The following is a 57,671-nucleotide window of genomic DNA, read 5'->3' as shown; positions in this document are numbered from 1 at the left end:
CGCCTTGGGCCTGCTGTTCGCGCTGACCCGGCTCGACAACGCTGTCGACGCCTTCGCACGCACCCATCTCGGCGTGTCGACCGGGCTGTTGCTGAGCGGCACGGCGGCCGCCGTGATCATCGCTTGCAGCGTCCGTTTCCTGGCTCTGGCCGAAGGCGCGATCCGCTCCGGGCTGGAAAAATTGCCGCCCCATCTCGACGAGGCGGCGCGCAGCTTGGGGCATACGCCGGCCGCCAGCGCCCGCAAGGTGCTGTTTCCGCTCTTGAAGCCGGCGCTCGCAACCGCGGCCGTTCTCGTCTTCGTCGACACGATGAAGGAGCTTTCCGCGACCATTTTACTGCGCCCGTTCGGGTTTTCGACGCTCGCCACCCATGTCTACGAAAACGCCTCGCGCGGTGTCGTGGAGGACGGCGCTGTGGCCGCCCTGCTCATCATCCTCACTGCGCTGGTGCCGGTGGTGCTTTTGTCGCGCGCCCTGATGCGCGATGCCGACGCGACGATGTGATCCTGTCCCGGCATCCGGGACCCGCGGACCGATCGGCCAAAAAAAGAAGGCGCCCAAAAGGACGCCTTTGATGGAATTCGGGCTGTCACGCGAGGACTTGAGCAAATGCGGGCGCCTGCCGATCGGCCTGGAACAACACCCTCAAGTTACGCACGACTATCGGCGCTACCCCTTAACAAAACCTTACCGGGGCGTTTCGATGTTTACGGAAGTGTACCACTTCTTCCACTTAGGTAAATATCGGTTTCATCGTTCGTTTACCATGGACCGCTCAATTTTGAAGCTGCGAGAGACCGGCGAAATAGGCGAGCGCCTCCGGGTTGGCGAGCGCCTCCTTGTTCTTCACCGTGCGGCCATGCACCACGTCGCGCACCGCCAGTTCGGTGATCTTGCCCGACTTGGTGCGCGGAATATCCTTGACCGCCACGATGCGGGCCGGCACGTGCCGCGGGCTGGCGCCGGTGCGGATCTTGGTCCGGATGCGCTTTTCCAGCGCCTCGTCGAGGACAACCCCGTCGGCTAGCCGCACGAACAGCACGACACGCACATCGTCCTCCCAGTCCTGGCCGATGCAGATCGCCTCGATCACCTCGTCCATCTGCTCGACCTGGTTGTAGATCTCCGCGGTCCCGATCCGCACTCCGCCCGGATTGAGGGTGGCGTCGGAGCGGCCATGGATGACGAACCCGTCATGCTCGGTGCGTTCGGCGAAGTCGCCGTGACACCACACATTGTCGAAGCGGTCGAAATAGGCGGCATGATATTTGGCGCCGTCGGTATCGTTCCAGAACATCACAGGCATTGACGGAAATGCTCGCGAACACACCAGTTCGCCCTTTTCGCCGCGCACCGGCCGCCCGGCATCGTCCCACACGTCGACCGCCATGCCGAGGCCCGCGCCCTGGATTTCGCCGCTCCATACCGGCCGCGTCGGCACGCCCAAGACGAAGCACGACACGATGTCGGTGCCGCCCGAGATCGAGGCCAGATGCACGTCGGCCTTGATGCCCGAATAGACGAAGTCGAACCCTTCCGGCGACAGCGGCGAACCGGTCGAGGATATCACCCGCACGGTGGAAAGGTCGTGCGTGTCGATCGGCTGCAGCCCCGCCTTGCGCACCGAATCGATGAACTTCGCCGACGTGCCGAAATAGGTCATCTTCTCGGCCTGGGCGAAATCGAAAAGCGTGTTGCCGTCGGGGTGGAACGGCGAGCCGTCATAGAGCAGCAGCGTGGCGCCGAGTCCCAGGCCCGACACAAGCCAGTTCCACATCATCCAACCGCAAGTGGTGAAGTAGAAGAACCGGTCGCCCTCGCCGATGCCGGCATGCAGGCGCTGCTCCTTGAAATGCTGCAAGAGCGTGCCGCCGGCCGAATGCACGATGCATTTGGGAATGCCGGTCGTGCCGGAGGAAAACAGGATATAGAGCGGATGCGAGAAGGCCAGCGGCTCGAAATGAAGCGGTTTCGGCGCATAAGGCCGCAACGCCGCCTCCAGCGCCGTCGCTCGGTCGAGACCGGCCGCGATCTGCGCGGCGTCGCCGAGATAGTCGACAACCAGCGCCATGCGCACGCTCGGCAGCTTGTCCAACACCTTGCCGATCTTTTCGCCGACCTCGATGCGCTTTCCCGCGTACCAGTAGCCGTCGCAGGCAACGAACACGACCGGCTCGATCTGGCCGAAACGGTCGAGAACGCCCTGTTCGCCGAAATCGGGCGAGCAGGACGACCAGATCGCGCCGATCGAGGCCGCCGCCAGCATGCAGGCCACCGTCTCGGGCATGTTGGGCATCATCGCGGCCACCCGGTCGCCCGCCTTCACGCCGGCGTCGACGAAGGCCTGCTGGAGTCGGGATACCAGGGCGCGCAGATCGTCCCACGACATGCGGCGCTCCACCTTGTCCTCGCCGCGAAACACGATCGCGTCCCCCGCCCCGCTCCTGACGAGCAGGTTTTCGGCAAAGTTCAGCCGCGCATCGGGAAAGAACGCCGCGCCCGGCATGCGTTCGCCATTGACGAGCACCCGTTCGCCCTTTTCGCCGACCACCCCGCAAAAGTCCCAGACCAAAGACCAGAACGCCTCGCGGTCCTCGACCGACCAGGCATGCAAGGCCTCATAAGTGTTGAAGACCCGGCCGGCACGCTTGGATGCGTCGGCCATGAATGCCATGATGGGTGCCCTGCGGACAGCGTCGGGCGATGGGGTCCAAAGCGGGTCTGTCCGAGACATCGAGATCCTCCAATTGTCATCGTGCGGTTATGCATTGGGCACCGCAGGAGGGCAAGGCGTCGTGAGCGCCATCCCGGGTCGCGCCATCGCCCGGCCACAATGGCTTGAAAAGGCTTGGAGCCTCGTGCAAAGCGGGCGGTGCGCGAACGGCTGACGGCGCGAGAGCAGGAGTTAAGCGACGAGAATGCGATCGCGACGGGCACGAAGAAGCATCTGGATCGTCGTCACCGGCATCGTGGCCGTGCTCGTCGTCCTGGCTGCGTTGCCCTATGTCGCCTCGACGCAGATCGTACGCAATCGCATCGCCCAGGAAATCGGCAGTTGGACCGGCTACCGCGTCGTCCTGCGCGGCACGCCGCGTATCGATGTGTGGCCGGTTTTGCGGGCCGATCTCGCCGACGTCACCTTCCAGGAATGGGGCAGGCCCGACGCGCCGCCCATCCTCCAGGCGGAACGGGTCGAGCTCGACCTCTCCGCGATCGCCGCCCTTGGCGGCGACGTCTCCTTCTCCAAAATGGTGCTGGTGCGCCCGCGACTGCGGCTTGAGCGCACGCAGGGCCCGGTTCCGCTGCCGGCCGGCACCCGCGGCGGTCGGATCTCCCGGGCGATCAACGCCGCGCGGGCGCTCGTGGAAGCCAATCCGGCCGCCCCCGATACCGGTCTGATGCCAAAGGACGCGCTCGGCACGGTCGAATTCGTCGACGGCCAGATCGTCGTCGCCGATGAGGACGGCAAACAGGAAAAACTGCTCGTCTCCGACCTGTCGGGCCGTCTCGGCTGGCCGTCGCTAGACCGGGCGATGACCCTGGCGGCCAAAGGCGTGTGGCGCGGCGAGAACGTCGCCGTCGAATTCACCGCCGGCCAGCCGCTGGCGCTGTTTGCGGGCGGCAATACCAGCGTCGATTTTTCCCTCGCCTCCGCGCCGCTCGCCCTCGACTATGACGGTCTCGTCACCTTTTCCAACAGCGGCTTCATCGATGGTGCCGCGACGTTGTCCTCACCATCGTTGCGCCGGGTTCTGGAATGGTCGCAAACCGAAATATCCCCGGGCAGCGCCGTCGGCGCAGCCTCGGTTTCGGGCCGCGTCATCGGCGATATGAGCCGGCTCAAGGTCGAGGACGCCAAGATCGTCTTCGGCGGCAATCCCGGCATGGGGGCGATCGATTTGTCCTTCACCGGCCCGGTACCCGCAATCACCGGCACGCTCGCCTTTGAGACGCTCGACATCTACACGTTTCTATCGGCTTTTTCCCCGAGCCCGGCCGGAGTGATCGTCTGGGACGAACAGATCGACCTCTCCTTCGCTCACGAACTCGGGCTCGATCTGCGCCTGTCGGCCAACAGGGCCACGGCCGGCGCGCTGTCGATGACCAAGGTCGCCGCCGCGGTCCAGGTCAAAGACGGGCTGGCCGCTTTCGACATCTCCGACGCGACCGCCTTCGGCGGCACCGTGCAGGCGGGTTTGCGTATCGAGCCGAGCGCGGGCGGCAAGGCCGCGCAACTGCGCATTCTCGCCACCGACATCGACACCACACAAGTGGAAACCGCCATGCGGCTGACCCCGCCCGTGCCGCGGGCCAGGGGAACCGTCTCCATCATTCTCGACAGCACCGTGACGGCTTGGAAGGACTTCCTGTCCAAGGCCGGCGGCTCCGTTTCGGTCAAGCTCGGCTCCGGCACCATCGCCGGCCTGGACCTGCCGGGGTTCCTCGCACGCGCCAAGCAAAGCGGCTTCTTCCCTCTGGACGAGGTCTCGAATGGAAACCTGCCGATCGAAAGCGCGGAACTGAAGGCGACGGTCGCCGACGGCGTTGCCCGCCTCGATGTCGCCAAGGCGATCTCGGGGGAACAGGCCATCTCGCTCACCGGGATCGTGCCTTATGTCGGCCGCGGCCTGGCTCTGTCGGGCATGGTCGCGCCGCGACAGCTCACCGGCAACGCCGGCCCGCCCGGCGAAGTGTCGGCCTTTTTCGTCGGCGGGTCCTGGAATGCGCCTTTCGTGTCGCCGATGCTGCCGCCGGTTGAGACGATCGAATAGCAGCGCCGTTTCTTGACAGCGCCGAATCGCGCTAGACTCGCGCCGGCATTGACCGGCTGAAAGGCTGGCGGCGCGGCTGCGGCGACGGGCGCGCAGGGTTTAGGCGCGGGGGAACCGGGTTCAAGCGCGGGGGAAAATGTGTTTCGCTTGCTGTCCGGCCTGTTCAAGATCGCGCTGGTCTCGCTGATCACCGGGGCGGGACTGTCCGCTTTCGACATCACCGCCGCCGACATCCTCGCCGATCTGGGCCTGACGCCCGAATCCGTGCTCGCCTTGATCGAGCGCGGCGTCGCCTGGGCGATTCCCAACATCGTTTTGGGTTCTATGGTGATCGTGCCGATCTGGCTCGTCATCTATCTGCTGCGCCCGCCACGCAGTTAGAACGTGTCGATCCCGCGCCGCGGCGGCATGCTTGCCGGCGCGGTTATGACCGCATCGCGGCCTGCGCGTCGCGCTGGCGCTGGACTTCGCGGCGCTTGTTGAGGATCGAGGCGGCGACCACGCCGACGGTGACAATCGCGATCAGGATGGTGCAGACCGCGTTGATTTCCGGCGTGACGCCGAGCCGGACCTGGCTGTAGATCTTCATCGGCAGGGTGGTGGCCCCCGGCCCCGATGTGAAGCTGGCGATCACCAGATCGTCGAGCGAGAGCGTGAAGGCGAGCATCCAGCCCGATACGATCGCCGGCATGATCACCGGCAAGGTGATGGCGAAGAAGGTCTTGACCGGCGGCGCGCCGAGATCCATCGCCGCCTCCTCCAGCGAGCGGTCGAAACTCAGCAGGCGCGATTGCACCACCACCGCGACGAAACACATGGAAAAAGTGATGTGGGCGAGCGTCACGGTCACGAAACCGCGATCCAGGCCGATCGCCACGAAAAGCAGAAGCAGCGACAGCCCGGTGATCACCTCCGGCATCACCAGCGGCGCGAACACCATGCCGGAAAACAGCACGCGACCATGAAACCGGGTGTAGCGGGTCAAAGTCAGCGCCGCCAGCGTGCCGAGCACCGTGGCGACCGTGGCCGAAACGAGCGCGACCCGCGCCGTCACCCAGGCCGCGTCCAGCAGCCCGCGATTGTTGAACAGCTCGAAATACCATTTGGTCGAGAACCCGGCCCAGACGGTGACCAGCTTGGATTCGTTGAACGAATAGACCACAAGAAGCACGATCGGCAGATAGAGGAAGGCGAATCCGGCGACGATCGAGACGATATTGAACCGTGTCCACGAGCCCGTCACCGATCCTGCTCCTGCGTGCGCGCCTGGACCTGCTGGAAATACATGATCGGCACCACCAGGATCAAAAGCAGCACCACCGCCACCGCCGAGGAGACCGGCCAGTCGCGATTGTTGAAGAATTCGCTCCACAGCGTCTTGCCGATCATCAGCGTACGCGATCCGCCCAGAAGGTCGGGGATGACGAATTCGCCCACCGCAGGAATGAAGACCAGCAGACAGCCGGCCACCACGCCGGGTATCGCCAGCGGAAAGGTGATCTTCCAGAAAGCGGCGATCGGCGGGCAGCCGAGGTCCTGCGCCGCCTCGATCAGCGAATAGTCCATCTTTTCCAACGAGGCGTAGAGCGGCAGCACCATGAACGGCAGATAGGAATAGACGATGCCGATGAAGATCGCCGTATGGGTGTTGAGAATGATCAGCGGCTCGTCGATCATGCCCAGCCACAGCAGGAACTGATTGAGCAGGCCCTCCGGTTTCAAGATGCCGATCCAGGCGTAGACCCTGATCAGAAAACTGGTCCAGAACGGCAGGATGACGAGCATCAAAAGTGTCGGCCTGAGTGCGGCCGGCGCCCGTGCCATGCCGTAGGCGATCGGAAAGCCGACCAGCAGCGTGATCGCGGTCGACACAGCCGCGATCACGATGCTGGAAATATAGGCGTTGACGTAGAGCGCGTCCTCCGTCAACCAAAGGTAATTGTCGATGCCGAGTTGCGCCAGATTGGCGAAAAAACCCGATACGCCGTCGGAAAACGAAAAGACCGGCGTGTAGGGCGGCATCGCGATCACCGTGCCCGAAAGCGAGATCTTGAAGACGATCAGGAACGGGATCAGGAAGAAGACCAGCAGCCACAGATAGGGGATGAGGATGACCAGGCGGCTCGCGACGGCGGTGGCTAGGCGTTTCATCGACATCTCCTAGCGCGTCAGCACCACACCGGAATCGGGCCTGAAGGATATCCACGCCCGGTCGTGCCAGGTCAGCAGTTCCTGCGAAACGCGGGCGCTGTTCATGGTGCTCGCCTTGACGATGCGGCCGTCGTCGAGCCGGATGTGAAAGATGGTCATATCGCCGAGATAGGCGATGTCGTAGATCTCGCCCTCGGCCGCGTTGCTGTCGGTCTTGTCCGGCTTGGCCGCGCTCACCTTGATCTTTTCCGGCCGGATGGCGAACCAGACCCGGTTGCCGGGCGCCGCGTCCCCGGCATCCTCGGCCAGGATCGTCAGCCCCTGGCCGTCCTCGATCCGCGCGACGCCGTTTTCGCGTCCCTTCAGCTCGCCCTCGATCAGATTCACCGTGCCGACGAAATCGGCCACGAAGCGCGAACCGGGCGCCTCGTAGATCTCGGCCGGCGTGGCCACCTGCACCACCTCGCCCTTGTCGAGAATGGCGATGCGGTCGGCCATGGTCATCGCCTCCTCCTGGTCGTGGGTGACGACGATGAAGGTCAGGCCGAGATCGTACTGCAGGTCGACCAGCTCGAACTGCGTCTCCTCGCGCAGTTTCTTGTCGAGCGCGCCCAGCGGCTCGTCGAGCAGCAGAACCTTGGGGCGCTTGGCCACCGAGCGCGCCAGCGCCACGCGCTGACGCTGGCCGCCCGAGAGCTGGTGCGGCTTGCGTTTGGCGAACTGTTCGAGCTTGACCAGCTTGAGCATCTCGCCGACCCGTTTTTCGATATCGGCTTTCGCCATGCCGTCCTGCTTGAGGCCGAAAGCGATGTTCTGCTCCACGCTCATATGGGGAAACAGCGCATAGGACTGGAACATCATGTTGACCGGCCGGCGATAGGGCGGAATGCCGGCAAGGTCCTGTCCGTCGAGCAGGATGCGCCCGGAGGTCGGCGCCTCGAACCCGGCCAGCATGCGCAACAGGGTCGACTTGCCGCAGCCGGAAGCCCCCAGAAGCGCAAAGAACTCGCGCTCGTAAATGTCGAGCGAAAGCGAGTCGACGGCGGTGAAGTCGCCGAATTTCTTGGTGATGTTGTCGAACGAGATATAGGGCTTGGCCGAGGCGTCGGCCCAGGGCGCGAAACTTCTGCGTATGCTGCCTAGTGACTTCATGATGCCCCCGCCGGACCAGGCCCTGCGGCCCCGGTGCCCGGCACCGGGGCCGTGAGCGGATTATTGTCCGGTGACGACCCGCGTCCACAGGCGGGTGATGCGCCGCTGTTCCTTCGAATCGTAAGGCATGGTCGTGTAGAGATTGGCCAGCGTCTCGTCGTCGGGATAGACCGCCGGATCGCCGATCACGTCCTCCTCCAGCAGCTCCTGCGAGGCCTTGTTGCCGTTGGCGTAGTAGACATAGTTCGACGCCTTGGCGATCACTTCGGGACGCATGATGTAGTTGAGGAACTCATGCGCTTCCTCGCTGTTGCTGGCGTCGGCCGGGATCGCCATCTGATCGAACCACATCTGCGCGCCCTGTTTGGGGATCGCGTAGTCGACGACCACGCCCTGGTCGGCCTCCGCGGCGCGGTCGCGCGCCTGGAAAACATCGCCCGACCAGCCGATCGCCATGCAGATATCGCCGTTGGCGAGCGCGTTGATATATTCGGAGGAATGGAATTTGCGGATGCTCGGGCGGATCGACAGAAGCAGCTCCTCAGCCTTGGCCAGGTCGTCGGCGTCGGTGCTGGTCGGCTCCAGACCGAGATATTTCAGCGCCGCCGGCACCATCTCGGCGGGCGCGTCGAGCATGTGGACACCACATTCGGCAAGTTTGGCGATCATCTCGGGCTTGAACACCACGTCCCAGCTGTCGATGCGCTCGATGCCGAGCGTGTCCTGCACCTTCTTGACGTTGTAGCCGATGCCGGTGGTGCCCCACATGTAATTGATCGAATAGGCATTGTCGGGATCGTATTTTTGCGTCCTGTCCGCGATCATGTCCCACATATTGGACAGGTTCGGCAGCTTCGACTTGTCGAGCTTCTGGAACACGCCGGCCTGGATCTGCCGGGCCAGGAACGTGCCCGTCGGCACCACCACGTCGTAGCCGGTTCCGCCGGCGAGCAGCTTCGTCTCCAGGATCTCGTTGGAATCGAACACGTCGTAGACGACCTTGATGCCGGTTTCCTTGGTGAAGTCCTCCAGGATCGATTCATCGATATAATCGGACCAGTTGTAGACATTCACGGTCCGCTCCTGGGCGGCCGCGCCGAAGGACAGGATGGCCGCAAGCGAGGTGGCGGCGAGCAACGCGATGCTGCGTGACATGAAAACGTCTCCTCTGTCTGATCCCCTGCCGGCCCTGGCTTGTTTTTTATCGAGCCGGATTTTCTCAAAGCCTATTGGCGAAATTTCACCGCGACAAGCGGGAAATTCCGCTGTCGATCAAAGATAGGTTGTACGTTCCAACGGTGTGATCTCGCCCCAGAAGGCGATAATTTCGGCACGCTTGAGATCCTTGTAGACCTTGGACAGGAGCGGGCCGAGGGCGCGGTCGACAAAGGCGCTTTTTTCCATCAGCTGCAGGGCGTCGTCCATGTCGTCGGGCAAAAACAACCCGTCGTCGTCATAGGCGTTGCCTTCCACCGGCGGCGGCGGCACGAGACCGCCCTCGATGCCCTCGATCATGCCCTGGATCAGGGCGGCCAGCACCAGATAGGGATTGGCGTCCGCACCGGCGATGCGGTGCTCCACCCGGCGATTGTCCTCGTTGGAAACGGGAATGCGCAGCGCCACCGAGCGGTTGTTCTCCGCCCAGACCGCCCGCGTCGGCGCATAGGAGCCCGGCGTGATGCGGCGGAACCCGTTCCAGGTGTTGATGAACAAGAGCAGCGATTCCGGCATCGTCTTCAGCAGGCCGGCGACCGACGATTCAAGCCGCGCCCGGCCGCCCTCGCCGCCAAAGATGTTGTGGCCGTCGCGGTCGAGCATCGAGGCGTGCACATGCATGCCGTTGCCGGCATATTCCAGGAAGGGTTTGGCCATGAACGTGGCGGTGAGCCCGTGGGCGCGCGCGCAGCCAATCACGATGCGGCGCAACAAGATCACGTCGTCGGCCGCCTTCAGCGGGTCGGCGCGATGTTTGAGATTGACCTCGAACTGGCCGGGTGCGGCCTCCTTGATGATCGTGTCGATCGGCAGGTCCATTTCCTGCGCGGCGTCGCGGATCATGTCGAACAGGTCGGCGTGCTCGGCCAGGTCGTCGAGCCCGTACATCCGCAACCGGTCCGGCCCGGCGGTCGCTCCCACCGGCGCCGGCATGCCGTCGTCCCAGTCCGTATCGGGATCGAGCAGATAGAATTCGAGCTCGAAGGCGACGACAGGGAAAAACCCCTTCTCGTTGACTTCGGCGATCTTCTTCTTCAGCACCTGGCGCGGATCGGCCAGGAAGGGTTCGCCCTCCGGCGTGAAGGTCTGCAACAGCACCTGCGCGGTCTTGCGCTTGGCCCAGGGCACGATCGACAGCGTGCCGCGCGTGGCCCGGCAATAGCCGTCCTTGTCGCCGGTCTCGATATGCAGCCCGGTCTCGTTGACCTCGCGCCCCCAAACGTCGAGCCCGTGCAGCGACATGGGAAAGTTGACCCCGCCGAGATAGGCCTTCTTCAACGCATCGCCGGGCGCCCATTTGCCCCGCATGACGCCGTTGGGATCGACCAGCAGGAACTCGACCGCCTCCAGATCGGGATGCTTTTCCACGAAAGCGCGATATTCGGCTTCGTGTTCGGCCGAGGCAAAGCCTTCGCCGTCATCGACGGCGCTGGAGGCGGAGCGAGGTTCTGCGGCCGTGATGGCCTGGGCTGGCGCTGCTTTGGAACCGGCGGGGGCCGTACCGGATGCGGAAAAGGGCAAGACTGGCCTGTGTGGCTGTTGCTAGTCGCCTAAGCTGCCAGCGCGACTGCGAATTTGTCAATCGCGTTTGCGCCGATCCGCAACCGCCGCGCCGGCGCCAAACGCGGATCGCCCGCGCATGCGCGCGTCAGCCCAAAATCGCAAACCCCTCGTCCATGCCGCCGGGATCGGCATTCTCGACCGCAACGCGCGCCACCGACGCATGGCGCGGGCCCTGCCGCAGTCGCGCCAGCATCGCCTCGACACGCGTCGGCGCGCCGGCGATCAGCGCGGTGACCGAGCCGTCGGCCTCGTTGCGCACCCAGCCGGACAGGTCGAGCGCCTCGGCCTCGGACCGGGTCCAGGCACGATAGCCCACACCCTGCACCCGCCCCGTTATCCGCGCCACCACGGCCTTGTGCTTGTCGTTCATGGCGCCCTCTTGTGCTTCGCCGCCGAAGTGTGGAGGCTGTTCGCCGCCGAAACAAGCGTAGGCAGCCAAAGCAGGCAGGGACAGGTTCGGAGAAATGCGGTGAAAGCGGTCTGGTACGAGAAAAACGGTACGGCGCGAGATGTGCTGGTCGTCGGCGAGATGGAGACGCCGAAACCCGGTCCCGGCGAGGTTCTGGTGCGGCTCGCCGCGTCCGGCGTCAACCCGTCCGACGTCAAGAGCCGGGCCGGACGGCCGCTGATCGCCCCGCGCATCGTTCCCCATTCAGACGGCGCCGGCGTGATCGAGTCCGTCGGCCAGGGCGTTGCGCAAAGCCGTCTGGGCGAACGCGTGTGGGTCTGGAACGGACAATGGAAACGCCCATTCGGCACCGCGGCCGAGTTCATCGCCGTGCCCGACAGGCAGGCGGTAGCCCTGCCCGACGCGGTCGACTTTCCCGCCGGCGCCTGTCTCGGCATTCCCGCGCTCACGGCCCTGCGCGCCGTCGACCTCAACGGCGATATCGCCGGTCGGACGCTGCTGGTCACCGGCGCGGCCAACGCCGTCGGCCACTACGCCGTGCAGATCGCCAAACGCCGCGGCGCCCGTGTCATCGGCACCGCCTCCGCTGCCCGCCGCGATCATGCGCTCGATGCCGGCGCCGACGCGGTGATCGACTATCGCGCAGAAGACGTCGCGGCGCGGGTGCAGGAGCTGACGGATGGAAGGGGCGCCGACGGCATCGTCGACATGGATCTGTCGGCGACGGCCGCCCTGCTGCCGCACGGCGTGTTGGCCGCCCACGGCAAGCTCGTCTGCTATGGGTCCAACATCGCCGCCGAGATCCCGGTTTCGTTTCCCGCCATGCTCTGGAACAGTCTGACGCTGCAGGTGTTCGTCGTCTACGAACTGCCGCCCGAGGTCAGGAGGGACGCGATCGGCGAATTGACCCGCATGCTGGCGGCCGGCGAATTGCGCCACGCGATCGGCGCGACCTTCGCGCTGGAGGAAACCGCCGCCGCGCACGAGGCGGTCGAAAGCGGCGACACTGTCGGCAATGTGATCCTGTCGGTCGGATGAGCGTTCGGCTCGCGGCTACTCCGCCGCGACCGGCATGTCCGCGCTGCCGCTTTGGGCCTGCCGATTGCCGATCACCAACCAGCCGAAAAACAGCATGTCGGCCAAAGGCGCAGATCGAGCAGGCGCTTGCCGGCGACGCGTCTTTCGACCCGTCCAAGGCCGAGCGGCTTTTCACGCTCTATGGCGCCGATTTCTTTTCCTCGCTGACGATGCCACCGCTGTTTGCCCGGATCGCGGCGCGCGCGCCCGGCATTGCGCTGCGGCTTTTGGACAGCGCGACCGGCGAAGTCGAGCGGCTGCTGCGCGACAACGCCATCGACGCGGCGCTGGAACGGCGCATGGCGATGCCGGACTGGGTGTCGAGCCGGCCGGTGCTGTTGTCGAGTTTCGTCGCCGTGGCCGCGCGCGATCATGCCGAGATCGGCAGGGCCGGCGTCAAGCCGGGCGACATGTTGCCGTTGGCGCTTTTTTGCCGATTGCCGCACGCGCTGCGCTCCGTCGACGGGACGATGTCGGGCATGGTGGACGACGCCCTGGCCGAGATCGGCGCCAGCCGGCGCGTGATGCTGGCCCTGCCGCATTTTCACAGCGTCGCCGTCGCGGTTGCCCGCAGCGACCTGATCGCCGCCCTGCCGCGCCAGATGGCCGCGGCGATCGCCGATCACCTGGATCTTGCGCTCCACCCCCTGCCGGTCGACGTCCCCGCCCAGGAACTGCGCCTTTACTGGCATCGGCGACACGACCGGCACCCGGCCCATTGCTGGCTGCGCGAACAGATCGTGGATATCGTCGGCACGATATCCGAACAGCCGGCCTGATCGCGCCCGCACTGGCCGGCACGCGGCCCGTAACGGCGTCGCGGACCCGGCCGGTCCTCAACGGAAATCGAACGCCGAAAGCCCCGTCACCATCTCGTCGAGCCCGAGCGGACGCGTCACCGGCGGTTCGGCGCGCGCCAGGCATCCGCTGCGCTCGCACAGCCGACATGCCGGCCCGACCGGGATGGCCGCGACATCGCCCGGTTTGCCCGCGCTTGCCGGCGCGGCCGCCGGCAATGCCGCCGAATAGACGATCTCCTCGCGAAAGCCGATATCGCAGCCGAGCAGCAGCGCCGTGCGGCGCGGACGTTCGTTGAACGCGCCCTGCGGGCCTTCCAGCGTGCGCGCGATCGTCAGGAACTCCGCCCCGTCGGGCATCTCGACCGCCTCGACCAGGATACGCCCCGGCTGCTCGAAGGCGGCGTGAACCGGCAGTTTCGGACAGCCGCCGCCGAAGCGGCTTTGCGGAAAACCCTGCGCGCCCGCCTTGCGGAAGCGATGGCCGGCATTGTCGACCTCCAGCATGAAGAACGGCACGCCGGCAGCACCCGGCCGCTGCAGCATGGTCAACCGGTTCGCCGCCTGCTCGAAGGAAACCCCGAAGCGCGATTTCAGCACGTCGATATCGTAGCGTGCGCGCACCGCCGCCGACTGGAACGCGGCATAGGGCATCATCACCGCATGCGCGGCGTAGCGCCCGAGCTCGAAACGGGCCAGCCGCCTTGCCTCGTCGCCGGACAGTTTCAGCGCCTCGATTTCCGCGCCGATCGCAACGCTCATGCGCATCGCGCAGGCCTCGACCGCGATTTCGCGCAATTGGTCGAAAGGCGACAGGCGCTCGGAAATGAACAGCCGCTGCGAGTGACGGTCGTAGCGCCGGCGCCAATTGGGCATGGTCGCCACCGGCAGCACGCGCACGCCGATGCCGTGCTCGCGCTTGAGCCATCCTTTCAGCGCACCGGCAAGATCGTCGCCGGCGTCGAGCACGGCCAGAAACGCCTCCGCCTCCTCCTCGATCCGCAAGAAATGGTTCGCCCGGCGCTCGAAGACCTCGTGAACCTCGTCGATCGGCAGCCGCGCGGCCGACAGCGCGGTCGCGTGTCCCTCGCGCGCCAGCAGCTCGGACAGGTCCGAAAGCCGGCCGGCCTGCTCGCGGTAGGCCCGGTAGAGCTTGACGACGGCGGCCGACACGTTCGGCGCCGCCTCGGCGATCTCCACCAGCTCCTGCTCGCCGGGCAGTTCGTCCGACAACAGCGGATCGGCGAACACCTCGCGCAGCGCCGCGATCGAACCGCCGGCGCCGGCCTGCAGCTCTTCCGGCTCGACCTTGTAGACCGAGGCCAGCTTGAGGATCAGTTGGACGGTCAGCGGGCGCTGATTGCGCTCGATCAGATTGAGATAGGACGGCGAGATGCCGAGCCCGCTCGCCATCGCCGTCTGGGTCAGGCCCTTGGCGTTGCGGATACGCCGGATACGCGGGCCGGCAAAGATTTTTTGTTCCGCCATGCGATGCCTTTTGTAATGATTTTACAGACCCGACACGATCATACGCCGCAAACGGATTTTACATTTTTTACAATTTTACGAGCCCGCTCTGTCAAACGCAAGACAGGTTTTCCCGATTTTCGGCCGATAAATCAATGAATTTCTGGCGCCTTTTGCGCTGCAATGTAAAGGAAGTCACATGCGAAAGCGGACGCAGCCTCCCAAAACCGCTTTCAATACAACGCCAAATGCCGGCAGGAGATTTGTCATGACTGATTTTTACAACCTCGTCCCCTCCGCCCCCGAAGGCCGCTATGACGGCATCGAGCGGCCCTATTCACCCGAAGACGTCAAGAAGCTGCGCGGTTCGGTTCAAATCCGCCACTCGCTGGCCGAGATGGGCGCCAACCGGCTGTGGAAGCTCATCCACGAGGACGATTTCGTCAACGCGCTCGGCGCGCTGTCCGGCAACCAGGCCATGCAGATGGTGCGCGCCGGGCTGAAGGCGATCTACCTGTCCGGCTGGCAGGTTGCCGCCGACGCCAACACGGCCTCGGCCATGTATCCCGACCAGTCGCTCTATCCGGCCAATGCCGGCCCGGAACTCGCCAAGCGCATCAACAAGACCCTGCAGCGCGCCGATCAGATCGAGACGGCGGAGGGCAAAGGCCTGTCGGTGGATACCTGGTTCGCGCCGATCGTCGCCGACGCCGAGGCCGGTTTCGGCGGGCCGCTCAATGCCTTCGAGTTGATGAAGGCCTATATCGAGGCAGGCGCGGCCGGCGTTCACTACGAGGACCAGCTTGCCTCGGAAAAGAAATGCGGCCATCTCGGCGGCAAGGTCCTGATCCCGACCGCGGCTCATATCCGCAACCTGAACGCGGCACGCCTGGCCGCCGACGTGATGGGCGTGCCGACCCTGGTGATCGCGCGCACCGACGCCGAGGCCGCCACGCTGTTGACCTCGGACATCGACGAGCGCGACCGGCCTTTCGTGAATTACGACGAGGGCCGCACGATCGAAGGGTTCTACAAGGTCAAGAACGGGCTGGAGCCGTGCATTGCGCGCGCCGTCGCCTACGCGCCTTATACCGACCTGATCTGGTGCGAGACCTCCAAGCCCGACCTGGACCAGGCCAAGCGCTTCGCCGAGGGCGTACGCAAGCACCATCCCGACAAGCTGCTGGCCTATAATTGCTCGCCGTCCTTCAACTGGAAGAAGAACCTGGACGAGGCCACGATCGCGAAATTCCAGCGCGAGCTGGGCGCGATGGGCTACAAGTTCCAGTTCATCACCCTGGCAGGCTTCCATCAGCTCAATTTCGGCATGTACGAGCTCGCCCGCGGCTACAAGGACCGCCAGATGGCCGCCTATTCCGAGCTGCAGGATGCCGAGTTCGCCGCCGAGGCGAACGGCTACACCGCCACCAAGCACCAGCGCGAGGTCGGCACCGGCTATTTCGACGCGGTATCGATGGCCATCACCGGCGGCCAGTCGTCTACGACGGCGATGAAGGACTCGACCGAACAGGCGCAGTTCAAGCCGGCCGCCGAATAGGCCGCAACGACAAGGCTTGCGGGGCCCGCGCCCCGCAAGCCCCAACGGCAAACGAGGCCAGGATACAAAAGGAGTGTGCAGATGGCCCCGAGAACACGTGTCAAGGAACGCGCCGAGGAACAGGCTTCCAGCATGAACACAGACCAGCAGGCGGCGATCCGCATGGTGGCCAACGATCTCCACCGCCTGAACCAGTCGGTGATGAAGGCCGTCGAGGCCGGCGTTTCGGTGGAGCTCGTCCGCTCCGCGCGCCATCATGGCGGCGCCGGCAATTGGGGCGATTTGCTGATTCCGGTGATCGTGACCCAGGGACAGGGCTGAGCCCCTCGCGGTCAGGCCCGCACCCGGCCGGACCGCATCGAAACCAACCAAGCCGCGCGTCCGATGGCGCGCGGCTTCGCCGTTTTGGCGGTTCCGGTTAAAAATACCGCGACCATCAAGAAAAGCCTTGCCTACCGGCGCACAGTTTCCTTATGAAGCTGGCGATCGAAAATACAACCCTACATTGAATTTACCTCCGTTCCGCCGGCGGTGACGCGAATGCGCTCGGACGACTGAAAAGACGGAAGTGGCAGCATGGCAGGCAGTGCGAACAAGACCCCGGCGGTCCTGGTAATCGGAAGATCGACGATCAACGGCGTCGTCGTCTCCAGGATTGTGGAACGGGCCGGGCTGAAGGCACGAACCGCACCGCCGGAACTGGCCGCCCACGCCCTGGAAACCGACCTGCCCTCGATCGTCATTCTCGATTTGCCGGCCGACGACCCGGCGGGCGGCGCCCTGTTCGAGCGGCTTGCCGCGCAGCGTGCGGCCCATGCCCGCGCGCTGCCGGCCGTCATCGTGCTGTCGGCCACGACCGACCCCGCCCAGGCCCCGAACGGCGCTGCCGTCGTCGACATCGTGGTGGCCCGCCCGATCACCGTCGACCGGCTCCAGCCGGCGATCGAGGCGGTGCGGGCGCGCAATGGCGACTATAGCTGACTGCGCCGAGCCGGGGCCCTTCCCTAGCGGCCCGCCCGGCGTCTATAGTCGCCCCGTTCAAGCAATAATTGGTGATCGATGCCCCCCCAAAAAAAGGACGTCCGGGCAGCGGGGCGCGCGAGCAAGAAGCGCCCTCCCGCCTTTCTGAAGAATCTCCGCGGCGTAAAGAACTGGAAAGAGGCCGGCGCCTGGCTGGACTGGCGCGACATCGAGGACATCGAGTGCATCACGCCCGATCAGGCCGGCGTGGCCCGTGGCAAGATGATGCCGTCGAGCAAGTTCACCTCCAACACCTCGCTGGCCCTGCCGTCGGCTGTCTTCATGACCACGATTTCGGGCGGCTATCCACAGGATGGCGGCGACTTCACCTACCCGGCCGATGACGGCGACCTCAAACTGTTGCCGGACCTGTCGACGCTTTCGGCGGTACCGTGGGAATCGGATCCCACCGCCCAGGTGATCTGCGATCTCGTCCATCAGGACGGCCGCTCGGTCGAATTCACACCGCGCAACCTGCTCAAACGTGTGGTCAAGGCTTATGGCGAGCGTGGCCTGCGCCCGGTTGTGGCGCCCGAGATCGAGTTCTACCTGGTTCACAAGAATCCCGATCCCGACTATCCGCTGACCCCGCCGGTGGGGCGTTCGGGCCGACCGATCGGCGGCGGCCAGGGCTATTCGATCGCCGGTGTCAACGAATTCGACGAGTTGATCGACGATATCTACCATTTTTCCGAGATGCAGGGCCTGGAGATCGACACGCTGATCCACGAGGAAGGCGCCGGCCAGCTCGAAATCAACCTGCGCCACGGCGATCCGGTCGAGCTTGCCGACCAGGTGTTCTTGTTCAAGCGCACCATCCGCGAGGCGGCTCTCAAGCACGACACCTACGCGACCTTCATGGCCAAGCCGATCCAGGGGCAGCCGGGATCGGCCATGCACATCCATCAGTCGGTCGTCGACCTGTCCAGCGGTCGCAACATCTTCTCCGACGACAACGGCGAGGAGACGGAGGCGTTCCGCCATTTCGTCGGCGGAATGCAGCGCCACATGCCCAGCGCGCTGGTGATGATGGCACCTTATGTCAATTCCTACCGGCGGCTGACCAAGGCGGCCTCGGCCCCCGTCAACACGGACTGGGGCTACGACAACCGCACCACCGCTTTCCGCATTCCGCGCTCCGACCCTTCGGCGCGCCGGGTGGAAAACCGCATTCCCTCCTCCGACGCCAATCCCTATCTGGCGCTCGCCGGCTCGCTCGCCTGCGGTCTGATCGGCATCGCCGAGCGGATCGAGCCCGAGGCGCCGGTCGGCAAGGCCGCCAACGAGGAGGAGATCGACCTGCCGCGCGGCCTGCTCGAGGCGGTTGGCCTGCTTGAGGCCGACGACGCCTTGCGGACCATGCTCGGGGCGTCCTTCATTTCCACCTACGGCGCGATCAAGAAAGCCGAATTCGAGACCTTCATGGAGGTGATCAGCCCGTGGGAGCGTGAATATCTGCTTTTAAACGTGTAGTCGCCGTGCGAGCCGTGACGATGAAAGGCGCAAGGATAAGATGAGGGCACGATGTCGCACGGGACCGCGCCCAAAAGACCGCCCGCCGCGCGGCGGCCGCGCGTCCGCTCGCCCGAAGGTGCATCGATGAACGACCCCTCACCCATCGCGCCCGGCTCGTCCTGGTACGAGGCGACCGTTGGCGAACGGCCGCGCTACGCCCCGCTTGCGGGCGACTGCCGGGCCGACGTGGCCATTGTCGGCGGCGGTTTTACCGGGCTTTCGGCCGCCGCGCATCTCGCACAGGCCGGCGTCGACGTCGTCCTGATCGAGGCGCACCGCTTCGGCGACGGCGCCTCGGGGCGCAATGGCGGCCAACTCGGCACCGGCCAGCGCACCTGGGCCGAGGAGCTGGAAGCCGAGCTCGGCCTGTCGCGGGCCAAGGCGCTGTTCGATCTCGCCGAGGAGGCCAAGGCGCATCTGCTCGACTTCGCCGCCACACACGCAATCGACATCGACTACCGGCCGGGGCAGCTCTCCGTCGCCCACAAGAAGCGCTATGTCGACGACTACCGCGCCCATGCAGACCTGATGGCCGCGCGGTTCGGCTACGAGCATCTGACCTATATGGACGCCGGCGAAACCGCCCGGCGGGTCGGCTCGACACGCTATTTCGGCGGCGTGCGCGATACCGGAACCGGCCATATCCACCCGCTGAAGCTCGTCGTCGGCACCGCGCGCGTCGCCAGCCGGGCCGGCGCGCGCCTGCATGAACACACACGGGCCACCGGCATCCGGACGGCCGGCGGCAAGGTCACCATCAGCACCGACAACGGCACCGTCAGCGCCGACAAATGCCTGATCGCCGTCAACGCCTATGGCGGCGATCTCGAGCCGGTCAGCGCCGCCCATGTCATGCCCATCGGCTCCTTCATCGGCGCCACGCCCCCCCTCGGCAACGACAGCCCGGTGATACCGGGCGGCGAGGCGATCGACGATTCGCGTTTCGTGGTGCGTTATTTCCGTCGCTCCGCCGACGGGCGGCTTCTGTTTGGAGGCCGGGAAGTCTATTCCACCGACGATCCCAAGGATATCGGCGCGCAGATCCGCCGCCAGATCGCCGAGGTCTACCCCGCCCTGCGCGATGTCGAGATCACCCATGCCTGGGGCGGTTTTGTCGGCATCACCATGCCGCGCAAGCCGTTCGTGCGCGAGGTGATGCCGAACGTGATCGCGGCGGGCGGTTATTCGGGTCACGGGGTGATGTTGTCCAATTTCACCGGCAAGCTCTATGCCGAGACGGTTGCCGGCAATCGCGACCGGCTGAGACTACTCGAGGAATTGAAGGTACCGCCCTTCCCGGGCGGGCGGCGCATGCGCGCGCCGCTGTTGTTCCTGGCGCTGAACTGGTACGCGCTGCGCGACCGCATCTGAGGCCGGCGACACGAAAGCGCCGACCGGCTTGATCCTGGTCAAAGCCGGTTGCCGGCCTCTTCGTCATAAGCGACAGTGGGAGAGAAGAAGCTGGCGCGTCGGGCGATGCGGGCCTGGGCGACAGGGGCTTTTCGGGAGGAGACGATGGCCAGTCCGAACGATGGCGCGAAGCCGGCAATGCCCGTGGTGGCGGCGATCACCGGTGCGGATATTCGCGCGGCAATGATGCAGGGGCTGAACGATTTCGCGCGCGCGCCGCTGTTCGGGCTTTTCTTCGGCGGTGTGTTCGCGCTCGGCGGCATGGTCATCGTACTCGGCCTGACGATCTGGCGCGTGCCGTGGATGATCTACCCCTTCGCCATCGGCTTTCCGCTGATCGGACCGTTCGCCGCCGTCGGTCTTTACGAGGTCAGCCGCCGGCTCGAGGCCGGCCAGCCGCTCGACTGGAAGGCGATCCTGGCGGTGGTCTGGCACCAGCGCACCCGCGAATTGTCATGGATGGCGTTCGTGATGCTGTTCGTGTTCTGGATCTGGATGTATCAGATCCGCCTCTTGGTCGCGCTCGTCCTGGGACGGATGTCGTTCGCCACGCTGGAGCGGTTCCTCGACGTGGTCTTCACCACGCCGCAAGGCTGGACCTTCCTGGCGGTCGGCCATGTGGTCGGCGCGGTTCTGGCGATGGTGCTGTTTTCGATCACCGTCATCTCGATCCCGCTACTGCTGGAGCGCGAACTCGATTTCGTCACCGCGATGATCACCAGCGTCAAGACGGTGCTGGCAAGCCCGGTGACGATGATCGGCTGGGGCGTCACCGTGACCGTGCTGGTGCTTTTGTCCTGCGTGCCGTTCTTCCTCGGCCTGTTCGTCACGCTGCCCGTGCTCGGCCACGCAACCTGGCATCTGTACCGGCGCGCGGTCGTGGCCTGAGGCGAACCGGCGCCGCCGCACCACCAACCGATTCCGGGAGCGTTTGGTCCTATGCCAGCCCGCGCGACGTCGCCAGCAGCCGGCCGCTGATCCAGATCAGATAGGCCAGCATCAACAGCGAGATCAAAAACTCGCGAACCTCCGACAATTCGTGCCCCTCGCTCATCCGCCCGCCGAAAACCAGAAACACGGCCTGCGAAGCGATCATCGTCACCGCCCACAGCCCCGCGAAGGCGCGCGCGCCGGGCGTTCCGCGGCTGCGGTCAAAAGCGCAGTCGACAAGCAGGATCACGCCGAGCGCGAAGGCGACCTGCATCGGCACCACGTTCCAATACTCGTAAAACAGGCCCGAAATCGGCGCCGCGATCAGCACGAACCCTGCTGGCGGGACGAAAAACGCGAAAGGCTTCAACCACCGCCCCGGCACCTTCGGCCATGCATAGGGCAGAACAAAAAACAGCACCAAAGCCGACAGATAATAGGCCGTCTCGAAGCGATACGTGTAGAAATTGTGCAGGTTGGTTTCGTTCTGGATGTTTCCGGCAAAGGTGTCGGGCGTCTGCCAGCCGATCAAATGCTGGCCCCAGGACATCTCCTCGCCAAGGATCAGAAAGGTCACCAGCGCCATGGCGGCAAACACCAGCGGCGCGGGAACGATGCCGATCCGTGCCGCAGCCACCGTGCGCGAACGCACCGCCGCAAACAGCGCCAGCCCGATCGCGATGGCCAAAAACAGTTCGGAAATGGTCTGCACCACGGCCCCGTCCGTCACCAGCGGATAAAGCCTCTGCGGGATAAGCACGACTCCGGCCATCGTCGCCGCCACGGTCAAAAGGCTCACCCACGCATACAGCTTTCCAACCCGCGTGCTGGTACAATCAGTCAGGAAGGGGCGCGTCTGATGCCGGGCCGGTCTGAGCGCCAGATAGATCAGAAAGGCGGCGATCGCCGAACCGCCAAAGCGCATCCAGCCGACGGTCGAGAAGTCGGGCGGAAACTTTTCCAGAAACCGATAACCCTGCCCCAGCGTGCCGAGGCGGATCACCATGATCGCGGCGGCCAGACCAATGAGAAGCCCGGTCGCACGCACGAAATGCGGCTGCCGAATTATCGCGATCATGACCGTCCCCCTGTACGCCGACTATTCAAGCGATTGCCGACATATCTAATACAAGCACCGCCCCTGGCGGGAAAATTGTTAAGATATCGTTAACCGACAAACGGCCGGACCGGCCACCGCCGGCCCGGCTCTCGTCGCGGATGCAATCTTGCCGCTGCCCGCATAAGCCAATAACGTGGCCTGCCGCCTCGGGAGGAAGGCCGGCCAGAGCGAGGCATCCGAAAGACCCCTGATGTCGGAAACGCAGCTTCGGTTCTCCGCCTTTCTGGCGGCGGTGTTCGCGCTCTATTTCGCCGCGGCGATGCTCGTGCCGGCGGCCGTCGACTATTTCCTCGACAATCCCGACTGGCGGGTCTTCGTCTCCTCGGCGCTGCTTGTCGGCGCGCCGGCAGCCGCCTGCGCACTGGCCACCCGGGCGAGCCCTCCCAGCGTCAACGCCCGGTTCGGCTTCCTTCTGGTCAATCTGTTGTGGGTCACCTCGGCGCTCATCGGCGCCATCCCCTTCATGCTCGCCTCGATCCGTCTCGACTTGACCGATGCCGTGTTCGAATCCGTATCCGCGTTGACGACGACGGGATCGACCGTGATTTCAGGCCTCGACGCGCTGCCGCCGGGGCTGCTTTTGTGGCGCTCGCTGCTGCAATGGATGGGCGGGCTCGGCGTGGTGGCCTTGGGGCTGTTCGTATTGCCGTTTCTGCGCATAGGCGGCCTGTCGTTTTTCCGCATCGAATCCTCCGATACCGCGGACCGGCCCTTTGCGCGGTTTTCGACCTTCACCCTGGCCCTGGTCGGCATCTACAGCGTGCTCACGCTGCTATGCGCGCTCTCGTATGCCGCGGCCGGCATGACCGGCTTCGACGCCGTCAATCACGCCATGACGACGCTGGCGACGGGCGGGTTTTCGACCCATGATGCCTCGCTCGGCTATTACGGCGACAACGGCGCCGTGATCTGGGTGGGAACGGTCTTCATGTTCGTCGCCGGCCTGCCGTTCTCGATCCTGATGCTGCTCGTCCTGCGCGGGCGTCTGGAGGCGCTGGGCGACCGCCAGATCTACGTCTATGTCGGGTTTTGCGTGATCTTCACCCTGGCGGTCGCGGTCTATCTTCGGCTTCACTCCGACTATACGCCCTTCGAGGCGTTGACCCATTCCGCCTTCAATTTCGTCTCGCTGATCACCACCACCGGCTTTGCCAGCGCCGACTATTCGCTGTGGGGCGCCTTTCCCGTCGCGTGTGCGTTCCTGGCCACGATCCTTGGCGGTTGCTCCGGCTCCACCGCCGGCGGCATCAAGGCCTACCGTTTCCTGATCCTGTTCGAAACCGTGCGCGCCGGCCTGAGGCATCTCGTCTACCCGAGCAGCGTCGCGACCGTTCGCTACGGCGACCGGCGCGTCGATACCGACATGCAAGACACCGCCGTGTTGTTCATCTGCGCCTTCGTGGTGACCTGGGCCATAACCCTTATCCTGCTCGCCGCAACGGGGCTGGATTTCATGACCGCCGCCACCGGCGCCCTCACCGCCTTGACCAATGTCGGACCGGGCCTGGGCGAGATTGTCGGCCCCGCCGGCAATTTCTCCCCGCTTCCCGGCGCGGCGAAATGGGTTCTCGACGCCGCCATGATCCTCGGCCGGCTGGAAATACTCGCGGTGCTGGTGCTGCTTTCGCCGGCATTCTGGTCGTAGCGGCGTCTGACGCCCGGTTCGCGTCGGCTGCTCTATAGCCGCCGGACGATCACGCTGCCGGCCGAATAGCCCGCACCGAAGGAGCAGATCACGCCGAGACTGCCCGACGGCAGGTCGTCCGAATAGTGCGAAAAGGCGATGATCGAGCCGGCCGAGGAGGTGTTGGCATAATCCTGCAGCACGTTGGGCTGCTCGGTCCGGCTCGGCGTCCGCCCGAGCACCTTTTCGCCGATCAAATCGTTCATGTTCTTGTTGGCTTGGTGGAGCCAAAGCCGCGCCAAGTCAGACGGCTCCACGCCCTCGTCGGCCAAGTGCCCGCGCATCAGGTCGACCACGACCGGCACCACCTGTTTGAAAACCTTCCGGCCCTCCTGGTAAAACTGCATGTCGCGTCGGTCTTCCATGTGGCCGACGCGGGTCCGGCGCAGAAAACCGTTATTGTTGCGGATCGTATTGGAATAGAGCGTCAGGCACCGCGTCGACAGCACCTCCCAGGCATTGCCCGAGGCCAGGTCGTCGGCTCGCTCCACCACCACCGCCGTGCATACGTCGCCGAAGATGAAATGACAGTCGCGGTCGCGCCATTCGTGATGGCCGGACGTGATTTCGGGATTGACCATCAAAATCGCCCGCGCCGTGCCGCAACGGATCATGTCCGCGGCGGCCTGGATGCCGAACGTCGCCGAGGAACAGGCGACATTCATGTCGAAGGCGAACCCCTCGATGCCGAGTGCCTGCTGGATTTCGATGGCGACCGCCGGGTAGGCGCGCTCGTGGTTCGAGGCCGCGCAGATCACCGCATCGATGTCGGCGGCGGTTCGTCCCGCGCGCGCAAGCGCCTTTTTTGCCGCGGCGACGGCGATCTCCGCCATCATCGACAATTCGTCATCGGCCCGTTCGGAAAAGATCGGGTGCATGACCTGCGGGTCGAGCACGCCGGTCTTGTCGATCACGTGGCGACGCTCGATGCCCGACGCCTTGACGATGAACGCCTCGCTCGACATCGGTTTGGGCTCGATCTCGCCCGCCTCGATCGCCGCGCCGTTGGCCTGGTTCCAGCCTGTCGCATACGCATTGTAGGAGGCGACGAGCTCGGCATTGGTGATGACCTGATCCGGCGTGAAGATGCCGGTGCCGCTGATGGCGACCTTGTGCATGATTTTCCCGACCCCACGTTTTTTTCGAGGATCGGGCCGGGTTCGCCTGCGGTCAAGCCAAAAGGCGTCCCGGCCCGCGCCTAAAGCGGCCAGAAGAACAGGATCGCCGGAACGGCGACCACGATGATCAGGATTTCCAGCGGCAGGCCCATGCGCCAGTAATCGCCGAAATGATAGCCGCCCGGCCCCATGATGATGGTGTTGTTCTTGTGACCGATCGGGGTCAGGAAGGCACACGAGGCCGCGACCGCCACGCCCATCAGGAACGGATCGGGCGACACGCCGAGCGAGTTGGCGATGCCGACGGCGATCGGCGCCGCGATCAGCGCGGTGGCGACATTGTTGAGGAAGTCGGACAGGGTCATGGTGACGACCATCAGCACGGCGAGAATGCCCCAGGCCGGCAGGAACGAGGTCTGGGCGACGATCGCGTTGGCGATCAGTTCGGTGCCGCCCGATTCCTCCAGCGCCAGCCCGAGCGGGATCAGCGAGCCGAGCAGCACGATGACCGGCCACTCGACCGTTTCGTAGACCTCGCGCGCGTTGACGATGTTGAACAAAGCATAAAGCGCCACCGCGGCCGCGAGCGCGATCGGCAGGCTGATCAGCCCGATCACCGAGGCGGCGATCGCGGCTGCGAAGATCCCGATCGCCAGCAGCGCCTTGCTGCGCTGGATCACCGCGTGGCTGCGGTCGGCCAGCGCCATGGCACCCATCCACTCGACTGCGTCGGCGACCCGGTTTTCCGGTCCGAGCAGCAGCAGCACATCGCCAGCCTGGATGGTGAGATTGCGCACCCGTTCGCGAAAACGGGTGCCCTGGCGCGACACGCCGATCAAGGTCACGCCGCGCCTGGCCAGAAGCCGCATGTCGAGCCCGGTGCGGCCGACGGCGCGCGCGCCCTGCGGCACGATCACCTCGCTCAGCGTCATCGACCGGCCGATCAGCCCCTCCTCCTTAGGTTTGACGGCGATGTCGAGCTTGGCCGCGCCGGTGAAGGCTTCGATCGATTTCGGGTCGCCCTCGACCACCAGTCGATCGCTCTTGCGGATTTCCTCGCCCATGGCGAAACCCGGCAGACGCTTGCCACGGCGCACGAGGCCGAGAATGGCGACATCGAGCTCGTCGGCCTTTTCGACCAGATCGCGCGGCGTTTGCCCGACCCATTCGGACCCCTCGGGAAATCCGGCCTCGGCGACGAACAGCCCGCTTTCCGTTTCGCCCGCCTTTTGCGGCGCGATGCGCTGCGGGATCAGCCGCCAGCCGATACCGGCCACGAAGGCGATGCCGGCAATGGCGCACACCAGGCCGACCGGGGAAAAGTCGAACATGGAAAACGGCTCGCCCAGCGCCCGGTCGCGAAACTGCGCGATCACGATATTGGGCGGCGTTCCGATCATCGTGACCATGCCGCCGAGGATCGTGGCGAAAGACAACGGCATCAGCGACAGCGACACCGAGCGGCCCGCCTTCTTCGCCGTTTCCATGTCGAGCGTCATCAAGATGACCAGCGCCGCGACATTGTTGATGATCGCCGACAGCGCGGCGCCGGCCACCGACATCACCCCGATATGGCTGGAGAGCGAACGCCCGGCATCGACGACATATTGCGCGATCAGCTCGACCGCGCCGGAATTCATCATCGCGCGCGAGGCGATCAGCACCAGGGCGATGATGACGACGGCCTCGTGGCCGAAACCGGCAAACGCGTGCTCGGCCGGGATGGCGCCGCCGGCAACGCCGATGATCAGCGCCGCGAAGGCGACCAGATCGTAGCGGATACGGCCCCACACCAGAAAGGCGAACACGCCGCCCAGCAGGCAGAAGATGAAAATCTGTTGCCCGGTCATGAAATCGCTGTGCTCCTGCCGTTGGGGCCTTGCTGAAACGTTTCGGGAAAGGTCCGGTTCCGCGCGCGGGGCACGCGATCAGATGCAGCGGCCGCCATCGACCTCGAGCGCGACACCGGTGATGAAGGCGGCCTCGTCGGAGGCCAGCCACAGGGCGGCGTTGGCGATGTCGAGCGGTGTCGAAAGCCGCCCGAGCGGGATCGAGGCGCGGAACTGCGCGCGCTTTTCGGGCGTATCCTCGCCCATGAACTGGGCCAGCATGCCGGTTTCGCCGGCCACCGGGCACAGGCAGTTGACGCGGATGTTTTTCGGCGCGAGCTCGACGGCCATCGATTTCGTCGCCGTCACTGCCCAGCCCTTGGAGGCGTTGTACCACGTCAGCCCCGGTCGCGGCCTGAGCCCCGCCGTCGAGGCCGTGGTGATGATGGAGCCGCCGCCCTGCTTTTCCATAATCGGCACGACGGCCCGCGCGGCGAAATAGATCGCCTTCATGTTCACCGCCGCGATCAGGTCGAACGTCGCCTCGTCGACATCCAGCATGCTCTGATTGGTGTGGGTGAAGCCGGCATTGTTGACCACGATGTCGATACGGCCATGGGCATCCATCGCCGCGGCCACCATGGCGTCGATGTCGGATTTCAGCGACACGTCGACCGTCACCGGCAGCGCCGCCTGGCCGATCTCCCCGGCCACGCGCTCCGCGCCCTTGGCGTTGAGGTCGGCCACGACCACCTGCGCGCCCTCCTCGGCAAAGCGTTTGGCCATGCCTTCGCCGAAGCCGGACGCCGCGCCGGTGATCACCGCAACCTTATCTTTCAGACGTGCCATTGCCGTTCCTAACTTGCGTCCCTTGCCGTGTCGCGGGCGATGCCGCCCCGCTTTGCGCGGCATTTATCCCATCCTTAGCCGTGATTGAACACAACCGTCTTGGTGGCGCTCATGTCGTAAAGCGCTTCAAAGCCCTTTTCACGGCCATGGCCCGATTTCTTGAAACCGCCGAACGGCAGCTCGATGCCGCCGCCCGCGCCATACCCGTTGACGAACACCTGGCCGGCCCGCACCCGCTTGGCGACCCGATGCTGGCGCGCGCCGTCGCGGGTCCATATGCCGGCGACCAGGCCGTAATCGGTGCCGTTGGCAAGCCGCACCGCGTCGGCCTCGTCCTCGAACGGCATCACCGCCAGCACCGGCCCGAACACTTCCTCGCGCGCGATCGCGTGGTCCGGGTCCGCCGAACCGAACAGAACCGGTGCGAAATAAAAACCGGCCGACGGCGCATCGGCATGGACGGAGCCGCGGGCCAGAATAGGCACACCCGCCTCCTCGGCCGCCGCCACCAGGCCGGCGACGCGTTCCTTCTGGCGCGGGTTGATCAACGCGCCGAGGTCCAGGTCGGCATCGTGCGGGCCGGCCGTCAGCTTGGAAAAGCGCTCCGCCAGGGCGCGCGACACGGCCTCGTAGACCGGGCGCTGCACCAGGACCCGGCTGCCGGCGGAGCAGGTCTGGCCGCCGTTCTGGATGATGGCGTTGACGAGCACCGGCAGCGCGGCCTCCAGATCGGCGTCGTCGAACACGATTTGCGGCGACTTGCCGCCGAGCTCCATCGTCACGCCGCGATTGTTGACTGCCGCGGCCTGCTGGATCGCGGTTCCCGTCAAGGTCGAGCCGGTGAAGGTGACGTAGTCGACCAGCGGATGGCCTGACAGCGCGGCTCCCGCCTCGCGCCCATAGCCGGTGACGACGTTGAAGACGCCTTCGGGCACGCCGGCCTCATGCGCGAGTTCGGCGATGCGGATCGCCGTCAGCGACGCGTCCTCGGCCGGCTTGACGACCAGCGTGTTGCCCATGGCGAGCGCCGCGCCGGCCACGCGGGCCAGGATCTGCAGCGGATAGTTCCAGGGAATGATGCCGGCAACCACGCCATGCGGCTCGCGCAGGGTGAGCGCGGTATACCCGTCAAGGAACGGGATGGTGTCGCCATGCACCTTGTCGGCCGCGCCGCCGTAGAACTCGTAATAGCGCATCGTCGCCGTCACATCGGCCTTGCCCTGGCGCACCGGTTTGCCCGTATCGCGCGATTCCAGCGCGGCCAGTTCCTCGCCGTTTTGCTCGACCAGGCGGAAAAGCCGTGTCAGGCAGCGTCCGCGCTCCACCGCCGGCATCCGGCTCCACGGTCCGTCGTGGAAGGCACGATGGGCAGCGCGCACGGCCAAGTCGACATCCTCCTTGCCGCTTTCGGGGATCGAGGCGAACACCTTGCCGTCGGACGGCGACACGACCTCGATGCGCCGGCCCGACGCGGCCTCGTGCGATCTGCCGTCGATGAAGTTCGCGAAGGCCAGGCCTTCGGCGACGCTGCGCGAGAAATGCGTGTTCATCGGCTCGGCTCCCTCTTTGCGGCGCGCGCGCTTTGTGATGCACTGGCTCGCATGCGCCGTCGCCCGAAGGTGAAACCCGCCTGCTCCCGCACTGTCAAGCGCCAAGCGGCGCCGGGCGGGGGCTGGCCTTCTTAAATCGATTAGATTATAGCGACCGCATCCGTCGCCACAGCATGCGAGAGGCCATTACGACGCATGACCAGCCAGATCATACCGGTCGACCCGTTCGACTTCATCGCCTTCGGCGGAACCGGCGACCTTGCCGAGCGCAAATTGCTGCCGGCGCTGTTCCAGCGCCAGCAGGCGGGACAGTTTTTGGAACCCACGCGCATCATCGGCGCGTCGCGCTCGAAGCTCAGCACTGAAGAATACCGGGATTTCGCCCGTACGGCGATCACCGAGCATGTCCGGGCCGAGGAGATCGAGCCGGACGAACTCGCCCGTTTCCTCGACCGGCTGAGTTACGTCTCCGTCGATGCCAAGAGCGGCGACGGCTTTGCGGAGCTGGAGCGCGAGATCGGCGACAGCGACAGGATTCGCGTGTTTTACATGGCGGTCGGACCGGCGCTGTTCGGCCCGATCTGCGCCAAGCTGAAGGAGCATGATCTGGTAAGCGCGGATGCGCGCATCGTGGTCGAAAAGCCGATCGGCCGCGACCTGGCGAGCGCCCGCGCCCTCAACGACCAGATCGGCGGCGTGTTCGACGAGCACCAGATTTTCCGCATCGACCATTATCTCGGCAAGGAAACGGTGCAGAATCTGATGGCGCTGCGTTTCGCCAACGCGCTCTACGAGCCGTTGTGGAACTCCGCCCATATCGACCATGTCCAGATCACCGTCGCCGAAACGGTCGGGCTGGAGGACCGGGTCAGCTATTACGACCGGGCCGGCGCGCTGCGCGACATGGTGCAGAATCACATCCTGCAGCTCCTCTGCCTGGCGGCGATGGAGCCGCCGGCATCGATGGACGCCGACGCCGTGCGCGACGAAAAGCTGAAAATCCTGCGCTCGCTGGCGCCGATCGACGCCGACAATGCCGCCAGGCTGACGGTGCGCGGCCAGTACCGGGCCGGCGCCTCGGCCGGCGGCGCGGTCAAGGGGTACCAGGAAGAGCTCGGCAATGGCCAAAGCACGACGGAGACCTTCGTGGCCATTAAGGCCGACATCGCCAACTGGCGCTGGGCCGGCGTGCCGTTCTACCTGCGTACCGGCAAGCGACTGAGCGCGCGCGCCTCCGAAATCGTCATCGCCTTCAAGCCGATCCCGCATTCGATTTTCGAATCCGGTGCCGGGCGCGTGCACGCCAACCAGCTGGTCATCCGCCTGCAACCCGACGAAGGCGTCAAGCAGTGGATCATGATCAAGGATCCGGGTCCCGGCGGCATGCGCCTGCGCCATGTGCCGCTCGACATGAGTTTTGCGGAAGCCTTCAGCGTACGCAATCCGGATGCTTACGAGCGCCTGCTGATGGACGTCGTGCGCGGCAACCAGACCCTGTTCATGCGCCGCGACGAGGTCGAGGCGGCTTGGGCCTGGATCGATCCGATCCTGGCCGCCTGGGAGGATTCCGGCCGCGAGCCCCAGGCCTATACCGCCGGCACCTGGGGCCCGTCCGGTTCGGTGGCGCTGATCGAGCGCGACGGCCGTACCTGGCACGACCCGAACTGATGCGCCCGGCATCCCCCTATGGCTTCCATGCCTTCGAAGACGCCGACGCGCTCGCCGAAACGTTGGCCGAAACGGTCGCCGGCCATCTGGACGCGGGCCTGCGCCGCGACGGGCGGGCCACGCTCGCGGTCTCCGGCGGCACCACGCCTGCACGGTTTTTCCGGCAGTTGTCGCAACGGCCGATAGACTGGGAGCGCGTCACGGTCACGCTGGTCGACGAGCGGCTTGTACCGCCGACCGCGGCACGCTCCAACGAGCGACTTGTGCGCGAAACCCTGCTTCGCGATCGGGCGGAACAGGCCCGCTTTGTCGGGCTCTGGTCCGGCACGGCCGACCCGGCCGCAGCCGCGACCGCCGCCGACAAGCGGCTTGCCAACTGTCCGCTGCCGCTCGACGCCGTCGTGCTCGGCATGGGGCTCGACGGCCATACCGCGTCCTATTTTCCCGATGCCGAAAATCTCGACGCACTGCTCGACCCCGCCGCGAGCGCGCGCGTGCTGCCAGTGCGCGCGCCCAGTGCCGGCGAAGACCGGCTGACGCTTACCCTGCCGCTCGTCGCCGGGGCGCGGCTCGTGGCTCTGCATATCGAGGGCGAGGCCAAGCGTTCGGTTTTCGAACAAGCCATGCAGGCCGGCGCCCCGTCGCCCGCCCCGATCCGCGCCGTCTTCGAGCGCGCCACCACCCCGCCATCCGTCTATTGGGCACCCAGCGAGGACAAGAAGCCATGACCGCCGCACGGGCCATCGAAACGATCACCGACCGCATTCGCGAACGCTCCAGGCCGACGCGCGAGCTTTATCTCGCCCGTCTCGACGAGGCCGCCGGCCAGCGGCCGAACCGGTCGGTGCTGTCATGCGGCAACCTCGCCCACGGTTTCGCCGCCTGCGCCGCCGGCGACAAGGCCGATCTTTCAGGCGACCGGGTCCCCAATCTCGGCATCATCACCGCCTATAACGACATGCTGTCGGCGCATCAGCCCTTCGAGAGCTTTCCCGCCTTGATCAAGCAGGCCGCGCGCGAAGCCGGCGGCGTTGCCCAGGTCGCCGGCGGCGTGCCGGCGATGTGCGACGGCGTCACCCAGGGCCAGCCCGGCATGGAACTGTCGCTGTTTTCGCGCGACGTGATCGCCATGGCAGCGGCGATCGGCCTGTCGCACAACATGTTCGACGCCGCCGTCTATCTCGGCGTCTGCGACAAGATCGTGCCCGGGCTTTTGATCGCGGCGCTCAGCTTTGGCCACCTGCCGGCGGTCTTCATCCCGGCCGGGCCGATGACTTCGGGCCTGCCCAACGACGAGAAGGCGCGCGTGCGCCAGCTTTTCGCCGAAGGCAAGATCGGCCGCGACGAATTGCTGGAAGCGGAATCGAAATCCTATCACGCTCCGGGCACCTGCACTTTCTACGGCACGGCCAACTCCAACCAGATGCTGATGGAGATCATGGGCCTGCATTTGCCCGGCGCCTCCTTCGTCAATCCCGGCACGCCGCTACGCGACGCGCTCACCCGCGAGGCGACGCAGCGCGCCCTCGCCATCACCGCGCTCGGCAACGACTACCGGCCGGTCGGGCGCATGATCGACGAACGCTCGATCGTCAACGGCGTCGTCGGCCTGCACGCCACCGGCGGCTCGACCAATCACACCATCCACCTGATCGCGATGGCAGCGGCCGCCGGCATCCGGCTCACCTGGCAGGACATTTGCGACCTCTCCGACCACGTGCCCCTGCTCGCCCGCGTCTATCCGAACGGGCTTGCCGACGTGAACCATTTCGCCGCCGCCGGCGGTCTCGGCTTCCTGATCCGCGAGCTGCTCGACGCCGGCCTGTTGCACGAAGACGCCGAGACCGTATGGGGCAGCGGCCTGCGGGCCTACACAATCGAGGCCGGCCTGGGCGCCGACGGCACGGTCGCGCGGCAGCCGGCGCCCAAAGACAGCGGCGACGACAAGGTGCTTGCCCGGCATGAAAAGCCGTTTCAGGTCAGCGGTGGCCTGACGGTGCTCTCGGGCAATCTCGGCCACGCAATCATCAAGACCTCGGCCGTCAAGCCCGAGCGCCGCGTGATCGAGGCGCCGGCACGGGTGTTCGAGAGCCAGGAGGCGCTCAATGCAGCCTTCAAGGCCGGAACGCTTCAGGGCGATTTCGTCGCCGTGGTCCGCTTCCAGGGGCCGAAGGCAAACGGCATGCCCGAACTGCACCGGCTGACCACCGTGCTCGGCGTGCTTCAGGACCGGGGTCAACGGGTCGCGCTCGTCACCGACGGGCGCATGTCGGGCGCGTCCGGCAAGGTGCCGGCGGCCATCCACGTCACGCCCGAAGCGCTTGCCGGCGGCGCGATCGGCAGGATTGTCGACGGCGACATGATCCGCGTCGACGCCGAGCGCGGCGTGCTGGAGCTGTTGGTCGACGAGGCCGAACTGGCGCGCCGCCCCATGTCCGAGCCCGACCTTTCCGGCAATCAGCACGGGCTTGGCCGCGAGCTTTTTGCGCAGTTCCGTCAGATGGCGACGCGCGCCGACGAGGGCGCCGCCGTGTTCTGAGCGCGGCGGGCGGCAAACACGCTGCCCGCCAGCGCGGTTCGGGACGCCTATCGCACCGTGATCGGCAGACGGGCGAGAACGTGCCGCCCGTCGCTGGCTTCCATCACGTAGCGGAGTTCGTAGTCGCCGGCTTGGTCCGGCGCGGTGATTTCGCTCACCCGCTTGCCGTCCTCGTCGCCGGCCGCGTCCGTGTAGGCGTAGGCGAGTTCGCCCGACGTCTCCTTGTAGCCGGCCGGCACCAGGTCGACGTAGTCACCGCTTCGGGCCGGTCCCGTCCACGTCACGGCAAAGCCGCTGCCGGCATCCGCCGTCCCAGGCGCCTCCAGCCGGGCCTCGACGCCGGTCACGGCGAGCGCCTGGCGCGCCAGCACCTTGCGCCCGTCCGGCGCCTGAAGCACGTAGCGCACCTGATAACGGCCCGGCTTGCCGGGTACGACCAGTTCCCCGGTTTCCCCATCTTGGGAAGACTCGATATAAAAATAGGCGATTTCGCCGCTTGTCCGCTCATACCCTTCCGGCACCAGGTCGACATAGTCGCCGTCGGCGGCCGGTCCGCTCCAGGAAACCGAAAGCACCGAGCCGGCCTCGACTTCGGCCGGGAAGGCCACGCTTGCCACCGCCTCCGTCACCTCGAGCGGCACGGCAAGCAGCACCTGGCGGCCCTCCGGCGCTTGCAGCACGTAGCGCAGCTCGAAACGCCCCGGATTGCCCGGCGCCTTCAGACGGGCCGGATTGCCGGTTTCCGTATAGGCGTAGGAGAGTTCGCCGCCGGTCTTGTCATACCCATCGGGCACGATGTCGACATAGTCGCCCGCCGTACCGGGGCCCTTCCACTCCACCGTGAAGGCTTTCCCGGCCATCACCCGCGCCGGCGCGATCAGCGCCACGGCGCTGTCGACCACTTTCAGTGGCGCCCGTGCCAGCACGTGGCGCTTGTCCGGCCCTTCCCAGACATACCGCACGACATAATCGCCGACCGTGCCGGGCGCGCGCAAAACGGCCGCCTCCTCCGCCTTGACATAAGCGTAGGAGAGTTCGCCGCGCGTTTCCTCGTAGCCCACCGGCACGATGTCGAGATAATCGTTCTTGTCCGCCGGCCCGCTCCATTCGACCGTGAGCCCGGAGCCGATCGGCGCCTCGTCGGGGGCCTTGACGCTCGCCGCCCGCAACGCGACCGGCGGCGCCTCGGCCTTCTCGCCCTCGTCCGGGCGCGCGCTCACCGTCTCGGTCAGCGCCTCCTTCAGCTCGGCGGCGTCGCCGGCCCGGATATATTTCCCGCCGGTGTTTTCCGCCAGACAGGCGACCTGGCGCCCTTCCTCGCGCGACAGGCCGAAACCCACGACATGGGCGGTAAAGTCCACCCCCGACTGATCGAGACTGGTCGCCAGTGCGCACGGATCGGCGTTGCAGGTCTCGATCCCATCGGTGATCAGAACCACGGTCGCCTTGTCCTCGGTATAACGCAGCGCCTCGGCGGCGCGCTCGACGGCGGCCGAAAGCGGCGTCTTGCCGAGGAAGCGCAGCCCTCCGGCGGCCTCGGCGATCCGCGGTGCCGCGCCCGCCGCTGGTTCCACGATCAGCTCGATATCCGCGCAATTGCCCTTCTCGCGATGGCCATAGGCCATCAACCCGAGTTCGAGCTCGGCCGGCAGCGTCGCCAGGACGTCGGACAGCGTCTCGCGCGCGATCTCCAGCTTGGGCTTACCGTCGATCTGGCCCCACATCGAGCCCGACGCATCGAGGACGATGACGGCGCGTTCCGCCGCCCCGGCGGCTGTGGCGGCCAGCACGCACCCAGCGGCGGCAACCAGCAATTTCAATGTCTTCATGAACGGGAATCCAATATTGTTGATACCGCGACGCTAGAAAGAAGCCGGACCGTTAGCAAGCCGTTACTGGCCGCGCGCGTCGTGCGAGCGCGGGCTCGCCCGAACACGGGGCCATTGGATAAATTGCCGTTGTCGAAGCCGCCGGCAGGCGATAGTGTCCCGCGCCATGACAAGACGCCTGATGCTTTTTCTTCTTCTGACCCCGTTCGCGCTGGCCGGCTGTGCCGGCTCTCCCTACGGCGTGGAAACCCGCGCCCCGAGCACGGCCGATCTCGAACGGCAGACGCTTGAGGAAAAGATCTGGGAACAAAAGCGCATCCAGCGCGCCCAGGGCCGGTCCGAAGCGTCGCTGTAACGATCCGCACGCCGCTCGGCGCCGCCGAACACGGGCCGGACAGGCCGGCTCAGTATGCCGTGCGGCGTTCCTCGCTCGGCGGCCGGCCGAACTGCAGCCGGTAGCTCTGCGCGAAATAGGAGTGCGAGGTAAAGCCGGTCGCGATCGCCACGTCGAGGATCGGCAGATTGGTCTGGCGCAGCAATTCGCGCGCGCGCTCAAGCCGCAGGCGCATATAGTACCGCCCCGGCGTCATGTTGAGATGGCGCAGGAAAAGCCGCTCGACCTGGCGCACCGACAGTCCCGCTCCTTTGGCCAGCTCGACCGCCGAAAACGGCTCGTCGAGATTTTCCGCCATCATGGCGACGATTTTCTTCAGCTTTTCCGACTTGCCGGTCAGGTCGCGCTCGGGCCCGATGCGCTGCCGGTCGGTGTCGCCGCGAATGCGCTCGTGATGGAACTGGTTGGCGACCTCGTTCGAAAGGCTCGAGCCGAATTCGGCCCGCACGATCTCCAGCATCAGATCGATCGAGGTGGTGCCGCCGGCGCAGGTGTAACGCTTGCGGTCGATCTCGAACACATTGCCCGTGCATTCGATGTCGCGAAACCGCTCCTGGAAACCGGCCCGGTTTTCCCAGTGGATCGTGCAGCGATAACCGTCGAGCTGGCCGGCCTCGGCCAGAAGATGCGAACCGACCGACAGGGCGCCGAGCGCGCCGCCGCGCCGCCCCCAAGAGCGCAACGCGCCCAGCACCTTGCTCTTGCCGGGGAAATCGAGCGCCAGCCCCACGCATACGAACAGGATTTCCGACCGCGGCATGTCGACCACGGAATAGTCGACCTTCAGTGGCAACCCGTTGGATGCAATCACGGATTCGCCGTCCGGCGACACGGTGACCCAGCCGTAATGATCGCGGCCGATGGTCCGGTTGGCCGAACGGAACGTGTCGATCGCCGCGGCCAGCGAAAACATCGAGAACTTGTCGACGAGCAGAAAGGCGAATTGCCGGACTGGCTGAGCGAAATCGGACATCACAGCGCTTCTACAGCAAGTCGCGACCCCGGCAAAGAGGCCTTGCGAGGCAGCCCGAGCGGCGTGCGAACCTGCGCGCCGGCAAGGGAAATCCGCCGGTGTCGCGCCCTTGTCCGAACCGGGTTCGCAACCGTGCCCCGGTCTGTTCGCCCGGACCGATCCGCAGGCACGACGATCGGAAGGCAGATGAAATACCAAACGATTGACAATTGTATACCATCGTGATTGGAGCGCACCATGAAAGGCTCCGGCAATATCGACAGGAACCCGGCCACGCTGAAGCAGACGGCGTTCGACCGCGTGCGCGCCATGATCCTCAGGGGCGAGGTGCGACCCGGCGAGCCGCTGCGCGAACGCGAGCTGTCGGACAAGCTCGGCCTCAGCCGCACGCCGCTGCGCGAGGCGCTCAACAAGCTCGAGATCGAGGGGCTGGTGGAAAACCAGCCGCATCGCGGCTACACGGTAACCGTCGTCGACCTGAAGACGGCCGGCGAGCTTCTCGATCTGCGCATGCTTCTGGACGCCCACGCCGCCGCCCTGGCCGCCGACTCGATCACCGAGAAGGGCATCGCGGAGCTCGACGCGGTGATGCGGCGGCTCGCCGCCTTCGAGGCACACGAACACCTGTCGCTCGACGATCTCGCCGAGGAGGTGCGCACCGGCATGCGCATCCACGAGATCATCGTTCGCGAAACCGGCCAACGCTTCCTGATCGACACGCTGAACGCCCTTTACGGGCGCCTGTCGCTGCTGATCTGGGTTGACGTTTTGTGGATCGACCGTTGGGATTTGACACGCGCCGAGCACAAGGAGATCGTCGCCGCCGTCACCGCGCGCGACGGGAAACGCGCCGCCCGCGCCGCCAAGCTGCACGTGCAGCGTTCGCGTGACGACCTGCAACGGGTCGTCGACGCGCAATCGCTGCTGCACGGGACACACCGGCCACTCGCGGAAGGGCGCCGATGACGAGCGCAACACACCCATTTTCCGGCTGGAAGAGGCCGCACTGAAGGACAGGATCGATGCGTGATTTCGAGAATCCGGGCCGCTCGCTTGCGGCGAGCCGCAACGCCATGGCGGCAAGCTCGCACCCGCTGGCCACAGTGGCCGCGCTCGACATTTTGAAGGCGGGCGGACACGCCATCGACGCCGCCGTCGCCGCTTGCGCGGTACAGTGCGTGGTGGAGCCCGGATCGACCGGTATCGGCGGCGACTGTTTCGTGCTGATGACGCCGGCAGGCAGCGCCGAACCCCTCGCCTATAACGGTTCGGGGCGCACCCCGGCGGCCGCCACGCTCGACTGGTACGAAAACGCCGGCATCGCCGCCATCGACCGCGCCAGCCCGCATGCCGTCACCATTCCCGGCGCGGTCGAGGCCTGGGCGCGGCTGGTCGCCGACCACGGTCGCATGCCGCTTGCCGAAATCCTCGCCCCGGCGATCGACCTCGCCCGCGACGGCTATGCGATCACGCCGCGCGTTGCCCGCGACACCGAGCTGCAGCAGGCCCTGATCGCCGCCGACCCGGCGGCAAGCGCCACCTTCCTGGTCGACGGCGAGCCGCCGGCCATCGGCGCCGTCCAGCGCCAGCCGGCCCTCGCCGACACGCTGGCCGCGATCGGGCGCGAGGGCCCCGACGCTTTTTATCGCGGCGCGGTAGCCGAGGAGATGGTCGAATTTCTGCGCGCGCGCGGCGGCCTGCACACGCGCGACGATTTTGCGGCCGCCGCCGGCGAATATGTCACCCCGATCAAGACCGACTATCGCGGCTGGACGGTGCATGAATGCCCGCCCAACGGCCAGGGCGTGGTCGCGCTCATGATCCTGAATATCCTGGAACGGATCGCCCCGTCGGGTGCCCCGCAGGGGATCGACAACCTGCATGTGCTGGTCGAGGCGACCCGCCTCGCCTACGCCGCCCGCGACCTTTACGTGGCCGATATGGGCACCGCCGCGGTGCCGCTCGACGACCTCCTGTCCGACGCCTTCGCCGACCGGCTGGCGCGCCGGATCGACCGCAACCGGGCCATGACCCCGCAGGCCGCCGGCGACACGGTCGAGCATAAAGACACGGTCTATATTTGCGTCGTCGACAAGGACCGGAATGCCGTCAGCTTCATCAATTCGATCTTCCACCCCTATGGATCCGGACTCATGACGCCGCGATCGGGCGTGCTGTTCCACAACCGGGGCCAGAGCTTCAGCCTTCAGCGTGGCCACCGCAACGCGATCGCGCCCGGCAAGCGGCCGATGCACACCATCATCCCCGGCATGCTGTCGCGCGACGGCCGCGCCGTCATGCCGTTCGGCGTGATGGGCGGTCACTATCAGGCCATGGGCCACGCCCAGTTTCTCAGCCTGATGATCGACCACGGTCTCGACGTCCAGGCCGCGATCGACGCCCCGCGCTTGTTCCCGCTGCCGGGCACCGCGACCGTCGAGGCCGAGACGCGCCTGCGCCAGGCGGTCGGACCGGACCTGGAACGACGCGGCTTCACCGTGCAGCCGCCGAGCTGGCCGATCGGCGGCGCCCAGGCGATCTGGATCGACTGGGAACGCGGCACGCTGCTCGGTGGCTCCGACCCGCGCAAGGACGGCTGCGCGCTCGGCTACTGAGGCCCGGTCGCAAAGCGCCGGGACCCGACTGTCCCGGCGTCCGGCCTTGCATCGACACGCGAGGGCCGGCCGCGGCAAGCCGCATCCGCACGCCGGGCGGCAGCGCGTCGCGCCGCCGATGCAAGACCCCGGTCCCCGGAGAGCGGTTTAAAGATCCGACGTCGCCATTTGCGCGTTGGCCCGCACGCCGCCCAGATGGCGGCGGAGCGCGTTGCGGGCGCTCTCGGCGTTGCGGTCGAGCAGCGCCGCCACGATCACCTCGTGCTCCTGCTGGTAGATTTGCCACTTCTCCAGCGAGAAACTGCCCTCCTTCAGCCGCATCCAGCTTCGACTGTCGCGCATCGCGCTCAGCCGTTGGCCGAGATCGGAAAAGATGCGGTTGTCGGTGGCGTCGAACAGGCCGCGATGAAAGGCCCGGTCGGCCTCCTCCGCCTCCTGCCATAGCCGCACGTCGCGCCCGCCGCGCACCAGTGCGGACAGGGCATCCAGCCGCGCGTCGGTGGCCGTGACCACGATCAGTTCGACCAGCGAGGGCTCCACCATCAGACGGAATTCCATCAGTTCGGCCGGCCTGAAATCCCCTCCCTCGGCGCTCGGCGCGGCCTTGGCCGCATCCTCCGCCACATAGGTTCCCCGCCCGACATGGCGCACGATCAGCCCTTCCCGTTCCAACAGGTCGAAGGCCGCGCGCACCGTCGAGCGCGACAGGCCGGACATTTCCGCCACCCGGCGTTCATTGGGCAGCCGCTGGCCCGGCTGCAGGCTTCCGTCGCCGAGCGCCTGCCGGCACTGCTCGAGAAGATTGTCGCGCGAATGCGCGCGAGCGATGCTCCAGCCTTGCGTCACGCCGCCCTGTGCTCCGTATGGTTGTCCATCTTTCAACATACCAATCATACCTATTTACACAAATCAAGCGAACCATTCCCTCGTTTTTCCTCTTTACAAGCCTGTTTTATGATGTTTACCCTCAAATTGGTCTACATGGTACTTACCAATTCCAAGCCAAAGGAGGCTGGCAGACATGACCCGCAATCCGAAATCGTTCACCCCCACCCGCCGCGACGTTCTCAAACTCGGCGGCGCCGGTGTCGCGCTGCTGGCCGCGCCCGCGGTGCTGCGCGCGCAGCAGAACGGCGAGATCGTCTTTTCGTCCTGGGGCGGCTCCTGGGAAGCCGCGATGCGCGAGGCCTGGTTCGACCCGTTCACCGAAAAGACCGGGATTGCCGTGCGCTCCGTGCCCGGCAACAGCTACGGCCGCATCCAGGCCATGGTGGAATCCGGCAACACGGAATGGGACATCGTCGAGGTGCTGCCCGACTTCCAGTGGATCGGGGCGGAAAAGAACCTGCTCGAGCCCATCGATTTCGGCGTCGTCGACAAAAGCCCGATCATGGAAGGCCAGGATCTCATCACCGATTATTCGGTGCCGCAGGTGCTGTTTTCCCGGCTGATCGCCTACAACAAGGATCTGGCCCCCGGCCCCAAGACCTTCGCCGACGTGTTCGACGTTGAGAAATTCCCAGGCAAGCGCGCCTTCTACACCAAGGCCAACGGCGCCTATCTGGAAGCCGCGCTGCTTGCCGACGGCGTCGCGCCGGCCGATCTCTATCCGCTCGACATCGACCGCGCGCTGGCCAAGCTCGGCACGATCCGCGACCACATCCTGTTCTACGAGACCAATGCCCAGGGCGAGCAGTACCTGTCTGACGGCCAGGCCGCGATCGGGCTCGTGCCCGACGGCCGCGCGCTCAATGCGCGCAACAATGGCGCGCCGATCGAGATCGAATACGGGCTGAGCTTCCTCACTTGGTCGGCGATGGTGGTGCCCAAAGGCGCCCCCAACAAGGACGCCGCCATGCGCTTCCTGGCCTACGCACTGACCCCGGACGCCCAGGCCGCCATTGCCGAGGCCTACACCTATGGCCCGGTGGTGCCGGAAGCCTTCGACATGATCCCGCAGGAGCGCGCCGAGACCCTATCCGGCGGACCGCAAATGCGCGACAAGGCCGTGATTCTGGGCGAGAAATGGTGGGGCGAAAACCTTGCCGCCGTGACCGACAAGGTCAACGCCTGGAAACTTTCGTAAACGACCGCGCCCGACGCGACGGAAATGGACGCAATGCCCGGCAAATCGATGAACTGGCGCTCCGGCGCGCTGCTGCTGCCCGGTCTCGCCTTCCTGGCGATCCTCTTCGCTTGGCCGGTCGCCCGCCTGGTGGCCACCAGCTTCAGCGATTCGGCCGGTGCATTCGTCCATTACCAGCGTGTCTTTCTCGACCCGATCTATGTCCGGGTTATCGGGCGCACGCTGCTGCTCAGCACCCAGGTGGCGGTGCTGTGCCTGTTGCTCGGCTACCCACTCGCCTATCAGCTCAACCGGTCTGGTCCGCTCGGCAAGGCGGTCATTCTCCTCTGCGTGCTGATCCCGTTTTGGACCAACCTGCTGGTGCGGTCCTATGGCTGGATCGTGCTGTTGAACCCGCAAGGCATCATCAACGGCCTGCTGCGTGAGATCGGCCTGATCGACGGCGCGATTCCGCTGGTCCACAACACCACGGGCGTGCTGATCGGCATGACCCAGATCATGCTGCCTTACATGGTGCTGCCGCTGGCCGCGGTAATGAGCCGTCTCGACCCGACCCTGCCGAGCGCGGCGCGCTCGCTCGGCGCCAGCCCGCTGGCCGCCTTCACACGTGTCTATCTTCCCCTCACCATGCCCGGCGTGCTCGCCGGCCTGCTACTGGTCTTCATGCTCAGTCTCGGTTTCTTCGTCGTGCCCGCGCTCTTGGGCGGCCCGCGCGACATCCTTCTCGCCCAGCTCATCGAGTTCAACATCAACAGCACGCTGAACTGGCCTTTCGCCGCCGCCTTGTCGACGGTGCTGCTCGTGGCCACGATCACGCTTTACTGGATCGGCGACCGTTTCTTCGACCTCGGCCGCCTGTGGGGCACACGATGACCGGACGTCTGTCGAGTGCTGTGCTGACGGCCTTTGCCGCGGCGGTCTGCGTGTTCCTGGTGCTGCCGACACTGGCGGTGGCGCCGATCTCCTTCACCGAGACCAATTTCATCACCTTCCCGCCGCGCGGCTTCACGCTGCACTGGTATCGCGAATTCTTCGAACGGCCGGAATGGATCGGCTCGCTGGGAACCAGCGCGGTGGTCGCGGTGCTGACGGCGGCCCTGTCGACGACGCTCGGCACCATGATCGCCCTCGGTCTCGGCCAGCTGCCGCGCCGGACCGGCCGCGCCGTCACCTTCTTCTTCATCATGCCGATGGTGGTCCCGACCATCATCACCGCCGCCGCGCTCTATACGCCGTTCGCGCGCGCCGGGCTGGTGGCGAGCATCCCCGGACTGGTGCTCGCACACACCGTGCTCGCATTGCCCTTCGTCATCATCAATGTTTCCGCCATCCTGCAAAAGCTCGATCGTCGCGTGGTCGACGCCGCGCGCAGCCTTGGCGCGACGCCGACAACCGCCTTCGTGCGCGTGACCCTGCCCATCCTTGCGCCCGGCATCACCGCCGGCGCGGTCTTCGCCTTCATCACCAGCTTCGACGAGGTGGTGGTGGCGCTGTTCATCGCCGGCGCCGACGCCACCACCTTGCCGGTCCAGATGTGGAGCGGCATCCGTTTCGAAATCAGTCCGATCGTCGCGGCGGCCTCATGCCTGCTTTTGATCGTCTCCTGCGTCGTCCTGACACTGTTCTGGCTCGTCCAGCGCAGATAGCCCCCTCCGCCAACCTGGACATCCGGCACCGACCATGACCCCAACCATTTCGGCCGAAGAATTCAGCGCCCGCCGGCAGCGCGCCAAGGCAGAAGCCAAAGCACGAGGGCTCGACGCGTTGCTGGTGTGTTCGCGCGGCGGCGGCACGCTCGACCGCTATGCCGACGTGTTCTACCTGACCAATTTTTACACCCATTTTCCCTTCATTCCCGACTTCGCGGACAATTGGTCGGGACGTGCCCACACCTTCCTGGTGCTGCCGGTCGACGGCGACCCGCAACTGGTGATCGACGTTCCCGACGATGGCCGCATCCGGCTCGACGACGGCACGGTCGACTACACCGACTTCGTCGTCGAAGGCGCCATCGAGGCCTTGCGGCGCGCCGGGCTCGGCAAGGCGCGGGTCGGGCTGGTCGGCGGCGACGTGCTGTCGTTCGCCATGGCCGGCAGACTTGCCGAGGCGCTGCCGGACATGAGCCTGCTGGCCGCCGACGATGTCGTCGGCGAGCTGCGCGCCATCAAGTCGCCGGCCGAGATCGCGCTGCTGCGCCGGGCGTCCAGCCTCGGCTCGCGCATGATCGAGGCGATGATGGAGGCCGCGCGCCCCGGCACCTCGCACGGCGAGGTCGTGGCCGCCGGGCTCGACGTGCTGGTTCCGGCCGGCGGCGTTCTCTACAATTCCTTCATGGCCTCCGGCGTCGGCGGCGATCCGTCGCGGTTTGCCCGCAACAATTTCCCGACCTGGGGCTCCGACAAGAAGCTCGAGGAGGGCGGCTGGATCAGGCTCGGCATTTCCGGCGCCCTTAACGGCTATGTCTTCGATCTTGCCCGCGCCAAGGCGATCGGCCCCGTGTCGAAGCGGCAGGTGGAGTTTCTGGAGGCGGCCAAGGCCTGCGTGGACGCCACCATCGCCGCGGTACGCCCAGGCGCGACCGCCGGCGATCTCGGCGCCGCCGGCCTCGGCAAGCAGGAAGCGATGGGCTTTCCCGTCACCGGCGTGTTTTCCGCCATGGGCCACGGTGTCGGCCTCGGCTGGGACGCCCCCTGGCTCGCCCGCGGCGTCAGCCGCGAGATCGTGCCCAACATGGTGCTCTCGGTCGAGCGCACCATTTCGCAAGACGGCTATCTCGGCGATTTCGAGGAGACCATCCTGGTCACCGAGAACGGGCCCGAGCTTCTGACCGACGCAACGCAACGCTACTGGTAGAACGACGGAGAAACGCTATGCCCGGTGCAGCCGTTGAGATCGCGGGACTGAACAAGCGCTACGGCGAATTCGTCGCCGTCGACGACGTGTCGCTGTCGATCGAACCTGGTGAATTCGTCACCCTTCTGGGTCTGAGCGGGTCCGGCAAGACGACCACGCTGATGGCGGTTGCCGGGCTGACGGAGCCCGATTCCGGTACCATCAGCATCGACGGGCGCGACATTCTTTCCCTGCCGCCCGAAAAACGCGGCCTCGGTGTCGTGTTCCAGAACTATGCGCTGTTTCCTCATCTCGACGTGTTCGACAACATCGCGTTTCCGCTGCGCATGCGCAAATGGGCCGAAGCGGACATCAGCAAGGCCGTCGAGCGCGTTTTGAAAGTCGTGTCGCTGGAGCAGTTTTCCGACCGGCGCATCAGCGCGCTGTCGGGCGGCCAGCAGCAGCGCGTCGCACTCGCGCGCGCGCTCGTCTTCGAGCCGCCCGTCTTGTTGATGGACGAGCCGCTGGGGGCGCTCGACCGCAGCCTGCGCGACCAGTTGCAGACCGAGATCAAACGCATCCAGCGCGAATTCGGCGTCACCGTCATCTACGTGACCCACGATCAGGAAGAGGCGCTGGCGCTGTCGGACCGCATCGCGGTGATGGCGAACGGCAAGATCTGCCAGCTCGGTTCGCCCGACGAGATCTATGAGCGGCCGAACACCGGTTTCGTCGCCGGCTTCGTCGGCGATTCCAACCGTATCACGGTGTCGCTGGGCGCGACCGAAGACCGCTTCCGCAGGGTCAGCGCGCGCACGGCGCCGGAATTGGAGCTGCTCGCCCTGGACAGGACCGACGGCGCGCTGGAACAGGCGGTGCTGATGGTGCGCCCGGAAGCGATCGAGATGTCCGGCGAGCGACCGGACACCGATGTCAATCTCCTCCAAGCCCGCATCGAGCTGCGCGAATTTCTCGGAGCCAGCATCCGGTTCACCTTGGACACGCCGCTCGGCCCCATCCATGTGCGCAAGGGACGCTCGGGCCCCGCCGCCGCCTTCAAGCCGGGCAATGATATCTGGATTTCCTGGTCGCCGACCGAAGGTGCCCTGTTCCCGCCGGCGTCCTGAACGCCGGCCGTCCCAACACCGTCAGAAGTACTGCCCGCATGAACAAGCACATTATCGATTTCGACCGCGCCGAAACCGAGCCGCGCGAAACCAGGCCCGCTGCCGAGCGCATTCTTCACGGCGACCCGCAATGGCGGAGCTGGATCTTCTTCACCGACGGCGGCATGACCAGCGGTCGCTGGGAATCGACGCCCGGCTGCTGGACCATCGCCTACGACAAATGGGAATTTCTCAACGTGCTCGAGGGGCGCGGCCGCATTCGCGGCGACGACGGCACCGATATCGCACTGGAACCGGGGGCGACCGCGCTGATCGCGCCGGGATTTCGCGGCACCTGGGAGGTCGAGGAGACCATGAGCAAACATTTCTTCGTGCGGCAGGGCTAGGGCCGTGCCCGGCGCCCCAGCCCGGCCGGCGGCCCAGGGACTATGGGCTGCCGCGGCGGCCACCCCGCCGTTCGAGGCGCCCGCGCTCGAAGGCGAGCGCGAGGTCGACGTCGCCATTGTCGGCGGCGGCTTCACCGGCCTGTCGATCGCCCTGCATCTGGCCGAGCGCGGCGTGGCGACGGCGCTGCTTGAGGCGCACGAAATCGGCCACGGCGCCAGCGGCCGCAATGGCGGTCAGGTCAATCCGGGCATCAAGCTCGACGAAAAGGCGCTGGCCGCGCGGTTCGGCGAGGCTGGGCGCGCACTGCATCGTTTCGGCCAGGAGGCACCCGACTTTCTCGGCGCGCTGATCGCGCGCAAGGCGCTCGATTGCGGTTGGCGCCAGCCCGGTCTCTTCCGCCTCGCCCACAACGCCACCGCGCACGCCACCCTGAAGCAGGCCACCAAAACCCTGAAACGGGAAGGCGTCGCGGTCGAGGAACTCGGGCCGGACGACGTCGCCCGCCGGGTCGGAACGACGCGCTATCCGGGCGGCCTTTACGATCCGCGCGGCGCCAGCGTGCAGCCGCTCGACCTTGCCCGCGAAATGGCGCGCGCCGCCCGCGAGGCCGGCGCCGCGATCCATCCCCATTCCCCGGCCACAGCCTTGGCGCGCGCGCGCGGCCTGTGGCGCCTCGACACCGCGCATGGTCGGCTATGGGCCCGCAAGGTGGCGGTCGCGACCAACGCCTACAGCGACGCGCTCGTTCCCGGCCTCGCCCGCTCGCTGCTGCCGGTCAACAGTTTCCAGATCGCCACCGCCCCTATCGGAGCCGCGCACGACCATATTCTGGCCGGGGGCGAGACGGTCTATGACAGCCGCCGGCTGGTGCTTTATTTCCGCCGCAGCCCCGACGGACGTCTGGTCATAGGCGGCCGCGCGTCGTTTTCCTCCGCGCAGGCGCAAAGCCCTCACGCGCCGGACTATGCGGTGCTGGAACAGGTCCTGCACGGCGTCTTTCCCGATCTCGCCGGCCTGCCGATCGAGCAGCGCTGGACCGGGCTGGTCGGCATCACCTTCGATTACCTCCCGCACTATCACCGGCTCGCCGACGAGCTCCACGTGCTTGCCGGCTTCAACGGCCGCGGCGTGGCGCTGTCGCATCGCCTCGGCGCCTGGCTGGCCGCGCGCCTGGCCGGCACGCCGGAAGAGCATTCAATGCCCGAGACGCCGTTGCGTCCGTTCCCGCTGCATCGCCTGCGCGCGCCGATGCTCAATCTCGGCATGCGCTGGAACCGGTTTCTCGACATTCTCGGCTACTGAGAGCCCGAGGCGCCGCGATCCGCGCCCTTAGGCGCCTCAGTTCGCGGGCCGGAACGGCTTGGCCAGCGAGGCCGGGAAATGCAGCGCCAGCATCTGGCGGTTCTGCGAGATGATCACCAGCACCACGATGGTGGCGGCGTAAGGCAGCGCCGACAGAAGCTCAGACGGGACGCCGAGCCCGAGCGCCTGGCCCTGCAATTGCAGGATGGTCATGCCGCCGAACAGCCAGGCCCCCAGCAGCACCCGGAGCGGACGCCAGGTCGCGAACACCACCAGCGCCAGCGCGATCCAGCCGCGTCCGGCGGTCATGTTCTCCACCCATAGCGGGGTATAGGCGACCGACAGATAGGCGCCGCCCAGGCCCGCCATCAATCCACCGAACAGCACGGCGAGATAGCGTATTCCGATCACCGGAAAACCGATCGCGTGCGCGGTCTCCGGCGATTCGCCGATCGTGCGCAGCACCAGCCCCGCCTTGGTGCGGTAGAGAAACCAGCTGATGAGAACGAACATCGCCAGCGCCAGATAGACCAGCGGGTCGAACCGCAGCAGAAGCGGCCCGACCAGCGGAATGTCGGACAGCACCGGCAGGTGGATCGCATCGAGCGCATCGATCGGCGCGCTGCCGAACCCCCTCCCGATAAAGGCCGACAGGCCCGAACCGAAGATCGCCAGCGCCAACCCGGCGGCGTACTGATTGGTCAGGAAGGTGAGCGCCAGAACGCCGAACAGCAGCGAGGAGGCCGCGCCGGCAAGCGCGCCGGCAAGGATGGCGAGCGGCATCGGCAGGCCGGCGATCACCCCCCAGAAGGCAAACGCAGCCCCGACCAGCATCATGCCCTCGATGCCGAGATTGAGCACGCCGGACTTTTCCACCACCAGTTCGCCGAGCGCGGCGAAGATCAGCGGCGTGGCGGCAATGATCGTACCGGTGAAGATCGCGATGAAAAGGTCCATCAGGCGTGCTCCCGTAGCGGGCGGATGCGATAGAAGATGAAGAAATCGGCGGCCAGCAGGAAAAACAGCAGGATGCCCTGGAAGATGCGCGTCAGCGCCGACGGAAGGCCGAGCGTCATCTGCACGGAATCGCCGCCGAGAAACAGCAGCGACATCAGCAGACCGCCCAAAACGATGCCGAAGGCGTTGAGCCGGCCGATAAAGGCGACGATGATCGCCGCGAAGCCGTAGCCGGGCGAAATCTGCGGCGAAAGCTGGCCGAGCGGCCCCGCCGCCTCGGCCATGCCGGCCATGCCGGCCGCCGCCCCTCCGGCCAGGAGCCCCGTCCACACCGCCGCGGATTCGCGAAATCCGGCATAGCGCGCGGCGAGCGGCGCCGCGCCGCTGACCGACATCTTGTAGCCGAGGAAGCTGCGGTCGGTAAAAAGCCACATCGCAACCACCGCGACCACGGTGATGAAGACCGAGCCGTTGAGCCGATAGGCATAGTCGAACGGCTCGAACATCGCCGCCGGCGGCAAGAGCGCGGTCTGGGGATAGTTGAAGCCGGCCGGGTCGCGCCAGGGGCCATGCACGAGCCACGACAACAGCAGCACCGCGATATAGGTCAGCATCAGCGTGACCAGGATCTCGTTGGTGTTCATGCGTGCGCGCAGGAAGGCCGGGATCGCAGCCCAGCCCATGCCGGCGAGCGCGCCCGCCACGAACATCAGCGGCAGCAAGAGGACGCTTTCCGGGCTGGGGTAGAAGAGCCCGACGCCGCTGGCTGCGATCGCACCGATGATCAACTGCCCCTCGGCGCCGATATTCCACACATTGGCGCGAAACCCGACCGCCAGGCCGCAGGCGATCAGGATCAGCGGCGAGGCCTTCAACAGCCACTCCGAAAGCCCGTTCATGGAACTGAGCGGCGCAATGAAAAACGCGTGCAGCGTGGCAAGCGGGCTGTGCCCCAGCGCGGCGAAGACGATCGAGCCGACCAACAGCGTCAGCGCGGTCGCCACGATCGGCGCGGCGACGCGCATGCGCGCCGACGGTTCGGGCCGTTGTTCAATCCTGAAGTGCAAGCTCGCCGCTCCTCTTGTCGCCGTCCTGTCCACCGAGCCGTGTCATCAACAGGCCCACCTCTTCGCGATCCGTTTCGGCGGTGCGCAGCGGCGCCGAAACCTGGCCCTGGCAGATCACCAGCAGCCGGTCGCAGATCTCGAACAGCTCGTCGAGTTCCTCCGAAACCACCAGCACGGCGGCCCCGGCGCGACTGAGATCGATCAGGGTCTGGCGCAGAAAGGCCGCCGCCCCCACGTCGACACCCCAGGTCGGTTGCGAGACCAGAAACAGTTTTGGCGCCAGCTCGATCTCGCGGCCGACGATGAATTTCTGCAGATTGCCGCCCGAAAGGCTCTGCGCGCTCGCTCCCGGCCCGTTGGCCTTGACGTTGAAGCGGTCGATGATCGCCCGCGCGAAGTCCCGCGCCTTCGGCCGGTTGACGAGCCCGTTGCGCACCAGCCCCGTGCGATGACCGGTCAGGATCCCGTTTTCCCACAAGGCATGCGGCGGCACCGCGCCGCGGCCGAGCCGCTCTTCGGGCACGAACGCCGTACCGATCCGCCGTCGCCCCGCCGCGTCGAGACGGCCGACCGGCTGCCCGTTGATGCGGATCGTGTCGGCCTGGGCGTGGAGTCGCTCGCCGCTCAGCAGGGAAATCAGCTCCGCCTGGCCGTTGCCGGACACGCCGGCAAGGCCGACGATCTCGCCGCCATGGACACAAAACGACACGTCCTTCAGGCCGACGCCGTAGCGGTCCTTCGGCGACGCCGACAGGTTGCGAACCTCCAGAACCGGCTCCGGGCTCGGCGTCGCCGGCTCGAGCCGCATTTCCGGCAGGTCGGAGCCGACCATCATGCGCGCGAGCTCGACGGAGGTGGATTCGCGCGGCCGCGCCGTGCCGGTCACCCGGCCGTTGCGCAACACGGTCGCCGAATCGCACAGTTCCTGCACCTCGTCGAGCTTGTGGCTGATATAAAGAATGCTGCAGCCCTCGGCAGCGAGTTGGCGCAGCGTCTCGAACAGCTTCACCACCGCCTGCGGCGTCAGCACCGAGGTCGGTTCGTCCAGGATCAACAGCTTCGGCGCCTGCAACAGGCAGCGCACGATCTCCACGCGCTGGCGTTCGCCGACCGACAGGTCGTGCACCCGCCGATAGGGGTCGATCGGCATGCCGTAGCGCTGCGACAGTTCCGTGATCTTTACGGCGAGGCTTTCCAGGTGAAAGGTGCTGCTGACCGAAAGCGCGATGTTTTCGACCACCGTGACGGACTCAAACAGCGCAAAATGCTGGTAGACCATCTCGATGCCGAGCGCGCGCGAACTCGCGGGGTTGTGCGTCTCGACCAGTTTGCCGTCGCAATGGATGGTCCCGGAATCGGCCTGTGCGGCGCCGTAGATGATTTTCATCAGGGTCGATTTGCCGGCGCCGTTCTCGCCGAGAACGGCATGGATCTCGCCCGGCGCGATCAACATCGAGATATCGTCATTGGCGACGACGCCCGGATAGGTCTTGCAGATATTGCGCAGTTCAAGGCGTGGGGTCATTGCGGGTTTGCCTGGCTAGGATCTTTTGCGGTCCGCACGAACCGCAAAAAGGTCGCGTTCACTGGGGCGCGCGGCGTCCGCCCGGGAGGCATCGCCTCCAGGCGGACGCGCCGTGATTGCAGTCCTCAGCCGAGTTGGCCGATCATGCCCTTGACGAACCAGTTCATGCTGCGGATGTCGGCGTCGGACAGCACCGAGCCGGCCGCCGCCTTCACGTTCCCATCCTGGTCCTGCAGCTCGCCGGCATAGGGGTGCACGGCGCCGCTGCCGATATCGGCCTCGAGTTGCTTGAGTTCGGCCTGCACCTCGGCCGGGATCGCTTCGTTAAAGGGCGCCATCTTGACGAAGCCGCCGTTAAGCCCCTGCCAGCGCTCCTCCGCCTTCCAGGTACCGGCAGCGACGGCCTTGGCCGCGCCGACATATTCGCTCGACCAGTCGAGCACGAAGGCGGTCAGGTGCTTGCCGTTGCCGAACGGGCTCATGTCGCTGGCATAGCCGATCGACCAGGCGCCCTTCTCGCCGGCCACCTGCACGCCGGTCGCCGTGTCCGTCATCGAGCAGATGACGTCGCAACCCTGCGAAACCAGCGTGTTGGCCGCTTCCTTCTCCTTGCCCGGATCGAACCAGGAATTGAGGAAGATGGTGTTGCAGGTCACGTCCGGATTGACGCTCTGCGCGCCGAGCAGCAGCGCGTTGGCCGGGCCGACAATGTCGGGAATCGGGAAGCCGCCGATAAAGCCGATCTTGCCGGATTCGGTCATATGGCCGGCGGCCGCGCCGGCGACATAGGTGCCTTCGTAATATTTGGCCTCGAACGTGCCCAGATTCTTCAGGTGCACGATGCCCGAGCAGTGCTCGAACGCCACGTCTGGAAAACGCGGCGCGACCTTCTGCAGCGGCGTACCGTGCGAGAAGCTGGTGCCGAAGACGAGCTTGTTGCCGCTGGCTGCCAACTCGCGGAACACCCGCTCGGCGTCCTGCGGATTGAAGATATTGTCGATCACGGTCAGCTCGACCTCGTCGCCGAACTCGGCCCTGATCGCCTCGACGCCGAGACTGTGCTGTTTGGTCCAGCCGATTTCGGCCACCGGCGAAACGTAGACGACGCCGATCTTCAGCTTTTCCTGCGCGCGCGCCAACCCCGCAAGGCCGGGGGTGCCCAGCGCCAGGCCCGCCGCGCCCGCGCTTTTTAGAAAGGTTCGTCTGGAAAATCCGTTCATCATCGTTCCCTCTGTTGGTTACGGATCGCCGGCTTGGTTGCGCCGGAGATTGGCTGGCGGAATCGCATAGATCTGTGCGCCCTTATGCTCGGAGCCCGCCTCGTCGTTGGCCGCTTCGGTGTTTGCCGCCCCATCCGCGAGATAGGGCGCAAGCGCCTCGCGCGGGCTGAGTTCGGGAAAAACGGCCCGGTCCATGATGTAGCCGCGTACCACCGAGCGGTGATGCGTGTCGATCAGTTCCATCGCCTTCTTCAACCGCCCCTTTTCCAGAAGGTCGATGACACGCGAATGGTCGTCGAGAAGATTGCAATAGTCGAAATCCGCCGTGATCAGCGAGCGCAGCAAGGTCGTGCGCCGCACGAGCTGGGCGTGGATGTCCTGCATGACCTTGTTGCGGCTCAGCCGCACGAACACGGAATGGAACTCCTGGCCGAGCACGTCGGCGAGCGCGTCGTTGCCGGCGGCCACGGCCTGGCGCTGGCGTTCCACGTGCTGGCGCAATTCGGCCCATCCGCCGGGACCGAGCCGCTCGCTCAACTGCGCCGCCACGCCCTGTTCGACGAGCGTCAGCGCGTCGTAGATCTCCATCGCCTCCTGCATGCTCGGCTTGGCGACGAAGGCACCGCGATTGCGCTCGATCTGGGCAAGCCCGTCATCGGCCAGCCTGATTACGGCCTGGCGCACGACGATCCGGCTGACGCCGAAGATCTCGGCGAGCTCGCGCTCCCCCAGCTTGCAGCCGGGCACGAGACGATGATCGATGATCGCCCGCGTCAGAATGTCGGCAATGGCCTGCGAGCGGCTGCTCATGACAGGGTCTCCTCCCGGCCGCGGTCTCCCATCCCGACAGCCGGGCGCACCCCGTCCGGGGTAAGCCACATCGCGGGAACCTGCAGCACGCGCCGATTGGAGGGCAATGGATAGGGTTTCACAATCAATAAATGCCGAAAGGACTTTCAAAAAAACAGGAATTGCTATCCAATTTCACATCGAACAGGCTTCGCTCCAACGCAAAATGAGCCAAAAAACGGCCGCCCGGGAGGTTTTTTCGTGAGCCAAGACCGCAGTTGCAACGACCCCGTGCTGGTCAATGACTGGCATATCATTGCCGACCTCGCCACCCTGCCGCAAGGCCAAACCCATAGGGCGCGCCTGCTCGGCGTCGATTTGGCCGCGCGGGAGAGCCGGACCGGCTATGCGGTGACACGCCTGGACACGAACGAGCCGGTCGCCGCGACCGAACGCTACGGCTTTTTGTGGGCCTGTCTCGGCACCCCCGAGCGCGACATCGTGGCGATACCCGAAACCGACGAACCCGACCGTCACATCATCACTGGCGGTTCGATCGGGGTCCGGGTTTCCGGCCTGCGGGCAGTGGAAAACTTCCTCGACATGGGCCATTTCCCCTTCGTGCACACGGGCTGGCTCGGCGAGGAGCCCCATACCGAGGTGCAGCCGTATCAGGTCCGTCTCACCGAGGGCGGCGAGGTGCTGGCCACCGAATGCCGCTTCTTCCAGCCCGCCGCCTCGCCGACAGCCAGCGGCGGCATGATGGTCGACTATATCTACAAGGTCGTGCGGCCCTACACCGTCGCGCTCTATAAGAGCAATCCCGTCCAGACCGACCGGCTCGACGTGATCTTTCTGTTCGTGCAGCCGGTCGACGAGGAAAACTGCGTCGCCCACCCGCTGCTGTGCTATCTGAAGGACGGGATCGACGCGGCCGGCGTGCGCGCCTTCATGCAGTTGATCTTCGGCCAGGACAAGCCGATCCTGGAAAACCAGTACCCCAAGCGGCTGCCGCTCGACCCGCGCGCCGAAACCCCGATCCGCGCCGACGCCGTGTCGGTCTATTACCGTCGCTGGCTGCGCGACCACAATGTACGCTACGGCGCGATTCCCGCCCATCACTGATGCGCCGCCCAGACCACAACGAAAGACCCGCCATGACCGAGCCGAAATGCACCGATCACGTGACCCTCAATCAATGGTACCCGCTTGGCGCCATCGACGAGGCGCCGCGCGCCCGCGCGATCGACACCGTCCTGCTTGAGGAAAACCTGTCCTACGCCGTCGCCGGAGACGGCACCGTGGCGGCCTGGCGCAGACGCGAGGACCTGAAGCCCGGCATGCCGGTCGATGTCGCGGCGCTGACCGACACGCTGCCGGCAATCAGCGCCTACGGTTATGTATGGGCCTCGCTCGGCAGGCCGCCGGCCGCGCTTTTCCCGATTCCCGAATATGCCGAGCCCGACCGCCGCAAGCTCAATGCGGCGACCATCGGGGTCAATGTCTCCGCCCCGCGCGCGATCGAGAATTTCCTCGACATGGGCCATTTTCCCTATGTCCACACCGACATTCTGGGTGCCGAACCCCATACCGAGGTCAAGGAATACGATGTCGAGATCTCGACCGATCGCGACGAGATCCTCGCCACGCGCTGCCGCTTCTTCCAGCCGATGGCCTCCACCGCGTCCGATGGCGGTGCCGATGTCGACTATATCTATCGCGTGCCGCACCCGTTCTGCTCGGTGCTCTACAAATCCAGCCCGCTCGACGAGACCCGGCTGGACGTGATCGCGGTCTTCCTCCAGCCCCTCGACCAGGAGCATATCCGCGCCCACATGATGCTGTGCGTCCTGGATGATGAAAACGAGGACAAGGTCATCAAGCGTTTCCAGCAGACGATCTTCGGCCAGGACAAGCCGATCCTGGAAAACCAGTACCCCAAGCGGCTGCCGCTCGACCCGCGTGCCGAAACCCCGATCCGCGCCGACAAATCGGCCATCGCCTATCGCCGCTGGCTGAGCCAGAAGGGCGTCACCTACGGCGTCATCCCGGCCGCCGCCTGATCCCCTCATCCGGAGCGCACCATGCTGGACCAATCCAGGAACCGCTGGCACCCGATTGCCGCATCGCACGACCTCGCCTATCGCCACGTCTTCCACGGGCAGCTGCTCGGGCGCGAATTCGCCGTCTGGCGCGCCGACGACGATTTCGTCAACATCTGGGAGAACCGCTGCCTGCATCGCGGCGTGCGCCTGTCGATCGGCATCAATGACGGTCGCGAGCTCAAATGCCAGTATCATGGCTGGCGCTATTCCAACCGCACCGCCGGCTGCACCTATATCCCCGCCCACCCAGCCGACGCGCCGGCCCGCACCATCACCAACCGCACCTTTTCCGCCGTCGAGCGCTACGGCTTCGTGTGGACGGCCGAAGAACCGGTCGGCGAGGTGCCCGGCATCGCCGGACTGGCGGAGGGCGACCTGCTGGTGCTGCGCGGCATTCCCGTCAATGCCGCCGCCGACCGGGTTGTCGAGCATCTGCAAACCCATCGTTTCCAGCCGGTCGGCGCACTCGATGCCGACGGCGCCGAAATGGTCGTCGAGACCGCCGACGCGTTCTCGCTGGCGCTGCTGGCTCGCCAAGGAACGGCCGAGACACGCTGCGTGTTCTTCGTCCAGCCGGTCGACGCGGCGCGTTCCGTGATCCGCGGCGTGCTCGACCGGCAGCCGGAAGCCGCTCAACGGATGGCGGTGCTGCGCCACCACAATGAGCGCCTGTCGGCCCTGCGCGAGCGGATCGAGGACGCCGTGCGCGGCGAGCCCGCGCCCGCCCCGATCGAACCGGTCTTCGATCCGGTGCCGGCCGAGCTCGCCGAGATGCCGCAGCCGACGCCGCACGGCCGCAAGGCGACCTTGCGGGTCGAGGTCGCACGCAAATGGGCCGCAGCCGACGGCATCGCCGGCTTCGAGCTTACGCCGCTGGGCGGCGGCCTGCCGACCTTCCAGCCCGGCGCGCATATCGACGTGCACATGCCGAACGGCGAAATCCGCCAATATTCGGTCGTCAACGGCCCCGGCGAAAGCGACCGCTTCACCATCGGCGTCAAGCGCGAGCCCGAATCCGCCGGCGGGTCTTCGTGCATGCACGACACCGTGCGCGAGGGCGACGTGCTGGCGATCTCCGAGCCGCGCAACAATTTCCCGCTGCGCCGCGACGCCTCCAAAACGCTGCTGGTCGCCGGCGGCATCGGCATCACGCCCTTGCTCGCCATGGCCCAGGCCCTGCACAATCAGGACCTTGCCTTCGAGCTGCATTATTTCGCCCGCGACGAGGCGCAGATGGCGTTTCGCGAGCGGCTCGACGGATTGGGCGCAACCTTGCATCCGCATCTCGGCCTCGATCCGCAAGCCACCGGCGACACGCTGTCGAGCCTGTTTTCGACCTATCAGGATGGCATGCACCTCTATCTGTGCGGTCCCGGACCGATGCTCGAGGCCGCGCGCCGCGTCGCCGCCGAACGGGGTTGGCCCGAACAGGCGATCCATTTCGAGTATTTCAAGAACACCAACGAGATCGACGACAGCTCCACCTTCGAGGTCGCGCTGGCGCGGTCCTGCCTCACCTTCCAGGTTCCGGCCGGCCGCACCATTCTCGACATGGTCCGCGAAAACGGCGTCGACATGCCGTCCTCGTGCGAACAGGGCGCGTGCGGCACCTGCCTTGCGACCGTCATCGAAGGCGAGCCGGACCATCAGGACGTCTATCTGAACGACACCGAAAAGCGCAGTGGCACCAAGATCATGACCTGCGTGTCGCGCGCCCGTTCGGCGCGGCTGGTGCTGGATTTGTGAGGCAAGGCGGATGATCAAGCTCTACGATTACGAACTTTCCGGCAATTGCTACAAGCTGCGGCTCTTGATGAGCATTCTTGGCGTCGACTACGAGACCGTGCCGGTCGATTTCTATCCCGGCCGCGAACACAAATCGGACTGGTTCCTGCGCCTGAACCCGCTCGGCCAGCTTCCGGTTGTCGACGATGACGGACTGGTGCTGCGCGATGCCCAGGCGATCCTGGTCTATCTGGCCGCGCGTTACGACCCCTCCGGCACCTGGTATCCGCGCGACGATCCCAGGCTTCTGGGCGAAGTCAGCCAATGGTTGGCGTTCGCCGACGGCATCACCGCCACCGCTTCGGCCGCCAGGTTGCATGACGGCCTGTTCTACGATGTCGATATCGACGCCTGCCGTGCCGGCGCACACCGCCTGTTTCGCATCCTGGACGAGCATTTGTGGTTCGGCGAACAGGAAGGCCGCGACTGGCTGTGCGCCGCCGCCGCTCCCACTATCGCTGATATCGCCTGTTTTCCCTATGTGATGCTGTCGGAGGAAGGCGGCATATCGCGCCAGGACTATCCGGCGATCCGCCGCTGGTGCGACCGGCTCAAGCGGGTTGACGGCTTCATCGTCATGTCGGGCATCTTCCCGGCCAGCCGGGCACGTGCGGCTTAAGGTATCGGCACCACGGACGGGAATCGATTTTCCGACCGTTCCGCGCTTTAAAGGATGACGCGGGTCGCGCAGCGCCGCGCCATCCCCAAACCCCTAATGATGTGATCGAAGAGGACTATTGCCATGAAGACACGTGCGGCTGTTGCGGTTGGGGCGGGCCAGCCGCTCGAGGTTATGGAGGTCGATCTTGAGGGGCCGCGCGCCGGCGAGGTTCTGGTCGAGATCAAGGCGACGGGCATCTGCCACACCGACGAGTTCACGCTGTCGGGCGCCGATCCGGAAGGGATTTTTCCGGCGATCCTGGGCCATGAGGGCGCCGGCGTGGTGGTCGATGTCGGTCCGGGCGTGGAAAGCCTGAAAAAGGGCGACCACGTCATCCCGCTTTATACGCCCGAATGCCGCCAGTGCCCGTCCTGCCTGTCGCAGAAGACCAATCTGTGCACGGCGATCCGCGCCACGCAAGGCCAGGGCCTGATGCCCGACGGCACCAGCCGGTTCTCGATCGGCAAGGACAAGCTCCACCACTATATGGGCTGCTCGACCTTTTCCAACTTCACCGTGCTGCCCGAGATCGCGCTGGCCAAAGTCCATCCGGACGCCCCGTTCGACAAGATCTGCTATATTGGCTGCGGGGTCACCACCGGCATCGGCGCCGTCCTCAACAC

At 66.0% G+C, this 57,671-nt stretch carries 51 protein-coding genes (1 of these 51 running past the window's edge); 30 read left to right on the top strand and 21 right to left on the bottom strand.

Annotated elements, in window-relative coordinates; translation table 11 throughout:
- Positions 1-505, top strand: partial view of an ABC transporter permease gene (locus tag EP380_RS16110; RefSeq protein WP_127599340.1) — the 3' end only. It extends 1,193 nt beyond the left edge of the window; the window shows 505 of its 1,698 coding nt (coding positions 1,194-1,698); its start codon lies off the left edge, out of view; the stop codon is at positions 503-505.
- A 271-nt stretch (positions 506-776) separates the two neighbouring features.
- Here the strand turns inward: EP380_RS16110 and EP380_RS16105 are convergent, their stop codons facing one another.
- Entirely contained in the window at positions 777-2,735 is a 1,959-nt protein-coding gene (locus EP380_RS16105; RefSeq protein WP_127599339.1) for an acetoacetate--CoA ligase, read from the bottom strand.
- 184 nt (positions 2,736-2,919) lie between these two features.
- Here EP380_RS16105 and EP380_RS16100 point away from each other — a divergent pair, with 184 nt between their 5' ends.
- Positions 2,920-4,773 (top strand): AsmA family protein, encoded by a 1,854-nt coding sequence (locus EP380_RS16100; protein WP_127599338.1) that lies wholly within the window; start codon positions 2,920-2,922, stop codon positions 4,771-4,773.
- Positions 4,774-4,911: 138 nt separating this feature from the next.
- Complete coding sequence (locus tag EP380_RS16095) at positions 4,912-5,154, top strand: DUF6460 domain-containing protein (RefSeq protein ID WP_106570735.1); 243 nt, start codon at positions 4,912-4,914, stop codon at positions 5,152-5,154.
- Positions 5,155-5,197: 43 nt separating this feature from the next.
- Here EP380_RS16095 and EP380_RS16090 read toward each other — a convergent pair whose 3' ends face one another.
- The 6 genes from EP380_RS16090 to EP380_RS16065 all read right to left on the bottom strand — a co-directional run bounded on the left by EP380_RS16090 (position 5,198) and on the right by EP380_RS16065 (position 11,224).
- Positions 5,198-6,016: an ABC transporter permease subunit gene (locus EP380_RS16090; protein WP_106570736.1), complete on the bottom strand. Its 819-nt coding sequence runs from the start codon at positions 6,014-6,016 to the stop codon at positions 5,198-5,200.
- Positions 6,013-6,924 carry an ABC transporter permease subunit gene (locus EP380_RS16085; protein ID WP_164749885.1) on the bottom strand — a complete coding sequence of 304 codons (912 nt, stop codon included), beginning with the start codon at positions 6,922-6,924 and terminating at the stop codon, positions 6,013-6,015. Before EP380_RS16085 ends, EP380_RS16090 begins: the two co-directional genes overlap by 4 nt.
- 9 nt (positions 6,925-6,933) lie before the next feature.
- Entirely contained in the window at positions 6,934-8,076 is a 1,143-nt protein-coding gene (locus EP380_RS16080; protein WP_127599336.1) for an ABC transporter ATP-binding protein, read from the bottom strand.
- A 60-nt stretch (positions 8,077-8,136) separates the two neighbouring features.
- Positions 8,137-9,231 carry a polyamine ABC transporter substrate-binding protein gene (locus tag EP380_RS16075; RefSeq protein WP_127599335.1) on the bottom strand — a complete coding sequence of 365 codons (1,095 nt, stop codon included), beginning with the start codon at positions 9,229-9,231 and terminating at the stop codon, positions 8,137-8,139.
- A 117-nt stretch (positions 9,232-9,348) separates the two neighbouring features.
- Complete coding sequence (locus EP380_RS16070; RefSeq protein WP_238719887.1) at positions 9,349-10,659, bottom strand: glutamine synthetase family protein; 1,311 nt, start codon at positions 10,657-10,659, stop codon at positions 9,349-9,351.
- Between the two features lie 280 nt (positions 10,660-10,939).
- Entirely contained in the window at positions 10,940-11,224 is a 285-nt protein-coding gene (locus EP380_RS16065; RefSeq protein ID WP_127599334.1) for an acylphosphatase, read from the bottom strand.
- Positions 11,225-11,323: 99 nt separating this feature from the next.
- Here EP380_RS16065 and EP380_RS16060 point away from each other — a divergent pair, with 99 nt between their 5' ends.
- Together EP380_RS16060 and EP380_RS16055 are read left to right on the top strand one after the other, a co-directional pair.
- Positions 11,324-12,301, top strand: coding sequence for an NADPH:quinone reductase (locus EP380_RS16060; RefSeq protein WP_127599333.1), 978 nt, complete (start codon positions 11,324-11,326; stop codon positions 12,299-12,301).
- Positions 12,298-13,119 (top strand): LysR substrate-binding domain-containing protein, encoded by an 822-nt coding sequence (locus EP380_RS16055; RefSeq protein WP_127599332.1) that lies wholly within the window; start codon positions 12,298-12,300, stop codon positions 13,117-13,119. The genes EP380_RS16060 and EP380_RS16055 overlap by 4 nt, the downstream gene beginning before the upstream one ends.
- A gap of 57 nt (positions 13,120-13,176) precedes the next feature.
- On the opposite strand, the gene EP380_RS16050 is transcribed toward EP380_RS16055, so the two are convergent.
- Positions 13,177-14,625 carry a helix-turn-helix domain-containing protein gene (locus tag EP380_RS16050; protein ID WP_106570743.1) on the bottom strand — a complete coding sequence of 483 codons (1,449 nt, stop codon included), beginning with the start codon at positions 14,623-14,625 and terminating at the stop codon, positions 13,177-13,179.
- A gap of 247 nt (positions 14,626-14,872) precedes the next feature.
- Here EP380_RS16050 and aceA point away from each other — a divergent pair, with 247 nt between their 5' ends.
- The 6 genes from aceA to EP380_RS16020 all read left to right on the top strand — a co-directional run bounded on the left by aceA (position 14,873) and on the right by EP380_RS16020 (position 20,995).
- Positions 14,873-16,162 carry an isocitrate lyase gene (aceA, locus tag EP380_RS16045; protein WP_106570744.1) on the top strand — a complete coding sequence of 430 codons (1,290 nt, stop codon included), beginning with the start codon at positions 14,873-14,875 and terminating at the stop codon, positions 16,160-16,162.
- 81 nt (positions 16,163-16,243) lie between these two features.
- Positions 16,244-16,483 (top strand): SMc00767 family acetate metabolism repressor, encoded by a 240-nt coding sequence (locus EP380_RS16040; protein WP_106570745.1) that lies wholly within the window; start codon positions 16,244-16,246, stop codon positions 16,481-16,483.
- 255 nt (positions 16,484-16,738) lie between these two features.
- Positions 16,739-17,143: a response regulator gene (locus EP380_RS16035; protein ID WP_106570746.1), complete on the top strand. Its 405-nt coding sequence runs from the start codon at positions 16,739-16,741 to the stop codon at positions 17,141-17,143.
- Between the two features lie 78 nt (positions 17,144-17,221).
- Positions 17,222-18,655 carry a glutamine synthetase family protein gene (locus EP380_RS16030; RefSeq protein WP_127599331.1) on the top strand — a complete coding sequence of 478 codons (1,434 nt, stop codon included), beginning with the start codon at positions 17,222-17,224 and terminating at the stop codon, positions 18,653-18,655.
- Positions 18,656-18,781: 126 nt separating this feature from the next.
- A complete protein-coding gene (locus tag EP380_RS16025; protein ID WP_127599330.1) occupies positions 18,782-20,068 on the top strand; it encodes an NAD(P)/FAD-dependent oxidoreductase in 1,287 nt (428 codons plus the stop codon).
- 144 nt (positions 20,069-20,212) lie between these two features.
- The gene (locus tag EP380_RS16020; protein WP_127599329.1) at positions 20,213-20,995 is read left to right on the top strand and encodes a DUF2189 domain-containing protein; all 783 of its coding nucleotides are present in this window, start codon (positions 20,213-20,215) and stop codon (positions 20,993-20,995) included.
- A gap of 49 nt (positions 20,996-21,044) precedes the next feature.
- Here EP380_RS16020 and EP380_RS16015 read toward each other — a convergent pair whose 3' ends face one another.
- On the bottom strand, positions 21,045-22,115 hold the full coding sequence (locus EP380_RS16015; protein WP_127599328.1) for a hypothetical protein: 1,071 nt from the start codon (positions 22,113-22,115) through the stop codon (positions 21,045-21,047).
- Positions 22,116-22,347: 232 nt separating this feature from the next.
- Between EP380_RS16015 and EP380_RS16010 the strand changes: the two genes are divergently transcribed.
- Complete coding sequence (locus tag EP380_RS16010) at positions 22,348-23,802, top strand: TrkH family potassium uptake protein (protein WP_127599327.1); 1,455 nt, start codon at positions 22,348-22,350, stop codon at positions 23,800-23,802.
- Between the two features lie 32 nt (positions 23,803-23,834).
- On the opposite strand, the gene EP380_RS16005 is transcribed toward EP380_RS16010, so the two are convergent.
- From EP380_RS16005 to EP380_RS15990, 4 genes are all read right to left on the bottom strand, one after another.
- Positions 23,835-24,959: a beta-ketoacyl-ACP synthase III gene (locus EP380_RS16005; RefSeq protein WP_127599326.1), complete on the bottom strand. Its 1,125-nt coding sequence runs from the start codon at positions 24,957-24,959 to the stop codon at positions 23,835-23,837.
- An 80-nt stretch (positions 24,960-25,039) separates the two neighbouring features.
- Positions 25,040-26,809 (bottom strand): SLC13 family permease, encoded by a 1,770-nt coding sequence (locus tag EP380_RS16000; protein ID WP_106570752.1) that lies wholly within the window; start codon positions 26,807-26,809, stop codon positions 25,040-25,042.
- A 78-nt stretch (positions 26,810-26,887) separates the two neighbouring features.
- A complete protein-coding gene (locus tag EP380_RS15995) occupies positions 26,888-27,637 on the bottom strand; it encodes an SDR family oxidoreductase (protein ID WP_127599325.1) in 750 nt (249 codons plus the stop codon).
- 74 nt (positions 27,638-27,711) lie between these two features.
- Positions 27,712-29,187 carry an aldehyde dehydrogenase family protein gene (locus EP380_RS15990; protein WP_127599324.1) on the bottom strand — a complete coding sequence of 492 codons (1,476 nt, stop codon included), beginning with the start codon at positions 29,185-29,187 and terminating at the stop codon, positions 27,712-27,714.
- 195 nt (positions 29,188-29,382) lie between these two features.
- Here EP380_RS15990 and zwf point away from each other — a divergent pair, with 195 nt between their 5' ends.
- Genes zwf through edd form a run of 3 tightly spaced genes read left to right on the top strand, consistent with a single transcriptional unit; the run spans position 29,383 to position 33,394 of the window.
- A complete protein-coding gene (gene zwf, locus EP380_RS15985; protein WP_127599323.1) occupies positions 29,383-30,855 on the top strand; it encodes a glucose-6-phosphate dehydrogenase in 1,473 nt (490 codons plus the stop codon).
- Positions 30,855-31,583 carry a 6-phosphogluconolactonase gene (gene pgl, locus EP380_RS15980; protein ID WP_127599322.1) on the top strand — a complete coding sequence of 243 codons (729 nt, stop codon included), beginning with the start codon at positions 30,855-30,857 and terminating at the stop codon, positions 31,581-31,583. The genes zwf and pgl overlap by 1 nt, the downstream gene beginning before the upstream one ends.
- On the top strand, positions 31,580-33,394 hold the full coding sequence (gene edd, locus EP380_RS15975; protein ID WP_127599321.1) for a phosphogluconate dehydratase: 1,815 nt from the start codon (positions 31,580-31,582) through the stop codon (positions 33,392-33,394). The genes pgl and edd overlap by 4 nt, the downstream gene beginning before the upstream one ends.
- A gap of 47 nt (positions 33,395-33,441) precedes the next feature.
- Here the strand turns inward: edd and EP380_RS15970 are convergent, their stop codons facing one another.
- Positions 33,442-35,223, bottom strand: a complete 1,782-nt coding sequence (locus tag EP380_RS15970) for a vWA domain-containing protein (protein WP_127599320.1) — start codon at positions 35,221-35,223, stop codon at positions 33,442-33,444.
- 181 nt (positions 35,224-35,404) lie between these two features.
- Here EP380_RS15970 and EP380_RS23610 point away from each other — a divergent pair, with 181 nt between their 5' ends.
- Positions 35,405-35,578: a hypothetical protein gene (locus tag EP380_RS23610; RefSeq protein ID WP_158264325.1), complete on the top strand. Its 174-nt coding sequence runs from the start codon at positions 35,405-35,407 to the stop codon at positions 35,576-35,578.
- A 49-nt stretch (positions 35,579-35,627) separates the two neighbouring features.
- Here EP380_RS23610 and EP380_RS15965 read toward each other — a convergent pair whose 3' ends face one another.
- On the bottom strand, positions 35,628-36,590 hold the full coding sequence (locus tag EP380_RS15965; RefSeq protein WP_106570759.1) for a GlxA family transcriptional regulator: 963 nt from the start codon (positions 36,588-36,590) through the stop codon (positions 35,628-35,630).
- Between the two features lie 237 nt (positions 36,591-36,827).
- Between EP380_RS15965 and EP380_RS15960 the strand changes: the two genes are divergently transcribed.
- Together EP380_RS15960 and ggt are read left to right on the top strand one after the other, a co-directional pair.
- Positions 36,828-37,556, top strand: a complete 729-nt coding sequence (locus tag EP380_RS15960) for a GntR family transcriptional regulator (RefSeq protein ID WP_106570760.1) — start codon at positions 36,828-36,830, stop codon at positions 37,554-37,556.
- A gap of 56 nt (positions 37,557-37,612) precedes the next feature.
- Entirely contained in the window at positions 37,613-39,205 is a 1,593-nt protein-coding gene (ggt, locus tag EP380_RS15955) for a gamma-glutamyltransferase (protein WP_127599319.1), read from the top strand.
- A 147-nt stretch (positions 39,206-39,352) separates the two neighbouring features.
- Here ggt and EP380_RS15950 read toward each other — a convergent pair whose 3' ends face one another.
- Positions 39,353-40,051: a FadR/GntR family transcriptional regulator gene (locus EP380_RS15950; protein ID WP_158264326.1), complete on the bottom strand. Its 699-nt coding sequence runs from the start codon at positions 40,049-40,051 to the stop codon at positions 39,353-39,355.
- Between the two features lie 175 nt (positions 40,052-40,226).
- Between EP380_RS15950 and EP380_RS15945 the strand changes: the two genes are divergently transcribed.
- Genes EP380_RS15945 through EP380_RS15915 form a run of 7 tightly spaced genes read left to right on the top strand, consistent with a single transcriptional unit; the run spans position 40,227 to position 46,939 of the window.
- Positions 40,227-41,291 (top strand): ABC transporter substrate-binding protein, encoded by a 1,065-nt coding sequence (locus tag EP380_RS15945; RefSeq protein WP_106570763.1) that lies wholly within the window; start codon positions 40,227-40,229, stop codon positions 41,289-41,291.
- 33 nt (positions 41,292-41,324) lie between these two features.
- Positions 41,325-42,164 carry an ABC transporter permease gene (locus EP380_RS15940; RefSeq protein ID WP_158264327.1) on the top strand — a complete coding sequence of 280 codons (840 nt, stop codon included), beginning with the start codon at positions 41,325-41,327 and terminating at the stop codon, positions 42,162-42,164.
- The gene (locus tag EP380_RS15935) at positions 42,161-42,937 is read left to right on the top strand and encodes an ABC transporter permease (RefSeq protein ID WP_106570765.1); all 777 of its coding nucleotides are present in this window, start codon (positions 42,161-42,163) and stop codon (positions 42,935-42,937) included. The genes EP380_RS15940 and EP380_RS15935 overlap by 4 nt, the downstream gene beginning before the upstream one ends.
- A gap of 34 nt (positions 42,938-42,971) precedes the next feature.
- Positions 42,972-44,144 (top strand): M24 family metallopeptidase, encoded by a 1,173-nt coding sequence (locus tag EP380_RS15930; protein WP_127599317.1) that lies wholly within the window; start codon positions 42,972-42,974, stop codon positions 44,142-44,144.
- 17 nt (positions 44,145-44,161) lie between these two features.
- Entirely contained in the window at positions 44,162-45,250 is a 1,089-nt protein-coding gene (locus EP380_RS15925; protein ID WP_127599316.1) for an ABC transporter ATP-binding protein, read from the top strand.
- A 38-nt stretch (positions 45,251-45,288) separates the two neighbouring features.
- Entirely contained in the window at positions 45,289-45,636 is a 348-nt protein-coding gene (locus tag EP380_RS15920) for a cupin domain-containing protein (RefSeq protein ID WP_106570767.1), read from the top strand.
- A gap of 4 nt (positions 45,637-45,640) precedes the next feature.
- The gene (locus tag EP380_RS15915) at positions 45,641-46,939 is read left to right on the top strand and encodes an NAD(P)/FAD-dependent oxidoreductase (RefSeq protein WP_164749884.1); all 1,299 of its coding nucleotides are present in this window, start codon (positions 45,641-45,643) and stop codon (positions 46,937-46,939) included.
- A gap of 36 nt (positions 46,940-46,975) precedes the next feature.
- On the opposite strand, the gene EP380_RS15910 is transcribed toward EP380_RS15915, so the two are convergent.
- From EP380_RS15910 to EP380_RS15890, 5 genes are all read right to left on the bottom strand, one after another.
- Entirely contained in the window at positions 46,976-47,896 is a 921-nt protein-coding gene (locus EP380_RS15910; RefSeq protein ID WP_127599314.1) for an ABC transporter permease, read from the bottom strand.
- Positions 47,896-48,963: an ABC transporter permease gene (locus EP380_RS15905; RefSeq protein WP_127599313.1), complete on the bottom strand. Its 1,068-nt coding sequence runs from the start codon at positions 48,961-48,963 to the stop codon at positions 47,896-47,898. Before EP380_RS15905 ends, EP380_RS15910 begins: the two co-directional genes overlap by 1 nt.
- The gene (locus EP380_RS15900; RefSeq protein ID WP_127599312.1) at positions 48,947-50,488 is read right to left on the bottom strand and encodes an ABC transporter ATP-binding protein; all 1,542 of its coding nucleotides are present in this window, start codon (positions 50,486-50,488) and stop codon (positions 48,947-48,949) included. The genes EP380_RS15905 and EP380_RS15900 overlap by 17 nt, the downstream gene beginning before the upstream one ends.
- A gap of 125 nt (positions 50,489-50,613) precedes the next feature.
- On the bottom strand, positions 50,614-51,708 hold the full coding sequence (locus EP380_RS15895) for a BMP family ABC transporter substrate-binding protein (protein ID WP_127599555.1): 1,095 nt from the start codon (positions 51,706-51,708) through the stop codon (positions 50,614-50,616).
- An 18-nt stretch (positions 51,709-51,726) separates the two neighbouring features.
- Positions 51,727-52,518, bottom strand: a complete 792-nt coding sequence (locus EP380_RS15890) for a GntR family transcriptional regulator (protein WP_238719886.1) — start codon at positions 52,516-52,518, stop codon at positions 51,727-51,729.
- 240 nt (positions 52,519-52,758) lie between these two features.
- Here EP380_RS15890 and EP380_RS15885 point away from each other — a divergent pair, with 240 nt between their 5' ends.
- The 5 genes from EP380_RS15885 to EP380_RS15865 form a co-directional block, all read left to right on the top strand.
- Positions 52,759-53,622 (top strand): aromatic ring-hydroxylating oxygenase subunit alpha, encoded by an 864-nt coding sequence (locus EP380_RS15885; protein ID WP_127599311.1) that lies wholly within the window; start codon positions 52,759-52,761, stop codon positions 53,620-53,622.
- 32 nt (positions 53,623-53,654) lie between these two features.
- Entirely contained in the window at positions 53,655-54,560 is a 906-nt protein-coding gene (locus EP380_RS15880) for an aromatic ring-hydroxylating oxygenase subunit alpha (RefSeq protein ID WP_127599310.1), read from the top strand.
- A gap of 21 nt (positions 54,561-54,581) precedes the next feature.
- Positions 54,582-56,348: a Rieske 2Fe-2S domain-containing protein gene (locus EP380_RS15875; protein WP_127599309.1), complete on the top strand. Its 1,767-nt coding sequence runs from the start codon at positions 54,582-54,584 to the stop codon at positions 56,346-56,348.
- 10 nt (positions 56,349-56,358) lie between these two features.
- Positions 56,359-57,006 (top strand): glutathione S-transferase family protein, encoded by a 648-nt coding sequence (locus EP380_RS15870; protein ID WP_106570774.1) that lies wholly within the window; start codon positions 56,359-56,361, stop codon positions 57,004-57,006.
- Between the two features lie 123 nt (positions 57,007-57,129).
- Positions 57,130-57,671, top strand: a 542-nt coding sequence (locus EP380_RS15865; protein WP_164749883.1) for an alcohol dehydrogenase catalytic domain-containing protein, incomplete at its 3' end; no start/stop codon positions are given.

This window comes from Nitratireductor alexandrii (assembly GCF_004000215.1).
GTDB classification, from domain to species: Bacteria; Pseudomonadota; Alphaproteobacteria; order Rhizobiales; family Rhizobiaceae; genus Mangrovimarina; species Mangrovimarina alexandrii.
The sequence above is the reverse complement of the archived record's forward strand: the minus strand, read 5'-3'. Positions and strand labels throughout refer to the sequence as shown.

Bases quoted from the DNA above. Each gene is read 5' to 3' on its own strand.
- EP380_RS16040 (WP_106570745.1), top strand. From the start codon at position 16,244: ATGGCCCCGAGAACACGTGTCAAGGAACGCGCCGAGGAACAGGCTTCC.
- EP380_RS15930 (WP_127599317.1), top strand. From the start codon at position 42,972: ATGACCCCAACCATTTCGGCCGAAGAATTCAGCGCCCGCCGGCAGCGC.
- EP380_RS15995 (WP_127599325.1), bottom strand. From the start codon at position 27,637: ATGGCACGTCTGAAAGATAAGGTTGCGGTGATCACCGGCGCGGCGTCC.
- EP380_RS16075 (WP_127599335.1), bottom strand. From the start codon at position 9,231: ATGTCACGCAGCATCGCGTTGCTCGCCGCCACCTCGCTTGCGGCCATC.
- EP380_RS15895 (WP_127599555.1), bottom strand. From the start codon at position 51,708: ATGAACGGATTTTCCAGACGAACCTTTCTAAAAAGCGCGGGCGCGGCG.
- EP380_RS16000 (WP_106570752.1), bottom strand. From the start codon at position 26,809: ATGACCGGGCAACAGATTTTCATCTTCTGCCTGCTGGGCGGCGTGTTC.
- EP380_RS15900 (WP_127599312.1), bottom strand. From the start codon at position 50,488: ATGACCCCACGCCTTGAACTGCGCAATATCTGCAAGACCTATCCGGGC.
- EP380_RS15965 (WP_106570759.1), bottom strand. From the start codon at position 36,590: ATGTCCGATTTCGCTCAGCCAGTCCGGCAATTCGCCTTTCTGCTCGTC.
- EP380_RS16100 (WP_127599338.1), top strand. From the start codon at position 2,920: ATGCGATCGCGACGGGCACGAAGAAGCATCTGGATCGTCGTCACCGGC.
- EP380_RS15920 (WP_106570767.1), top strand. From the start codon at position 45,289: ATGAACAAGCACATTATCGATTTCGACCGCGCCGAAACCGAGCCGCGC.
- EP380_RS16020 (WP_127599329.1), top strand. From the start codon at position 20,213: ATGGCCAGTCCGAACGATGGCGCGAAGCCGGCAATGCCCGTGGTGGCG.
- EP380_RS15945 (WP_106570763.1), top strand. From the start codon at position 40,227: ATGACCCGCAATCCGAAATCGTTCACCCCCACCCGCCGCGACGTTCTC.
- EP380_RS16055 (WP_127599332.1), top strand. From the start codon at position 12,298: ATGAGCGTTCGGCTCGCGGCTACTCCGCCGCGACCGGCATGTCCGCGC.
- EP380_RS16005 (WP_127599326.1), bottom strand. From the start codon at position 24,959: ATGCACAAGGTCGCCATCAGCGGCACCGGCATCTTCACGCCGGATCAG.
- EP380_RS15910 (WP_127599314.1), bottom strand. From the start codon at position 47,896: ATGGACCTTTTCATCGCGATCTTCACCGGTACGATCATTGCCGCCACG.
- ggt (WP_127599319.1), top strand. From the start codon at position 37,613: ATGCGTGATTTCGAGAATCCGGGCCGCTCGCTTGCGGCGAGCCGCAAC.
- EP380_RS15925 (WP_127599316.1), top strand. From the start codon at position 44,162: ATGCCCGGTGCAGCCGTTGAGATCGCGGGACTGAACAAGCGCTACGGC.
- EP380_RS16105 (WP_127599339.1), bottom strand. From the start codon at position 2,735: ATGTCTCGGACAGACCCGCTTTGGACCCCATCGCCCGACGCTGTCCGC.
- EP380_RS16025 (WP_127599330.1), top strand. From the start codon at position 18,782: ATGAACGACCCCTCACCCATCGCGCCCGGCTCGTCCTGGTACGAGGCG.
- EP380_RS15935 (WP_106570765.1), top strand. From the start codon at position 42,161: ATGACCGGACGTCTGTCGAGTGCTGTGCTGACGGCCTTTGCCGCGGCG.
- EP380_RS16035 (WP_106570746.1), top strand. From the start codon at position 16,739: ATGGCAGGCAGTGCGAACAAGACCCCGGCGGTCCTGGTAATCGGAAGA.
- EP380_RS16010 (WP_127599327.1), top strand. From the start codon at position 22,348: ATGTCGGAAACGCAGCTTCGGTTCTCCGCCTTTCTGGCGGCGGTGTTC.
- edd (WP_127599321.1), top strand. From the start codon at position 31,580: ATGACCGCCGCACGGGCCATCGAAACGATCACCGACCGCATTCGCGAA.
- EP380_RS16085 (WP_164749885.1), bottom strand. From the start codon at position 6,924: ATGAAACGCCTAGCCACCGCCGTCGCGAGCCGCCTGGTCATCCTCATC.
- EP380_RS15990 (WP_127599324.1), bottom strand. From the start codon at position 29,187: ATGAACACGCATTTCTCGCGCAGCGTCGCCGAAGGCCTGGCCTTCGCG.
- EP380_RS15880 (WP_127599310.1), top strand. From the start codon at position 53,655: ATGACCGAGCCGAAATGCACCGATCACGTGACCCTCAATCAATGGTAC.
- EP380_RS16030 (WP_127599331.1), top strand. From the start codon at position 17,222: ATGCCCCCCCAAAAAAAGGACGTCCGGGCAGCGGGGCGCGCGAGCAAG.
- EP380_RS15870 (WP_106570774.1), top strand. From the start codon at position 56,359: ATGATCAAGCTCTACGATTACGAACTTTCCGGCAATTGCTACAAGCTG.
- EP380_RS15940 (WP_158264327.1), top strand. From the start codon at position 41,325: ATGCCCGGCAAATCGATGAACTGGCGCTCCGGCGCGCTGCTGCTGCCC.
- EP380_RS16080 (WP_127599336.1), bottom strand. From the start codon at position 8,076: ATGAAGTCACTAGGCAGCATACGCAGAAGTTTCGCGCCCTGGGCCGAC.
- EP380_RS16050 (WP_106570743.1), bottom strand. From the start codon at position 14,625: ATGGCGGAACAAAAAATCTTTGCCGGCCCGCGTATCCGGCGTATCCGC.
- EP380_RS15875 (WP_127599309.1), top strand. From the start codon at position 54,582: ATGCTGGACCAATCCAGGAACCGCTGGCACCCGATTGCCGCATCGCAC.
- EP380_RS15890 (WP_238719886.1), bottom strand. From the start codon at position 52,518: ATGAGCAGCCGCTCGCAGGCCATTGCCGACATTCTGACGCGGGCGATC.
- pgl (WP_127599322.1), top strand. From the start codon at position 30,855: ATGCGCCCGGCATCCCCCTATGGCTTCCATGCCTTCGAAGACGCCGAC.
- EP380_RS15960 (WP_106570760.1), top strand. From the start codon at position 36,828: ATGAAAGGCTCCGGCAATATCGACAGGAACCCGGCCACGCTGAAGCAG.
- zwf (WP_127599323.1), top strand. From the start codon at position 29,383: ATGACCAGCCAGATCATACCGGTCGACCCGTTCGACTTCATCGCCTTC.
- aceA (WP_106570744.1), top strand. From the start codon at position 14,873: ATGACTGATTTTTACAACCTCGTCCCCTCCGCCCCCGAAGGCCGCTAT.
- EP380_RS16065 (WP_127599334.1), bottom strand. From the start codon at position 11,224: ATGAACGACAAGCACAAGGCCGTGGTGGCGCGGATAACGGGGCGGGTG.
- EP380_RS15970 (WP_127599320.1), bottom strand. From the start codon at position 35,223: ATGAAGACATTGAAATTGCTGGTTGCCGCCGCTGGGTGCGTGCTGGCC.
- EP380_RS23610 (WP_158264325.1), top strand. From the start codon at position 35,405: ATGCTTTTTCTTCTTCTGACCCCGTTCGCGCTGGCCGGCTGTGCCGGC.
- EP380_RS16015 (WP_127599328.1), bottom strand. From the start codon at position 22,115: ATGATCGCGATAATTCGGCAGCCGCATTTCGTGCGTGCGACCGGGCTT.